This is a genomic window from Flavobacterium amniphilum (assembly GCF_023634845.1).
Lineage (GTDB): Bacteria > Bacteroidota > Bacteroidia > Flavobacteriales > Flavobacteriaceae > Flavobacterium > Flavobacterium amniphilum.
The window spans coordinates 57,672-115,342 of record NZ_JAMLJL010000001.1 but is presented as its reverse complement, the minus strand read 5'-3'; the positions used below and the strand labels follow the sequence as shown (position 1 = coordinate 115,342).

Annotated in this window: 52 protein-coding genes and 2 tRNA genes (2 of these 54 cut by a window edge); 33 read left to right on the top strand and 21 right to left on the bottom strand. The window is 38.2% G+C overall.

The genetic code is table 11. The features are described 5' to 3' along the window. From NAT51_RS00520 to NAT51_RS00485, 8 genes are all read right to left on the bottom strand, one after another. Window positions 1–2,020: the 5' portion of a hypothetical protein gene (locus NAT51_RS00520; RefSeq protein WP_250593994.1), read on the bottom strand. It extends 1,535 nt beyond the left edge of the window; the window shows 2,020 of its 3,555 coding nt (coding positions 1–2,020); its start codon is at window positions 2,018–2,020; its stop codon lies off the left edge, out of view. Window positions 2,021–2,490: 470 nt separating this feature from the next. Next, complete coding sequence (locus NAT51_RS00515; protein WP_250593992.1) at window positions 2,491–3,396, bottom strand: alpha/beta fold hydrolase; 906 nt, start codon at window positions 3,394–3,396, stop codon at window positions 2,491–2,493. A gap of 68 nt (window positions 3,397–3,464) precedes the next feature. After that, window positions 3,465–3,947, bottom strand: coding sequence for a cupin domain-containing protein (locus NAT51_RS00510; protein ID WP_250593990.1), 483 nt, complete (start codon window positions 3,945–3,947; stop codon window positions 3,465–3,467). 309 nt (window positions 3,948–4,256) lie between these two features. Further along, window positions 4,257–4,330: transfer RNA gene (locus NAT51_RS00505), tRNA-Asn, on the bottom strand. A 36-nt stretch (window positions 4,331–4,366) separates the two neighbouring features. Then, window positions 4,367–4,440, bottom strand: a tRNA-Asn gene (locus NAT51_RS00500). A 77-nt stretch (window positions 4,441–4,517) separates the two neighbouring features. Then, a complete protein-coding gene (locus NAT51_RS00495; protein WP_250593988.1) occupies window positions 4,518–6,116 on the bottom strand; it encodes a site-2 protease family protein in 1,599 nt (532 codons plus the stop codon). 75 nt (window positions 6,117–6,191) lie between these two features. Next, a complete protein-coding gene (locus NAT51_RS00490) occupies window positions 6,192–8,129 on the bottom strand; it encodes a M1 family aminopeptidase (RefSeq protein ID WP_250593986.1) in 1,938 nt (645 codons plus the stop codon). Between the two features lie 104 nt (window positions 8,130–8,233). Beyond that, window positions 8,234–8,566, bottom strand: coding sequence for a single-stranded DNA-binding protein (locus tag NAT51_RS00485; RefSeq protein WP_250593984.1), 333 nt, complete (start codon window positions 8,564–8,566; stop codon window positions 8,234–8,236). Between the two features lie 184 nt (window positions 8,567–8,750). On the opposite strand from NAT51_RS00485, the gene NAT51_RS00480 reads away from it, so the two are divergent. From NAT51_RS00480 to NAT51_RS00450, 7 genes are read left to right on the top strand one after another with little or no spacing between them, the layout of a single operon-like run. Continuing rightward, window positions 8,751–9,239 carry a DUF6265 family protein gene (locus tag NAT51_RS00480; protein WP_250593982.1) on the top strand — a complete coding sequence of 163 codons (489 nt, stop codon included), beginning with the start codon at window positions 8,751–8,753 and terminating at the stop codon, window positions 9,237–9,239. Then, window positions 9,236–10,045, top strand: coding sequence for a hypothetical protein (locus NAT51_RS00475; protein WP_250593980.1), 810 nt, complete (start codon window positions 9,236–9,238; stop codon window positions 10,043–10,045). The genes NAT51_RS00480 and NAT51_RS00475 overlap by 4 nt, the downstream gene beginning before the upstream one ends. Window positions 10,046–10,047: 2 nt before the next feature. After that, a complete protein-coding gene (locus tag NAT51_RS00470; RefSeq protein WP_250593978.1) occupies window positions 10,048–10,590 on the top strand; it encodes a YfiT family bacillithiol transferase in 543 nt (180 codons plus the stop codon). Further along, entirely contained in the window at window positions 10,587–10,934 is a 348-nt protein-coding gene (locus tag NAT51_RS00465) for a hypothetical protein (RefSeq protein WP_250593976.1), read from the top strand. The genes NAT51_RS00470 and NAT51_RS00465 overlap by 4 nt, the downstream gene beginning before the upstream one ends. 2 nt (window positions 10,935–10,936) lie before the next feature. Next, window positions 10,937–13,288, top strand: a complete 2,352-nt coding sequence (locus tag NAT51_RS00460) for a M20/M25/M40 family metallo-hydrolase (protein WP_250593974.1) — start codon at window positions 10,937–10,939, stop codon at window positions 13,286–13,288. Next, window positions 13,275–14,078 carry an SDR family oxidoreductase gene (locus tag NAT51_RS00455; protein ID WP_250593972.1) on the top strand — a complete coding sequence of 268 codons (804 nt, stop codon included), beginning with the start codon at window positions 13,275–13,277 and terminating at the stop codon, window positions 14,076–14,078. The genes NAT51_RS00460 and NAT51_RS00455 overlap by 14 nt, the downstream gene beginning before the upstream one ends. Further along, window positions 14,078–15,013 (top strand): DMT family transporter, encoded by a 936-nt coding sequence (locus NAT51_RS00450; protein WP_250593970.1) that lies wholly within the window; start codon window positions 14,078–14,080, stop codon window positions 15,011–15,013. The genes NAT51_RS00455 and NAT51_RS00450 overlap by 1 nt, the downstream gene beginning before the upstream one ends. A 27-nt stretch (window positions 15,014–15,040) precedes the next feature. On the opposite strand, the gene NAT51_RS00445 is transcribed toward NAT51_RS00450, so the two are convergent. Both NAT51_RS00445 and NAT51_RS00440 read right to left on the bottom strand, forming a co-directional pair. Then, window positions 15,041–17,086 carry a M13 family metallopeptidase gene (locus tag NAT51_RS00445; protein WP_250594483.1) on the bottom strand — a complete coding sequence of 682 codons (2,046 nt, stop codon included), beginning with the start codon at window positions 17,084–17,086 and terminating at the stop codon, window positions 15,041–15,043. A gap of 28 nt (window positions 17,087–17,114) precedes the next feature. Next, window positions 17,115–20,513 carry a T9SS type A sorting domain-containing protein gene (locus NAT51_RS00440; RefSeq protein ID WP_250593969.1) on the bottom strand — a complete coding sequence of 1,133 codons (3,399 nt, stop codon included), beginning with the start codon at window positions 20,511–20,513 and terminating at the stop codon, window positions 17,115–17,117. A gap of 126 nt (window positions 20,514–20,639) precedes the next feature. On the opposite strand from NAT51_RS00440, the gene NAT51_RS00435 reads away from it, so the two are divergent. The 5 genes from NAT51_RS00435 (at window position 20,640) to NAT51_RS00415 (ending at window position 24,691) form a co-directional block, all read left to right on the top strand. Then, window positions 20,640–21,305: an SCO family protein gene (locus NAT51_RS00435; protein ID WP_250593968.1), complete on the top strand. Its 666-nt coding sequence runs from the start codon at window positions 20,640–20,642 to the stop codon at window positions 21,303–21,305. 79 nt (window positions 21,306–21,384) lie between these two features. After that, the gene (locus NAT51_RS00430) at window positions 21,385–21,624 is read left to right on the top strand and encodes a FeoA family protein (protein ID WP_250593966.1); all 240 of its coding nucleotides are present in this window, start codon (window positions 21,385–21,387) and stop codon (window positions 21,622–21,624) included. Then, window positions 21,624–23,726 carry a ferrous iron transport protein B gene (gene feoB, locus NAT51_RS00425; protein ID WP_250593964.1) on the top strand — a complete coding sequence of 701 codons (2,103 nt, stop codon included), beginning with the start codon at window positions 21,624–21,626 and terminating at the stop codon, window positions 23,724–23,726. Before NAT51_RS00430 ends, feoB begins: the two co-directional genes overlap by 1 nt. Next, on the top strand, window positions 23,727–24,569 hold the full coding sequence (locus tag NAT51_RS00420) for a hypothetical protein (RefSeq protein ID WP_250593962.1): 843 nt from the start codon (window positions 23,727–23,729) through the stop codon (window positions 24,567–24,569). Between the two features lie 2 nt (window positions 24,570–24,571). Further along, entirely contained in the window at window positions 24,572–24,691 is a 120-nt protein-coding gene (locus NAT51_RS00415; protein ID WP_250593960.1) for a FeoB-associated Cys-rich membrane protein, read from the top strand. On the opposite strand, the gene NAT51_RS00410 is transcribed toward NAT51_RS00415, so the two are convergent. From NAT51_RS00410 to NAT51_RS00400, 3 genes are read right to left on the bottom strand one after another with little or no spacing between them, the layout of a single operon-like run. Then, on the bottom strand, window positions 24,688–25,080 hold the full coding sequence (locus tag NAT51_RS00410; RefSeq protein ID WP_250593958.1) for a hypothetical protein: 393 nt from the start codon (window positions 25,078–25,080) through the stop codon (window positions 24,688–24,690). The genes NAT51_RS00415 and NAT51_RS00410 overlap by 4 nt on opposite strands. A gap of 40 nt (window positions 25,081–25,120) precedes the next feature. Further along, window positions 25,121–25,774, bottom strand: a complete 654-nt coding sequence (locus NAT51_RS00405; RefSeq protein ID WP_250593956.1) for a metal-dependent transcriptional regulator — start codon at window positions 25,772–25,774, stop codon at window positions 25,121–25,123. Between the two features lie 2 nt (window positions 25,775–25,776). Further along, window positions 25,777–27,648, bottom strand: coding sequence for an Nramp family divalent metal transporter (locus NAT51_RS00400; RefSeq protein ID WP_250593954.1), 1,872 nt, complete (start codon window positions 27,646–27,648; stop codon window positions 25,777–25,779). Window positions 27,649–27,738: 90 nt separating this feature from the next. Here NAT51_RS00400 and NAT51_RS00395 point away from each other — a divergent pair, with 90 nt between their 5' ends. The 9 genes from NAT51_RS00395 (at window position 27,739) to mgtE (ending at window position 36,921) form a co-directional block, all read left to right on the top strand. Then, entirely contained in the window at window positions 27,739–28,938 is a 1,200-nt protein-coding gene (locus NAT51_RS00395) for a di-heme oxidoredictase family protein (RefSeq protein ID WP_250593952.1), read from the top strand. Between the two features lie 2 nt (window positions 28,939–28,940). Further along, complete coding sequence (locus tag NAT51_RS00390) at window positions 28,941–29,381, top strand: QcrA and Rieske domain-containing protein (protein ID WP_250593950.1); 441 nt, start codon at window positions 28,941–28,943, stop codon at window positions 29,379–29,381. Then, window positions 29,378–30,601: a hypothetical protein gene (locus NAT51_RS00385; RefSeq protein WP_250593948.1), complete on the top strand. Its 1,224-nt coding sequence runs from the start codon at window positions 29,378–29,380 to the stop codon at window positions 30,599–30,601. The genes NAT51_RS00390 and NAT51_RS00385 overlap by 4 nt, the downstream gene beginning before the upstream one ends. A gap of 111 nt (window positions 30,602–30,712) precedes the next feature. Further along, a complete protein-coding gene (serS, locus tag NAT51_RS00380) occupies window positions 30,713–31,984 on the top strand; it encodes a serine--tRNA ligase (RefSeq protein ID WP_250593946.1) in 1,272 nt (423 codons plus the stop codon). 128 nt (window positions 31,985–32,112) lie between these two features. Continuing rightward, the gene (locus tag NAT51_RS00375; protein ID WP_250593944.1) at window positions 32,113–33,957 is read left to right on the top strand and encodes a tetratricopeptide repeat protein; all 1,845 of its coding nucleotides are present in this window, start codon (window positions 32,113–32,115) and stop codon (window positions 33,955–33,957) included. 99 nt (window positions 33,958–34,056) lie between these two features. Continuing rightward, window positions 34,057–34,368 (top strand): DUF4286 family protein, encoded by a 312-nt coding sequence (locus NAT51_RS00370; protein ID WP_250593942.1) that lies wholly within the window; start codon window positions 34,057–34,059, stop codon window positions 34,366–34,368. Window positions 34,369–34,439: 71 nt separating this feature from the next. Further along, complete coding sequence (locus NAT51_RS00365; RefSeq protein WP_250593940.1) at window positions 34,440–34,754, top strand: hypothetical protein; 315 nt, start codon at window positions 34,440–34,442, stop codon at window positions 34,752–34,754. 45 nt (window positions 34,755–34,799) lie between these two features. Then, window positions 34,800–35,579 carry a 16S rRNA (adenine(1518)-N(6)/adenine(1519)-N(6))-dimethyltransferase RsmA gene (gene rsmA, locus NAT51_RS00360; RefSeq protein WP_250593938.1) on the top strand — a complete coding sequence of 260 codons (780 nt, stop codon included), beginning with the start codon at window positions 34,800–34,802 and terminating at the stop codon, window positions 35,577–35,579. Beyond that, a complete protein-coding gene (gene mgtE / locus NAT51_RS00355) occupies window positions 35,569–36,921 on the top strand; it encodes a magnesium transporter (RefSeq protein WP_250593936.1) in 1,353 nt (450 codons plus the stop codon). Before rsmA ends, mgtE begins: the two co-directional genes overlap by 11 nt. 152 nt (window positions 36,922–37,073) lie before the next feature. Here mgtE and NAT51_RS00350 read toward each other — a convergent pair whose 3' ends face one another. Further along, window positions 37,074–38,003 carry a magnesium transporter CorA family protein gene (locus tag NAT51_RS00350; RefSeq protein ID WP_250593934.1) on the bottom strand — a complete coding sequence of 310 codons (930 nt, stop codon included), beginning with the start codon at window positions 38,001–38,003 and terminating at the stop codon, window positions 37,074–37,076. A 185-nt stretch (window positions 38,004–38,188) separates the two neighbouring features. On the opposite strand from NAT51_RS00350, the gene NAT51_RS00345 reads away from it, so the two are divergent. The 6 genes from NAT51_RS00345 to NAT51_RS00320 all read left to right on the top strand — a co-directional run bounded on the left by NAT51_RS00345 (window position 38,189) and on the right by NAT51_RS00320 (window position 41,600). Continuing rightward, complete coding sequence (locus tag NAT51_RS00345; RefSeq protein ID WP_250593932.1) at window positions 38,189–38,470, top strand: hypothetical protein; 282 nt, start codon at window positions 38,189–38,191, stop codon at window positions 38,468–38,470. Window positions 38,471–38,592: 122 nt separating this feature from the next. Further along, complete coding sequence (locus NAT51_RS00340) at window positions 38,593–39,267, top strand: hypothetical protein (RefSeq protein WP_250593930.1); 675 nt, start codon at window positions 38,593–38,595, stop codon at window positions 39,265–39,267. Between the two features lie 86 nt (window positions 39,268–39,353). Continuing rightward, a complete protein-coding gene (locus NAT51_RS00335) occupies window positions 39,354–40,304 on the top strand; it encodes a 2-hydroxyacid dehydrogenase (protein WP_250593928.1) in 951 nt (316 codons plus the stop codon). A gap of 69 nt (window positions 40,305–40,373) precedes the next feature. After that, entirely contained in the window at window positions 40,374–40,796 is a 423-nt protein-coding gene (locus tag NAT51_RS00330; RefSeq protein ID WP_250593926.1) for a hypothetical protein, read from the top strand. 108 nt (window positions 40,797–40,904) lie between these two features. Continuing rightward, on the top strand, window positions 40,905–41,300 hold the full coding sequence (locus NAT51_RS00325) for a DUF805 domain-containing protein (protein WP_250593924.1): 396 nt from the start codon (window positions 40,905–40,907) through the stop codon (window positions 41,298–41,300). Window positions 41,301–41,315: 15 nt separating this feature from the next. Next, window positions 41,316–41,600 carry a TM2 domain-containing protein gene (locus NAT51_RS00320; protein ID WP_250593922.1) on the top strand — a complete coding sequence of 95 codons (285 nt, stop codon included), beginning with the start codon at window positions 41,316–41,318 and terminating at the stop codon, window positions 41,598–41,600. 31 nt (window positions 41,601–41,631) lie between these two features. On the opposite strand, the gene NAT51_RS00315 is transcribed toward NAT51_RS00320, so the two are convergent. Continuing rightward, entirely contained in the window at window positions 41,632–43,452 is a 1,821-nt protein-coding gene (locus tag NAT51_RS00315) for a GNAT family N-acyltransferase (protein WP_250593920.1), read from the bottom strand. A gap of 199 nt (window positions 43,453–43,651) precedes the next feature. On the opposite strand from NAT51_RS00315, the gene NAT51_RS00310 reads away from it, so the two are divergent. Genes NAT51_RS00310 through NAT51_RS00300 form a run of 3 tightly spaced genes read left to right on the top strand, consistent with a single transcriptional unit; the run spans window position 43,652 to window position 46,646 of the window. After that, window positions 43,652–44,413, top strand: coding sequence for an exodeoxyribonuclease III (locus tag NAT51_RS00310; protein ID WP_250593918.1), 762 nt, complete (start codon window positions 43,652–43,654; stop codon window positions 44,411–44,413). Between the two features lie 9 nt (window positions 44,414–44,422). Then, a complete protein-coding gene (locus NAT51_RS00305; RefSeq protein WP_250593916.1) occupies window positions 44,423–45,667 on the top strand; it encodes a PorT family protein in 1,245 nt (414 codons plus the stop codon). A gap of 10 nt (window positions 45,668–45,677) precedes the next feature. Continuing rightward, window positions 45,678–46,646: an OmpA/MotB family protein gene (locus NAT51_RS00300; protein ID WP_250593914.1), complete on the top strand. Its 969-nt coding sequence runs from the start codon at window positions 45,678–45,680 to the stop codon at window positions 46,644–46,646. Between the two features lie 56 nt (window positions 46,647–46,702). Here NAT51_RS00300 and NAT51_RS00295 read toward each other — a convergent pair whose 3' ends face one another. Next, a complete protein-coding gene (locus NAT51_RS00295; protein ID WP_250593912.1) occupies window positions 46,703–47,311 on the bottom strand; it encodes a phospholipid scramblase family protein in 609 nt (202 codons plus the stop codon). 141 nt (window positions 47,312–47,452) lie between these two features. Here NAT51_RS00295 and NAT51_RS00290 point away from each other — a divergent pair, with 141 nt between their 5' ends. Beyond that, entirely contained in the window at window positions 47,453–48,487 is a 1,035-nt protein-coding gene (locus NAT51_RS00290) for an aldo/keto reductase (protein ID WP_250593910.1), read from the top strand. On the opposite strand, the gene NAT51_RS00285 is transcribed toward NAT51_RS00290, so the two are convergent. The 3 genes from NAT51_RS00285 to NAT51_RS00275 all read right to left on the bottom strand — a co-directional run bounded on the left by NAT51_RS00285 (window position 48,488) and on the right by NAT51_RS00275 (window position 52,799). Continuing rightward, the gene (locus NAT51_RS00285; protein WP_250593908.1) at window positions 48,488–49,864 is read right to left on the bottom strand and encodes a PQQ-dependent sugar dehydrogenase; all 1,377 of its coding nucleotides are present in this window, start codon (window positions 49,862–49,864) and stop codon (window positions 48,488–48,490) included. Window positions 49,865–49,926: 62 nt separating this feature from the next. Beyond that, a complete protein-coding gene (locus NAT51_RS00280) occupies window positions 49,927–51,549 on the bottom strand; it encodes a DUF4139 domain-containing protein (RefSeq protein WP_250593906.1) in 1,623 nt (540 codons plus the stop codon). 83 nt (window positions 51,550–51,632) lie between these two features. Beyond that, window positions 51,633–52,799, bottom strand: coding sequence for a vWA domain-containing protein (locus tag NAT51_RS00275; RefSeq protein ID WP_250593904.1), 1,167 nt, complete (start codon window positions 52,797–52,799; stop codon window positions 51,633–51,635). A gap of 189 nt (window positions 52,800–52,988) precedes the next feature. Between NAT51_RS00275 and NAT51_RS00270 the strand changes: the two genes are divergently transcribed. After that, window positions 52,989–54,779, top strand: coding sequence for a tetratricopeptide repeat-containing sensor histidine kinase (locus tag NAT51_RS00270; protein WP_250593902.1), 1,791 nt, complete (start codon window positions 52,989–52,991; stop codon window positions 54,777–54,779). Then, a complete protein-coding gene (locus tag NAT51_RS00265) occupies window positions 54,776–55,525 on the top strand; it encodes a LytR/AlgR family response regulator transcription factor (RefSeq protein ID WP_250593900.1) in 750 nt (249 codons plus the stop codon). Before NAT51_RS00270 ends, NAT51_RS00265 begins: the two co-directional genes overlap by 4 nt. On the opposite strand, the gene NAT51_RS00260 is transcribed toward NAT51_RS00265, so the two are convergent. After that, the gene (locus tag NAT51_RS00260; RefSeq protein WP_250593898.1) at window positions 55,526–57,493 is read right to left on the bottom strand and encodes a transglycosylase domain-containing protein; all 1,968 of its coding nucleotides are present in this window, start codon (window positions 57,491–57,493) and stop codon (window positions 55,526–55,528) included. A 22-nt stretch (window positions 57,494–57,515) separates the two neighbouring features. Then, window positions 57,516–57,671: the 3' end of a hypothetical protein gene (locus NAT51_RS00255; protein ID WP_250593896.1), read on the bottom strand. 357 nt of this gene lie beyond the right edge of the window; only the last 156 of its 513 coding nucleotides appear in the window; the start codon falls outside the window, past its right edge; its stop codon occupies window positions 57,516–57,518.

The following is a 57,671-nucleotide window of genomic DNA, read 5'->3' as shown; positions in this document are numbered from 1 at the left end:
GTTTCAATTGTGTAAACGTAGGCAACATTGGTAAATTTCCCGAAGCGATTCCACTGCTGTTTTTATAAGAATAGGTTATTTCATTAATGGGAGAGATCAAATCATTATGTTTCATTTTTTTTATCCTAAGTCCTGGTCCTGGTCTTTCCTGTCCATCCAGAAGAAATGTGTTCAGTTCGTATTCAAACTCAGAATATCCTTTTGTAGGATACGTGATTTTTTTAAGGGTACCAGTTTTCGCGTAGTTAATATTAGGAATCATATTCTGTGCATTATTTATTGTTACCGAAGGCCCCTGTAACGGATAAATGGAAAAGCAAGAAAAATGTTCAGAATCTTGTAGGTTCCCGTATAAACTGGAATAATAATAAAGTGTTGGGATTTCATCTGTATTGTCATAGCCGTTGTAATAACCCCAAAAATCCTTTTTTAGTGAGTTTGGTGATGGAATCTTGAACTGATTTTCGTATTCAAATTTATAGTTGCTGCCATCATTCATCACAATCCCATCAAGTCTAAGCCTTTTGCAATTGGCCTGCCACACGGTACCTGTGGTGGGACAGTTGTCTGTCTCGAAATAGCTGTGTGAAAAATTAAAAGACTTATTTCCTTTAAGCATATCAGTTATTTCAATGCCGGAAACCAATCTTGATTTTTCTGAAAGAAACTGATAAGGTGGTGCAAAAGTTTGCTTGCCTTCAAATGTTTTAAGAGTATAGGTAGCGTTAATGTTGATGTCGGGAATATCCAGTCTGTCCAAATTATTAAAGGAAATGCTGCCTGTGTGCCAATCGATTTTGGTTAGAAATTTTTCATCTGTTATGGAAGCACTTACAGAATAGTTCTCAACCGTTCCAGCTTTTTTAATGCCATTATAAACGGGAGCGTTAGCTGGTGCATGACTTGGAGCCTGCCATTCATTTGCTTCAGTCGTTTTGGAATGATGGAAATTCAATACTCGTCTGCTTTCATAGCTAAAAAGAATATCCGAAACACTCGGTATTTCTATTTTGGTCACACGCCAGGTAGAAGTAAAAGTGGGAGACTTTCGTCTTGGGTCATAATTTTTAAATATGTTGGTAGGGTTGTCAAAATTATAAAAAGAACTCCCAAGATCAACCTCAGAATTTGCAACACAATTAATACAATACCAAAAATAATTGATATACTTATAGATTGAAGAATCATTAGAAGGTTTTCCGTAGGCATGGTAAAAACTCATGTGATGATTTTGTGTTGTTTCTTTTAACTCAAAATGATACGTTACTCCTGAAGGAGTTATAATCTTAAATTTTTCAATTCCTGAAGCAGTAATGGTAGGAATAATTGTCATTGGTGATTTGGAAAGTAAGTGGATGTTCTTATCCGCATCAAAAATGAATTTTCCGCTGACGCCAAATAAGTTAAAATAAAATTCATCCGGTTCTGAATCGAGGGCACCCATGGCTAACTTACGCATGGTTTGTTTTTGTGCTGCCGTCATAGCGACATCAGAGTAACTAACTGAACCAAAACCACCGTTGTTATTATAGCTTAATACAGAACTCGAAAGATCCATTACAGAATTGACTTCTTCCTTTGAATAAAAATAGCCAGCCTTTGGATACGAAGTAAACTGACGCTGTTCATAATAAAAGGGATGCAACGACAAATTAGGGTTAGCAATAAGATCGACAGGAGGGCTATTGTACAGATCGTCCGGAAGACCATTAACAACACGTGTAACCAGGGCTGAATTATTCATTACCCAACCCAACCCCGTTGAAGAGGCTTGTTGGTCAACTTTAATTCCCGAGGCATTATAATTTAATGTGATTGGGAAATTTTCATTGCCAACACTTATAGTATGTATAGGGATGTCAATATTGGTTGTTCCTTTTGACAGATCCACAGGTATATCGCCATATATACCAAGACTAGATGCTTCAATTGATGGAGGCGTTATACCGCCTCGCTGTGCATTACTGTTTGTAGAGAAAAGAGCGCCAATAATAAGGCAGGTTATTATCTTTATCTTCATTTTTTATATTAATAAATTAAGCTGAATTATTTTCTAAGCCTGTTAGTTGATTATTTGTTTGTTTTTATAGAAGTTAAAGAGGGTAACAACTACATGCTTTTTATTTTTATTTATACCAAATCAAAATAAAAACGCAAATATATAAAATTGTAAGACTTATACTGCATATTTTTTCATAAAGCAAGATTGCTTTTAAGTGACATATAAACAGTGAATTACGATTTTAAGGATATTTTTCTTTTAAAATTATGCAATGATTTAATTGGACTCACCGAGTGTTTTAATGTAAAGAATGTAAGTTGGGGATGTAGAGTCAAATGAAAGAGAGTAATCTTTTACTCGGTGTTGTTTTTTAGATAGATGTTTTAAAAAAGTGTGGCAATTCTTTTTGTGGCAAAAAAAATTGCCACAGAAAATTTTGCCACACTTTTCGTGACAATTTTTTCAGAGAAAATATTTTGTCACAGAAATTACAGTTTCAATTGTTGACGGGTATTTAGTAGTGTTATTATTTGTTGTAAGGCCATTTTTGCTTCTTTCATTACCGGGAGGAAGGGCCAGATATGTGGCATTTCTTTTCCGGTTACCACTTCGAAATCCACATTCGCTTCCCTCAGTTTTTGTGCCAGAAGTTTTTGGTCGGGATAGGTAATGTCGTTTTCAGCCAGGAACAGACTGGTTTTCGGGAATTGTTCAAAGCTGCCGTTTAGCGGAGATATTATCGGGTTGGTAAGTGTTGTTTCTCCTGCACACATTGTCTTGGCGCTTAAGGCTCCTTTTTGGGAGAGCATTGGATCTTTTCTTTCGGTTTCTTCAATTTCCGGATTGGAAAATGTGGCGTCCATGACCGGAGAAATCAGTATGAGATGGTATGGTAATGCTTTATTTCTTTGGATTAGCTCTTGGGTGAGTGCCGTGATGAGAGTGCCGCCTACTGAGTCGCCTATCAGGGTAATGTTTTCATGCCCGAATTTGGATTGGGCATAATGGTATACAGCTGCAATGTTTTCCGTTATGGCCGTAATTTTATTCTCGGGTGCTTTGGGATAATTGCACATCCATACCGTAAAATGGGTTTGCTCTGCAAGTTGTTTGATAGTGTCCCAATGGTGTTTAGCAGGACCGGAAACAAATGCACCGCCATGTACAAATAATAGAAGCTTGCCGGAGTCTTCCTTGTGTTTTATTTCACTGATGGTAGTGTTTAAAACGGTGAATTCTCCTGTTTTGTGTTTTTTAAAGAAGCGGCCTTTGGGTTGGTGAACATCTTCCTTTCTTAATTTTTTATAATCGATGGGATTGTTGCGGAATGTTTTTTTGATTCCCTTGAGATGAAGAACCCAAAGGGTGAGGTGATACGTAAGGCTTTTTTTCATGTACCGGTTTGGTTTTGGCTAATAAATAAATTTTTCAAAAAGGAGTGAAGTGGTATTTATATTTTGGGTTAATCTAAGTAATCTTCAGGAAATGCTTTTACGCCGTATTTTTCTGAAAGTATCATCATGGTTTCTTTTATTTCGGTTTCAGTTGGCGTTGAGGTCATAAATGAAGAAGCTTCCTGAAAGAAATCATCCAGACCTGCTGGGATTACTGTGCATAATAATCTGACGTTACTATTGGTCCGGTTTTTAAAACCATGTATGGTTCCGCCTTTTGGAATGCGTATAAAAGAATTTTCCTTTGCGGTATAACTGCCGGATTCCGATTTGAATTCCACTTCGCCTTCCAGTACATAGAAAGTTTCTTCGAAGTCCGGGTGGGAGTGCGGGTTGGGGCCGGCACCGGGAGGGACAGACATTTCGATCACGGCATGACTTCCGCCGGTTTGTTTCCCGGACAAGATAATTCGGTAGGCACCACCGGCCATTTTTACTTTTTCACCTTCATCAGGACCAACTGCCGTTACTTTTTTTTCTTTTCCTGTCATGTGATTCTTTTAAAAGTTTTGCAATTCCGTCAGGGATTGAGTTAAGGAACAAATGCTATAGTAAAGATAATCATAATCCGGTAAAGATGGTTTCGGAGTGGTGGATGTAAGCTAAAAGTATATAGAGTAAAATAAAAGAGCAATATTTTAAATTGAATTCAAATTACTTTGTTTAGTGAAAAGCCTTTTCTTTCGTAATTTGTACCTGACTGCCAGTGGCAGTCCTCCTCTTTGTATCAAATCCCTCTTGGGCTCTTCTCCAAAATGGTGGAAATAAAAAAGCCCGATACTTCAGTATCGGGCTTTTTGCTCCCCCTCTTGGGCTCGAACCAAGGACCCTCTGATTAACAGTCAGATGCTCTAACCAACTGAGCTAAGGAGGAATCACCTATAAGGTAAATATGTTTGCTAAAAAGTTGCTCCCCCTCTTGGGCTCGAACCAAGGACCCTCTGATTAACAGTCAGATGCTCTAACCAACTGAGCTAAGGAGGAAGATTAATATCTTTTTAGCGAGTGCAAATATAAAGGATTTTTTAAAATCTCAAATAAAAAATGCACATTTTTTACGATTATTTTTTACTGATGACTTCCATCACCCATTGGTAAATGTCTTTTCCGAAGGTGAAAGCCATCAAACTCAGCAAGATAATCATTCCAACCGTCTGAACATAGCCTGCTGCCTTATCGTTTAATTTTTTTCCGGTAACCATCTCAACAATGGTAAATAAAGCATGTCCACCGTCTAATCCCGGTATCGGTAATAAGTTCATGAAGGCTAAACCGATTGAAAACAATGCGGTAAAATTCCATATAAATTCCCAATCCCAAGTGTCCGGTAATTGTCTTGCAATACCAATCGGACTTTTTACCTGCATAATCGCACCTGTTTTAGGGCGTAAGATCAGTTTAAATGAATTGATGTTGTAAGCAAACATATCCCAGGTTTGTGAAATAGCTTCAGGAATAGCATTGCCTAAAGTCATTTTGTGTCTTTCGATGTATTTTTCTTCCAGTTGCTTGTCTGAGAAGCCAATGCCCATTTTTTTGTTTTTATCCAAGGCAACTTTTACCGGAATCTCTTTGTTGTTTCTCATTAAGGTTAATTCAACCGTACCGTTAGGTTTGATCTCGTCCAATTGTTTTTTGAAATCAATAAGATCGTTTACAGGGGTGTGGTTAACAGAAAGGATTTTGTCGTCAAATTTAACGCCTGCTTTTTCTGCTTGTGAATCTTTTGAAAAGGTTCCGATTACAGCACTTTTAAGATTCAAATTGAAACTGATAATAACATTTTCGGTATTGATGCCCGTTTTACCCGTACTGTCAATTTTTACTTTGGCCAATACTTCTTTTCCGTCTCTCTTTAAGATTAATTCTACCGTATCGTTTTGTCTGTGTCTGAATACGTCCGACAATTCATCCGAATACGTGAATTTTTTATTGTCAGCTCCGATGATTTGGTCAAAACGCTCAATACCGGTGTCTTTTCTGCCGATTGAATCAACAAAGAAACCATTGATGGAAGTTCTCGCTGCCACAAAACCTCTTCCTTCTTTCTTAATGATTTCCCCTTTTTCTTCATCGGTTAGTAAAAGCTCAACTTTTTTTCCGTTTCTTTCAATTTCAACTTTGTCACCAAACAAAACGGCCATGGTCACGAATTTGAAATCGTCGTATTTCTTTCCGTCAATGGAAATAATTTTATCTCCGTTTTTGAAACCGACTTTGTTTCCGACTTCCCCAAAAGCCAAACCGTTTTCCTGAACTTTTTCAGTCGAAATTACTTTTTTTCCGGTTGTTGAATACGTTACCGAATAAATGAACCAAGCCAATAAGATATTTACAATGATTCCGCCAAGCATAACGATTAAACGTTGCCAAGCCGGTTTAGAACGGAATTCCCAAGGTTGTGGCTCAGAATTCATCTGTTCGGTATCCATGCTCTCATCGATCATTCCGGAAATTTTTACATAACCTCCAAGTGGAAGCCACCCGATTCCCCATTCGGTGTCCCCGATTTTCTTTTTAAGTAATGAAAAGCCTGCATCCATGAATAAGTAGAATTTTTCTACTCTCATCTTAAACATTCTTGCAGTGATATAATGTCCGAATTCGTGTAAAATAACCAATACCGAAAGGATGAAAAGTATCTGTGCTAATTGAATCATTTTTAAATTTGTTTGGTATTAAAACGACAAAAGTAAGGTTTTCGCCTTACTTTTTGTGTCAATATTTATGCCGAATTAATTTTTTATAAATTTTTTAAGAGCTTTACCTTCTGAGGTTTCAATGATAATGCTGTAAATACCGTTGCTTAAACCTGAAATATTGATTTTGTTGGAATTGCTTTCAAAAGCTTTCTGGCCCAAAACAGTATAGAAATTTACTTTTTGAAGTGTGGCATATGAAGGTAATTCGATTTCCACATATTCACGTGAAGGATTCGGGAATAAATTTACATGATTACTGAAGGTGAAATCATCACTTGATAAAGTAGTCGTGCTGTTTCTTGAAATAATATCTTTATTCGGGTCAAAAGTAACGGCAGTAATGGTTACACCGGCCGGAATTGTCACCAGGAAATTCTGTCCGTTAAAAGTATTGTTAAGTCTTAAATCCTGTGTGGCTCCGTTGCTGAAAGTTAACCGTACCGGTACTGGCATTTCAAAATAGGAAACATAACCGGTTTGTGCCGAATTTGTGATGGATTGTGTTTGGTTAATGGTTACAATTGCCTGCGTTGCGCCTGATTTATAGGCATTGATAGCATAAATAGGATATCCTTCTTTGTAAACCCAGTCATTGAAGAATTCCTGAAGACTGCTTCCGTGAACAGCCTCAAGATGTGCCTGGAATTGAGGTGTAACAGCATATTTGTAAGCTAATAAAGGGTCAGCCTGGTAATTTCTCAAAGCCTGGAAAAAATTGGTATCACCCATGACGTAACGTAACATATTGGTTACCATAGAACCTTTGTTGTATGTAATTCTGCTGCTGAAAATGCGGTTCACATCAGTCAGTTGGGAGTCATATAAGTATAGGTTCCCTGTTGGCTGACTTGTAATACTCGTTGTTTTGTTGCCTTTCCATGTAACGAAGCTGGCTGCCCCGTCGAAATTTTCCACAACTAAACCTGATAAATACTCAGTAATTCCTTCGTTTAGCCAGATGTCTTTCCATGAACCACATGTGATTTTATCACCAAACCATTGGTGGGCCAATTCATGGGAAAGTAGCCCTCGGCTGAAGTTAACCATAAAGGAATTAGTGGAATGTTCCATTCCGCCTCCCCAGTTCCATTGTGTGTGTCCGTATTTTTCGGTGTTAAAGGGATATGCGCCTACTTTAGTTTCATAAAAATTGATGATAGGAGCTGTTTGTGCCAAATTGGCAATATTTGCGGCGTTGTCGTTTTCCGGATAAATGTAATCCACAATTGGGAAAGTGGTTACTGTTCCTGCTGTTCCTGTATTTTTTTTGGTATAATTACTTACGGCTATGGCAACTAAATAAGCCGGGATTGGATAATTGTGTTTAAAATGTGTAGTGGCATTTGCGCCATTGATCGTTCTTGATAATTCAACACCGTTTGACGAGCTTAAATAAGTCGACGGAGCAGTAATGTATATATCTATTGAATCAATTTTATCGTTTAAGTCCTGTTTACATGGCCACCAGTCAAGAGCGCCGTACGGTTCTGATAAAGTGGTTAAAACCGGAATGCTGCTTCCGTGTGTACCGGTTGAAAAAGCCTGATTGTCTGTTGCCGGAGCACCACTGTAATTAATTTCAACTGTTTCCGAATTGCCGGTTGTTACGGTTGAAGGTAATGTAATGATCAGTTCGTTACTGTCATTCTGTGTGAAAGTAAGATTGGTTACTCCTTTTTTAACAGAGCTAACTGTTAATTGGTTTGTTAGTTCAAAGGTAACCGTTGTCATGTTGGACAAAGCCTTGAAAGTGGTGGTTACTTTTCCGACGATATTGTAAACCGATGGGTTAACGGTAAATTCTAATTTGGAATAGGTAACATCATAATTAGTCGTGTTGGGATTAATCCTGAGTTCCATTTTTTTGGAAGCAGTTTTCATTTCTGCTTCGACCATTTTATGAAATTCCTCTTCTTGGGCGAACCCAATAAGGGAAAATAATAAAAATACGATTTGGGTGGTTTTTTTCATTGTAAAGCTTGTAGTTTTTTCACAAAACTAACTAATTCTTTGTAGAATTTAACGATAATTTTGTTAAATATGTAATAGAGTGCGAGTTAACGCACTCTGTTTTGTTATTTTCCTAATAAAAGTAATTCATTGATTACAATTTCGGTTGAATAACGTTTATCACCGTTTTTATCTTCCCAGCTGTTATAGGTTAATTTTCCTTCAATCATGATTTCTTTTCCCTTGTTTACAAAGCTCTCGATGATTTCGGCGGTTTTACCCCAGGCCGTAAGGTTGTGCCATTGGGTGTCGGTTATTTTTTCCTTTTTATCATTGTAGTAGGATTCGTTTGTGGCCAGGGTAAGTTTGGCTAACTTTCTTCCGCCCTCGAGGGTTTTGATTTCAGGTTCCTGACCTACATGTCCGATTAATTGTACTTTGTTTTTTAATGCATTCATGGCTTGTAAAATTTAAATGTTACTGTTATTGATTTACTATTGTCTTCATTCGACAATGCAAAGATGTGTTGATTGATTCTTTTTATTCGGTAGTGAAGCATTTAATTTCGTTTGTAACCGTTTGTTGTCGTTTGAAAGTGGATTTTTTTAACTATATTTGAAGGAAATCACTTATGCCGGTTTTATGAAAAAAGCAATTTCAGTGCTATTACTTTTTTGGTCATTGCAATCGATGGTGGGACAAAACACAATCCGATTGGAGGCGGGACAGACCAGTCCGGCTGCAACGCTTCAGGATGTGAAATGGATAAGCGGGAATTGGGTGGCCGATTCTGCTTTTGGTTACAGTGAAGAAAATTGGGGTGTTCCCAGCGGCAATACCATGATGTTCTGTTTTAAAATGATGCGGGACAACGCCGTTTTTTTCTATGAATTGGGGCATATTGAACAAAAAAGCAATACCCTGGTTTTGAAAATAAGACATTTCAATGTTGAATTGCAACCTATCAACCAATCGATCCAGGAAGAGTTTAAGTTGGTGAAAATCGAAAAAAACAAAGTGTGGTTTGAAGGGATTACCTATGAAAAATCCAAAAACGGAATGAATGTTTATGTTTTTGAAGAAGACGCCAAAAAAGAACTGACATTCGAATTCAAAAAAGCTAAAAAATGATTTTCAGGCTAATACAAGAAATGAGATTATTTTCATTTTTTATCATAGTGGGATTAATTTTGAATTCATGTAAAGAACCAGTTCAAGAGTCATCGATTGATAAAAAAGTTGAAAAAGTAATTGTGTTTGATAAAAAATATGTTCATGATTTTGATTCTAAAGATGCAGATTGCATGAAAGAATATAAAAGAGCAATCAGAGATATTGAAAATAATAAATTAGTTTTTGCAGAATTCGGTATATTTCAGAAATATGAAGATGAATTCATTGAATTACTTAAAAAGGATGGTATTGAATATGATTTTTTAGGTGAAAATTGTACTGGACTTTCAAATTGTTACGGCTATTGTATGGACAGTGTAATATGTAAGAGATTCGGAGAAAATTATATTCAGAAATTATTAAAAAAGGCACATGAAATCTCAGATTCGAGATGGAAATCAAAAGTTTATAACTATTTTGAAGTTGATGAAAATGCAATATATCCGAATACTAATGATGCAGTCCAGGTTGAAGATATTTTACTTAAAGAATTTATCCTGCCTAAAGATTGGAAGTATGGAAAGATGAAAAATAATGAAAGAGAATATGTTAGTATTAAAATTGTAGTTGATCAAAACGGTAAAGCGCAAACAATCAGTAATGAATTGTTTACGCATAACATTAAACCGGAAAACAGAAGGTATATGAAATACTTAAAAGACGAACTTAAAAGAGTTATTGAAGAAATGAAATTGTGGAAACCTGCAATAATAAACGGTCATAAAGTAAAATCTGAAGAATATATAGATATCACTTTTAATTAATTATGAATCTTGAACTTTTAAAATTTCCAATCGGAAGTTTCCATTTTCCCGAAGACTTCTGCAGTAGTCATCTGGAGCGCTGGAAAAGAACCATTGCCGAATTTCCTGACCTATTAAAAAAAGCAGTTGGGGATTTATCTCCGGATGAATTGAACTGGCATTACCGTCCTGAAGGATGGTCTGTCAAGCAGGTTGTACATCATTTAGCCGATAGCCACATGAATGCGCTGATCAGGATCAAATTGGCACTGACCGAAGAATCGCCGGTGATCCGGCCTTATGAAGAAGGTCTTTGGGCTGAACTCTATGACGGTCTCAATAATGACATTTCGGCTTCACTGAAAATTATAGAAGGCGTTCATGCACGTTGGACACAAGTTTTGGAAAACCTATCTGAGAGTGACTGGAACAGGATGTATTTTCATCCACAGCACCAAAGATTGTTTACAATCAAGGAAGGATTGGGAATTTACCAATGGCACTGTGAACACCATTTGGCACACATCAGACAGGCTTTGCAATATAAAGGAGAATTCAGCCTATGAGAAGTTGCCTGGAATGCGGGGAAAAAATCCTTGGACGTGAAGACAAAAAGTTTTGTAGCGACGGCTGTCGGAATAGCTACAATAACAAAATGAATAAAGACAGTAACAACCTGATGCGGAACATTAATAATAAGTTGCGCAAAAACTACCGTATCCTCACCGAGCTTAACCCGGAAGGCAAAGCAAAAGCAACCAAAAGTAAATTGCTGGCCAAAGGTTTCGATTTCGAATATTTCACCTCAATCTATACTACCAAAACCGGTAACACATATTATTTTCTATATGATCAGGGCTACATGGCCATTGAAAACGAAAGTTATGTGTTAGTTAAAAAAGACAGTTAATTATGCAAAAGTCCAACACCACAGCATTTTCTTCATTCTTATGTATCGTAGTTGTTTTATTTCTGGTCTTCTATTCCATGACACCCCAGTACGATGCTTCTAAAGAGTACACGACTACAGAATTTTCCACTAAAAGAGCGTTGGAAAAAGTAAAAGCCATGACAAAGCAACCCCATTATGTGGGTTCAGCCAATCATGAAACAGTTGCAAAATATCTTTTTAATGAGTTACAATCCCTTGGATTAAAACCTGAAGTTCAGGAAGGTTTCACACTTTCTGACGGCGGAACATTGGTCAAATCCAAAAATGTCCTGGCCAAAATTAAAGGTTCATCCGGCTCAAAAGCACTTTTATTATTATCACACTATGATAGTGCACCGCACTCGAAGTCATTGGGTGCCAGTGATGATGCCAGCGGGGTTGCCGTTATTTTAGAATGCGTAAGAGCGTACCAGGCGAATAAACAGCAACCTAAAAATGATATTATTTTATTGTTTACTGATGCAGAAGAACTGGGATTGAATGGTGCGGCACTTTTCGTAACACAGCACAAATGGGCAAAGGAAGTTGGCCTTGCCATAAATTTTGAAGCACGCGGTTCGGCAGGGCCGGGTTACATGCTGATGGAAACGAATGAAGGGAATGCTAAAATGATTGATGCTTTCCAAAAAGGAAATTCCAGCTACACAGTTTCTAACTCTTTAATGTACAGCATTTATAAAATGCTTCCTAATGACACCGATCTGACGGTTTTCAGACAACAGGGAAACATACAGGGATTTAATTTTGCCTTTATCGATAATCATTTCAATTACCATACGCAGCAGGATAATTACGAAAATTTAAACCGGAATTCATTGATGCATCAGGGCGCCAATTTGTTTCCGTTGCTGAAATATTTTGCCAATGCTGATCTGACTGATTTTAATTCACAGGAGGATAAAGTATATTTCAATATTCCGTATGCTTTTGTGACGTATCCGTTTGATTGGGTTTTTCCTATGCTGATTTTGGCATCGGTACTTTTTCTTGCATTTCTGTTCGTGGGAATCGGAAAGCAAATCTTGTTACCCGGGAAAATATTTCAGGGATTTTTGCCTTTTCTGGGTGCGTTGATTGTCTCAGGATTGATTGCTTTTTTCGGATGGAAATTACTTTTGAAATGGTATCCGCAATACACAGAAATCCAACAGGGTTTTACGTATAACGGTCATGATTATATTTATGCGTTTGTATCGCTGACTTTAGCTGTTTGCTTCCTGTTCTATCATAGCAAAGAGCAAAAGCCATTGGAATATAATCAGTTGGTTGCGCCTTTGTTTTTCTGGCTGATCATCAATGCGGCGATTGCATTTAAATTGCAGGGTGCCGGATTTTATATTTTACCGGTTCTGGCAAGTACGCTGTTGTTAGGGTATCATGTGGTTACGCAAAAATCAAATCCTCTTCTGAATTTGGTTCTGGCAATTCCTACTTTGGTAATTCTAGCTCCTTTTGTGGAAATGTTCCCAATTGGTTTAGGATTGAAAATTCTGGTGGTAAGTGCCGTCTTAACCGTTTTGATATTCGGATTGTTACTGCCGGTTTTTGGTTCTTTTACCCGGAAAAAACTGTGGGCCTTATTGTTTTTCGGATTGTCTATGGCCTTTTTTGTTAAAGCACACCAGTCGTCAGGATATGAAAAAGGAAAAGCGAAACCAAACAGCTTGGTGTATATTTTTAATGTAGACCAACAAAAAGCACATTGGGCAACTTTTGATGTAAACCTGGATGAATGGACAAAAGGATATTTAGGCGATAAAGCAGTTTCGGCAGAAATACTGAACAAAAATAAAATGTACAGCAAGTATAAAACGAAACTGACATTGATGGCGGATGCACCGGTTAAAAGTCTGAAATTGCCAACTATTGATTTTGTCAAAGATTCGGTAATCGGAAACAAAAGATATTTAAAAATTGTGATAACACCTAACCGTAAAGTTAACCGTTATGACATCTTTTTAAATAAGGGTAAAGTCAATAATTTAATCGCTAACGGTGTAAGGCCAATCGAAATGAAAAGTAAAATTGGCGGTTCGGCAAAAAATAAACTGGTAACGTATTATGTGGTGGATAATATTCCTTTAACGATGGAGTTTGAAATTTCCACTGCTCAAAAACTGGATATGGAATTGAAGGAAAGTTCGTTTGATTTATTGGAAAATCCATTGTTCAGTATTGCCAAAAGAAGGGATTGGATGATGCCGACACCTTTTATTTTAAACGATGCCATAGTTATTGAACAAAAAATAAAGCCAACTCCAAAAATAACAGCCCGTAAAAAATTAACTGTAAATACTGATGATGCAAATTAGTATTTTAGGTTGTGGCTGGCTGGGTTTACCCTTGGCTGAAAAATTGATTGCAGTAGGATTTCCGGTAAAAGGTTCAACAACATCCACTGACAAAATAATTGTTTTGGAAGGTTTGAAAATAAATCCGTTTCTACTGTGTTTAAATGAAAAGAATATTGAAGGTGATGTAAATGGATTTCTGGAAGGATCTCAGGTTTTAATAATTGACATTCCGCCAAAAGTAAAGACGGACGGTTCAAATAGTTTTGTGGAAAAAATGCAAAATCTCATCCGCTTTATCGAAGCTTCGGAAATCAGTCAACTACTTTTTATCAGTTCAACATCGGTGTATGGTGATAATGACGGATTGGTTTCAGAAGAAACGGTTCCAAATCCTGAAACCGAAAGCGGAAAACAGTTAATGGAAATCGAAAATATGTTGAAAGCTAACACTAACTTTAAAACGACAATTCTCAGATTTGGTGGATTGATTGGTGAAGACAGACATCCTGTAAAACATCTGGCGGGAAGAAATAATCTGGAAAATCCACAAATGCCCGTTAACTTAATTCATAAAGAAGATTGTATCGGAATCATAACTAAGATCCTTGAAAAAGAAAGTTGGGGTGAAATTTTTAACGGAGTAGCACCTTTTCACCCATCAAGAGCTGCTTATTATACCCAAAAAGCCAGTAAACTGAATTTGCCGTTGCCACAATTTTCCAAAGACAATTCATCAACCGGAAAAGTGATTGCATCCTGCAAAGTTGAAAAAAAATTAGACTATTCATTTAAATTGGAACTTTACTAATGTTATCTAAAATAAAAAATACCATCACACAGAAATCACAATCCATTGGTTTACCTGTGCTGGCTCTGATATGGGTAAGTTTTTTCTGGGGCACCACATGGCTGGCCAGTAAAGAAGGTGTGAAGCACATGCCGGCTTTGCAACTTGCTGCCATACGCCAGTTTATAGGCGGTGGATTTTATGTGTTGTACTTCGTTTGGAAAAAAGAACCCTGGCCCAAAAAGAAACAATGGAAAACCATTTTCATACTGAGTATATTAAATTTTGTTTTGAGTAATGGTTTGAGTACATGGGGTGTGAAATTTATATCCAGCGGATTAGGAGCCATTATCGGGGCTATTTTTCCTTTATGGATTGTAATCATTAGTTTTTTTCAGGGAGAAAAATTATCAAAGCTCTCTATTATAGGTTTACTGGTTAGTTTTGGAGGGGTTTGTATCGTTTTTTCCGATTATTTAGCCGATTTATTACGTCCCGATTTCCAATTCGGGATTATCTTGTCAGTTATTGCTACCATGACTTGGGCAACCGGAAGTTTGTATACTAAGAAGAAGGCGGCCAGTTTCAATCCGTATTTCAGTCTGGGATTGCAGATGATTATTTCGTGCATCATGCTTTTTGCGTATACGGGAGCCACCGGAAGATCGGTCAGATTGGAAGAAATTCCGTCTGAAGCCTGGCTGTCAATTGCTTATTTAGTGGTTTTCGGATCAATAACAACATTTATTGCATTCATTTATGCTTTGCAGAAACTTCCAACGGAACTAAGCAGTATCTACGCTTATATAAACCCGATTATTGCCGTTGTATTGGGAAGTTTAATTTTTAATGAACCTCTGACCATTGCTATTGTGACCGGAGTTTGTTTTGTGATCGCAGGAATTTATCTGATTAATTATTCATTACGGAAAGGAAATAAAAAAGGCGCTGTTTAGGCGCCTTTTAATTTTTAAGTATTCTGATTACCAGATTTTAACTCTGTTCTCCGGTTTTACATATATTTTGTCACCTTCCTTGATACCGAATGTTTCATAGAAAGCGTCTACGTTTTGCAACGGCACGTAAGCACGGTACATGTCAGGCGTATGAGGATCTGTTTTTACCTGGTTTTTGATTGCTTCATCCCTCATTTTTGAACGCCAGATTGTTCCCCATGAAATAAAGAAACGCTGTTCCGGAGTAAATCCGTCAAGATCAGCCGGTCTTCCGTTTTTCTTCAGGAACATTTGTAATCCGTCATAAGCAGCATTGATACCACCTAAATCTCCGATGTTTTCACCCAAAGTAAATTTACCATCCACAAAAATACCCGGCAGTGGTTCCAAAGCTGAATATTGGGCAGCCAATGCACCGCCTAAACCTGTAAATTGTTTCAGATCATCTTCAGTCCACCAGTTCATTAAATTTCCATCAGCATTGTAACGTGCTCCTGAATCGTCAAATCCGTGAGATATTTCGTGTCCGATAACAGCACCGATTCCACCGTAATTTACAGCTTCATCCGCTTTGTAATCATAGAAAGGAGGTTGTAAAATTGCTGCAGGGAATACAATTTCATTATAAGCAGGGTTATAATACGCATTTACCGTTTGTGGTGACATTCCCCATTCTGTTTTATCAACCGGTTTATGCAAGTCGGCCACATTTTCGGCAAAGCCCCAACGCGCTACATTTTTCATGTTGTCGTAGTAATTTCCGCCTTCTTCTTTTCCAACAATAACCAATGCAGAATAGTCCTCCCATTTATCAGGATATCCAATTTTTACAGTTGATTTTCTTAGTTTGTCTATAGCACCTTTACGGGTTGCAGGCGTCATCCAAGGCAAATTGTTGATGCGGTTTTCAAAAGCCAAAAAGATATTTGCAATCATTGCTTTTGCTTTGTCTTTTGCTTCTGCAGGGAATTTTTTCTCCACATATAATTTACCCAACGCTTCACCAACGGTTCCGTTTACCACTTGTAGTGCTCTTTCTTCACGTGGACGTTGTTTTAATGCTCCCTTTAAGGTTTTACTGTAAAATTCCCAGTTGGCTGTTTCAATATCGCTTGTTAAAACCCCAGTTGATTTATTGATTAGGGTCCAACGCAAATAAGCTTTCCAATCGTCTACTTTGTTTGCTTTGAAAACATCTTCCAGAGCAGTCATGTATTTTGGTTGTGAAACGACTAATGTGTCAACTTTTCCGATACCTACCTCCTGTAAATAAGAATTCCAGTTTACCGAAGGAGTCAGTTTTTGTAAATCGGCAAGACTCATAGGGTTGTACGTTTTTCGTCGGTCACGTCTTTCCACACGGTCTAATCGCGGACGCGCCATTTCAATTTCCAAAGCCAAAACTTTTTCTGCACTTTTTTGGGCATCAGCAGGTTTTTCGCCTAAGAATTGCAACATTCTGCTCACATGCGCTACATATTTTTCACGTTTTTCTTTGGAATCTTTATCGTCGGAAACATAATAATCCCTGTCCGGTAAACCAAGACTTCCCAAACCAATATAAACTACGTTACGGTTAGAGTTTTTAGCATCAGGGCCAACACCCGCACTGTAAAAACCGGTACCACCTTCCGGAGTCATTTCAGTGATTAATTTATTGACATCCTGAACCGATTTGATGGCGTCAATTTTTGCTAAATACGGTTTTAAGGGTTTGATCCCTTTTTTATTACGGCTAATAGTGTCCATGTATGTTTTGTATACATTGACCGCTTTTGCCTGATCTGATTTAGGATCCAGTTTTTTTGAAGTATATTCTTTTAGGATTGCTAAAGCATCTTTATCAGTATTTTGGCGTAATTCGTCAAAACTTCCCCAACGGGTTTTGTCAGCAGGTATCTCAGTTTTGTCATACCAGGTTCCGTTTACGAAACGGAAAAAATCGTCTCCCGGTTTTACGGAACGGTCCATTAAGTTAAGGTCAATTCCCGGATTTTTTACTTCCAGTTTTTTGGTGTCCGACTTGCTGTCCTGTGCATAACCCTGAGAGATTCCAAGGCATAGCAAAGCCATAAAGCCAGCTTTTGAATGGTTTTTCATGCTAGTTTTTAATTATTCGTTTAACAGTAGTTTGGTTGTCTGAAGTTATTTTAATGAAATATACCCCATTAGAAACCGTACTCAAGTCCAATGAGTATTCAAAATTGGAATTTGTTACACTTTTTTTATTGAAAATTGTTTTTCCGGTAACATCGTAAACTTCGATTTTGTCAATGTTTTTATTAACGGTTGATATATTGAATACGCCGTGTGAAGGGTTAGGATAGATAGACACATTTTGTAATTCAAAGTCATCATTGGCCAAAGTTCCTTCAATCACAAAATCATCGACAACAACACCTAAAAAGTTTGCAGATTCATCAGAATGGAAAACTATTCTGAATATTACATTCGGTTGTCCGATTAAGGTGTTTAAAGGATAAAAATAGGTTTTAAGAGTGTTGTCGGTACCAGTCCATTGTCCGCCTGGACAGTTGTTACAATCAGATCCGGTTGTAGCCGGTGTTCTGTTACTGTTATACCAGTTTGCGGCTTGGGTTCCCAATAAACTCCAGTTTTGGCCAAAATCGGTTGAATACTGAACATAAACAACATCCCAGTTGTTCTCTAAATTATACGCTAATTTGAATTTGATCAACGGATTTACGGCTCCTGTAAGATTATAGCATTGTGAAATCAGGTAGGCTTTAACATTATCAGGATAATTTCCTGTAAAATTAGTGGTATACACATTATTCGTTCCCGTTGCCAAAGCTCCATTAGTATTTATACCTCTTTGCCACTGGCTTGAAGCACTGCCTTCGGTATAGGTTAATAGATCATCCGGTGCCGATTCAAAAGTATTCACAACACCGATTGTACCTCCGTTGTCAATATAAAAAGTGGTTTTACCCTGGTTGTTATCTGAATAAGCATCACTTGTAATAGTCGAATTTACATTAAAAGTATAAATACCTTTGGTTGCTACTGTAAAACTCGGAATTGTGATCGATTGTGTTGCAGATGCTGCTATGGTTCCGTTCCATACATAATTTTGTGGAACACCGTTGTATTCATAAGTAATTGTTACTGAAGAAATTGGATTTGTACCGTTGTTCTTAACACTGATTTGAGGTGTTACAGATCCGTCGCAGGAAATACTTGATGACGGAGCATCTACCGAAACCAGTTTCAAATCATTAGCAGGAACTTCAGCCGGAATAGGCGATTGCCAGATTCCTCTTCCGTATGTTGCTGCTGTAATAGTGTTATCCTCGATGTTGATTTCCAGATCGGTAACCGGAACGTTCGGTAAGTTGGTATCAAAAGGCTCCCATTGTGTCATCGAATCATCTCTGTAATAAACACCGAGTGTAGTTCCCAAATACAACGGATTCAGAGTGTTTCTTCCTTGGTGTCTGATAACGTTTTTACCTATAGACGGCAATCCGGTCGAAAAAGAGGCAAACACAGTTCCACCATCTGTTGATTTTAATGCTTGTCCGCCGGTTCCTGATGTTGTTAAATAGATTGTATTACTATTGGAGTAATTTACACAAATTGAAGTAATGGTTGTGGGAGCAGTATAGCTAAGAACAAAATTTACACCTCTGTCAACACTTTTATACAATTGTGTTCCATTGGAAACATACATGATGTTGTCATTACTCGGGTCAATACTGATTAGTTCCACATTTCCTGATCCAATTACATTCGTTGATTGTTGTACCCAGGCAGCTCCGTTAAGTCTGTACAATCTGTTATATCCGGAGAAAATTTCGCCTGCAGAATTAGTGGCCAGTGGTGTTACCCAGTTGCCACCGTCATCATTGGTTCCGGTTTCGGCTGCAGGTGCACTAACACTTGATGTTCTGGAATCACCGGCAGTTGTACTGATATACATCGTTCCTCCATATTGGATGAAACCATAAAATTTGTTACTGTTGTTAGGATCAATCCCGGTATCCATACCATCGGCACCGTAATAATTTTTCCATGCATTGCCACTATAAGCATGTCCGCCGTTATCTTGCAAACCTCCCACCATTTTAGCTGAAGTTTGTTTAGAAACGGCTACTTTATAAAACTGGCTGATTTGTAGTCCGGCAGTTAAACTTGAAAAGGATGTTGCGTTATTGGAAGAAACATAAATACCTCCGTCTGTTCCTGCGAAAAGCCTGTTTCCGTAAAAGCCTAAGTAATGTATATCGGCATGGGTGTAATTGGCACTTGTCGGAGCATTCCAGTTGTTGACTTTTGTCGCAGATGTTCCTCCATTGGTTGATTTCCAGATGTTCAGACAGCCGGTATATAATTCATCAGCATTGGTTGGTGATACTGCAAATGCGAGGTCATACCATGATTGGGTTGATTCGAGAACATTTGTATTGTTGGCAGTTCTGGTCCAGGTTGCACCGCTGTCAACCGATCTGTAAATACCCTGATATCCGTTGGCTGTAGTTGAACTTAAAATGTAAATGTAATTTGCATTGGCTGCAGTAACATCCATTACTAAACGCCCTGAATTTGCCGGAAGTCCGGCAGCAGCAGCATTGATTGTAAATGTGGTTCCGGTATCTGTACTTTTGTAAAAATTATCACCATCAACCGCATAAACGGTTGTTGGGTCACCGGGTTTTAATCGTAATGATCCCTGTGCAAAATTCCCGGCTCTTACATTTGTCCAGGAAGTACCCCCGTTACTGGTTTTGAATATGCCGGAATTTGTAATACACCAAAGAATTTGATTGTTAGTAGGATGAATAAATAAATCACCTGCCAGTGATGTACCCGATAAAGATCCTGTATTATTCCATGTTGTCCCGCCATCTGTTGATTTAAACACACCTGCAAAATTAGTATCACTCGAATCTTTGTCTCCTGTAGCGATATAAATGGTATTTGGATTCGAATAGTCTACCGCAATTCCGGAAACACCTATTTGTGGCAAGTTATCTGTTAATACAGTCCATGTGGAACCGTTATTGGTTGATTTCCATAGACCTCCGGCCGGAGCACCAATATAAATGGTATTAGGATTGGATGGATCTACGCAAATAAAATTTACCCTTCCCTGTCCTGATGACCATGAGCCGGTGTTGGTATGCGTGAAAGGTCCTGTAGGCGTCCAATTGCTCACCGGTAAAGCACGGCGGGCTGCTTTCGAACGTCCTTTTTGTTCCCAGGCATTCCAAAGTTCTCCGGTTGTCATTAAGGTACCGTCTTCTTTTACCAGGTTTTGCCAGTAATTTTCCCAGCGTTTGAATGGTTTGTGGCCACAGCCTTTAAGATTGTGGTCTTTGTCTTTCCAGTAGTCATTGAATGCATCAACAACTTCTTTGAATGACGATTCTTTTTTTGAAGTACTTAAATTTTGTATCCAGGGTGCTTTATCGTTATATTGGGAAAACCCTGATAAAGAGCTTAGAAGCAATGCGGTTAGTTGGTAGATTTTTTTCATTGGTTGTTTAGTTTGTTCAAAAATAGAAATCATTTGTGCCATAAAGAAAATTTTAACAATGTTTTTTTTGTTTTCAGAAAACTAAGCCATTGATTTTTAATATTTTTGCATCAAATTTCATTTAAAATGACTTCCCGATTAAAAAAATACAAAACGTTCATCATTACATTAAGCTTAATTTCAGTTGTTTGTATAGCATTGTTTTATTTTGTTTTGAAACCTAAAAAAGTATTGCCGGTTTACACGCCGTCGATGGTTAATCCTGAATTAGTGGATACAACGATACAGCATATTGCAAATGAACATTTTATTTCTGATTTTTCTTTTACGAACCAAAACGGAAAAAAGATTACCCAAAACGATTATGAAGGGAAGATTTATGTAGCCGATTTCTTTTTTACAACCTGTCCTACAATTTGCCCGATAATGGCCGATAATATGGTTTGGTTACAGGAGCAGATTAAGAACAATCCAAAAGTAATGCTGCTTTCCCATTCGGTAACACCTGATATTGACAGTGTTCCGGTTTTGAAAGCTTATGCCGAAAGAAAAGGTGTGATTGATGCCAAATGGAATTTGGTTACCGGCGATAAAAAAGATATCTATTATATTGCCCGAAAATCTTATTTGGCAGTTAAAACAGGGAAGCCTGAAGAAATGTACGATATGGTGCATACCGAAAATTTTGTTTTGGTTGATCAGAAAAGACGTGTCCGTGGTTTTTATGACGGAACAAAACGTGAAGAAGTTGAAAAACTATTAGAAGATATCAAATTTCTGTCACAAGACTAATAATTACAGTTGTTTGATTTTTATAATATTTAGAATGATTTTAATTAGTATTTTTGCAATCTTAATTCAATCTAAATAAGTGGAAATTAACTTAGCACAATTGCAAATAGGTCAAAAAGGAATTATACAGGATTTTGATATCGATTTAGTTCCTTTAAAGTTGTTGGAAATGGGTTGTTTACCCGGAAATGAAGTGCAAATACTGCAAATTGCTCCTTTTGGTGATCCCTTATATTTAAATGTAAACGATTCACATTTAGCCATACGGTTAGAAACTGCCCAGGCAATTCTTGTTCAAATTCCTAATGAAATAAAATAATGAAAGTCGGGAATATTAACATTGCATTGATTGGGAATCCCAATGTAGGGAAAACATCTGTTTTTAATCAACTGACCGGATTAAACCAGCAGGTTGGAAATTATCCGGGGATTACGGTTGAAAAGAAAGTCGGGGTTTGCAAACTGGCTTCGAACCTTAAAGCCACTATTCTTGATTTACCGGGAACATACAGTTTAAATGCAAGTTCGCTTGACGAAAATGTGGTGATCGAATTATTGCTGAACCGTAATGATAAAGATTATCCGGATGTTGTCATAGTGGTTACTGAAGTTGAAAATCTTAAAAGGAATTTACTGCTTTTTACCCAAATTAAAGATCTTGAAATCCCTACAATCTTAGTCATCAATATGGCTGACAGGATGTCTTATAAAGGGATTACTCTGGATATTCCGTATCTGGAAAAAATGCTGCGGACTAAAATTGCCTTAGTCAGCTCCAGAAAAAAGGAAGGGATTGATGAACTGAAAAACCTGATCATCAATTATAAAAATATTCCAACTGAACCTTGTTTGAATGCGTCAGAAATTGATCCGGTATATTTCGGAAATCTGCGCAAAGCATTTCCAAATCAATTGTTGTATAAATTATGGCTGGTAATCACACAGGATGTCAATTTTGTCAATCTGAACCGGAAGGAATTACCGAATCCTTCTTTCACAAAATCAAAGGAAGATTTAAAAAGATTACAGCACAAGGAAACCATTAAACGGTATCAGTTTATCAATGAAGTCCTGAAAGTAGGGCAAACCGTTGATGCCAGTTCAGCTAAGGATTTACGGAGTAAATTAGACCGTATCCTGATGCATAAAGTGTATGGGTATTTAATTTTCTTCGGAATTTTGCTGCTTATCTTCCAGTCTATTTTTGACTGGTCCAGCGTTCCGATGGATTTTATTGACGGAAGTTTTGCTACGCTGAGTTCCTATGCCAAAGCAAATTTAGCTCCGGGTATTTTGACTGATCTGATTGCTGAAGGGATTATCCCGGGATTGGGAGGTATCGTTATTTTTATTCCCCAGATTGCTTTTTTATTCCTTTTTATTTCGGTATTGGAAGAAAGCGGTTACATGAGCCGTGTGGTATTTTTGATGGATAAAATAATGCGACGTTTCGGACTAAGCGGAAAAAGTGTTGTTCCGTTGATATCGGGAACTGCCTGTGCCATTCCGGCAATTATGGCGGCCCGCAATATTGAAAACTGGAAAGAAAGACTGATTACGATTCTGGTAACACCTTTTACGACCTGCTCGGCCAGATTACCGGTATATGCGATTTTGATTTCATTAATTATTCCCGATAAGCGTTTATTCGGTATATTCAATATGCAGGGATTAACACTGATGACATTGTATATGCTTGGTTTTGCAATGGCTATAGTTTCGGCTTATATTTTAAATAAAGTTTTACGCATTAAATCCAACAGTTATTTTGTGGTGGAAATGCCGGGTTACAAAGTGCCCATGTTTAAAAACGTAGCGATTAATGTGGTGGAGAAAACCAAATCGTTTGTGTTTGGTGCCGGAAAGATTATTCTGGCATTGTCCGTGATTTTATGGTTTTTGGGATCGCACGGCCCGAATGATACTTTTCACAACGCCGATAAAATCATTGAAGCACAATTACAGAATAAAACCATTTCAGGCGAAAAAGAAGATTTGGTTGCTTCTTATAAACTGGAAAATTCATACATCGGGATTGTAGGAAAAAGTATTGAGCCTGTTATTAAACCTCTCGGATACGATTGGAAAATCGGTATTGCGGTAGTGAGTTCGTTTGCAGCGCGTGAGGTCTTTGTGGGAACATTAGCTACAATTTACAGTGTGGGAAGCCATTCGGAGGAAGAAACTACCATTAAAAACAGGATGGCTGCAGAAGTGCATCCGGTTACCGGAGGTAAAATCTTCAACTTCGCGACAGGAGTTTCATTATTATTGTTCTATGCTTTTGCCATGCAGTGTATTTCTACTTTGGCCATCACTAAGAAAGAAACGAACACATGGAAATGGCCAATGGTCCAATTGGTTTTTATGAGCGGATTCGCATATGTTGTGTGTTTATTTGCTTACCAGATTTTAAAATAAATGAAGAAAAAATACGTATTCCTGTCTCTTGCTTTCTTTCTTGCGCTGAATAGTTCATTCGGACAGAGCAGGATTGATAAATCAAAAAGAGAATTAACAGAAGATTCTGCCGTAAGAAATACTACGAACTATAGTAATTCAGATGACGATGATGATGACAACGGTATTCTGGAAACTTTTTTTGTAGATGTCTTTTTTATGGCGTTACAGGCAACTTTTTTCGGAACAGAATATGAAGATCATCTGTCAAATAAATTAACACCCTATCCTTATTACGATGATTTTTCTTCAGGGAATTTTCAGGAAATGGAAAAAAGGGATTCGGTTACGGTTGAAGGGAGAAAACCCAGAGGGCAATTTCGGGTGGATATTGAAGAAAATCTGTTGTTCAACAGCAAGCAATTGTATGGAAATTATTTTGAAGTTAAGATTAGGCCAACAAGGCATTTTTACCTTCAGGCCGATTTGCATCAAATACAGGAACGCACCAATTTTAATTCTTCAAACAGTAGTTTGTCATTGTATTACTTTAACTTTGGGTATGACAGAATCAGAACAAAAAGATTCAACTTAGGATGGACACTTGGTGCTTCTTATGTGGCAAACAATGTAAGGAAAGGCGGATTGAGTTTTGGTGTTGATACCGATGTTTTTCTGGGGAAACAGATTTCACTCGCTGCCAGTACAAAATGGAGTGCCATCAACAGCCAGCCTGTTAATGCACTGGAAGTTCAAGGGAGATACCACCTGAACCGTTTCATGGTTTCTTTAGGCTATGATTATGTTAAAATAGGAACGCCAACTTATAAGTTTTTAAAAGTTGGCGGTGGAATTTATTTTTAAGTATGATACAGGAAATAATTGCTTTTAGTTTATTGTTTGTTGCGGTCGGATTCCTGATTAAAAAATTCTTTTTCAAAAAAAAGAAAGACAAAAATTGCGATACCGACTGTGGTTGTCACTAATAAATCAGTTTAATCACGTAATCTGACGGATTGATCTGTGTATCCTGTTTCGGGTAGGGACTGATGCCAATTTGTTTTAACGGGGTTTTGCTTTCAGGTAAATATTTACTGAACCAATCAACTACTGTTTTTTCTTTATTGGGCGTAATGGTCAATTGTGTTTGTTCTAATAGTTTTCCGTTTTCGTAAGCGGCCACTTCAAAAGTAATTTCTCCCAGCCAAATACATTGTACGCCTTCCGGACAACGGGAATCGTTGATGACTTTTACCAAAACAATTTCTTTTCCTTTCTTGGAATCTAATTCCTGATTGATGATATTGTCATTTTGTGCTGTTGCACATCCGATAAGAAATAAGGCAAAACCCAATAATACGATATATTTTTTCATAAAGTGTTTTTTAGTTGGTCATCAAAAATGATTCCACAAGTTACACTTTTTTGACAAATAGATTCGCGGCAATTTTGTTCGAAATCATTATTTCTTTCTGATTCACTTTAATTTTAAGGGATAAATCAAATGTTTCTTTTGAAACGACTTCGATTTTTGAACCTAAAGCGATTTCCTGTTTGTCCAGGTATTGAAGGAATTCAGATGAAGTGTCTTTAACGCCCACACAAACCCCGGTTTGCTTTTCCTGCAGTTCCGACAGCAATTGTTTTTCAACTTTGACAATCATACCGTCTGCATTGGGAATCGGGTCGCCATGTGGATCTTCGGTTGGAAAATTTAAAAATTCATCCAGTTTATTGATCAGTTTTTCGGATTTGATATGTTCCAATTGCTCGGCAATATCGTGAACTTCATCCCAGGGAAAATCCAATTTGTCAACTAAAAAAACTTCCCATAAGCGGTGTTTTCGCACTATCATTTTAGCCGAATGCAATCCCTGTTCGGTCAATGAAACGCCTTGGTATTTTTTATAATGAACCAGGTTTTTTTCAGAAAGTTTTTTTAGCATATCGGTTACAGATGATGCTTTGGTTTCCATTTTTTCGGCTATGGCATTAGTGCTGATTTCCGAATCCAGGAGTGTGGTCAGATGGTAAATAGTTTTAAGATAGTTTTCTTCTGAAAAAGTCATGGTTAATTTTTTACGATAAATAACGGAATCGAGATTTGATGGCGCAATTTATCAACTGTTGTGCCAAAAAGCAAATCACTTATTCCGGTATGACCGTGGGTTCCCATCACTAAAATATCGTAAGTGCCTTCGTTGATGATCTTTGGAATCGATTTGTCCGGTTTTCCGAAGCCTAAAATACTCACAACTTTGAATCCTTTGTCGTTCAGCATTTGCTCGTATTCTTTTAAAAGCTTTTCGTCGATAGTCGTCTCGCAATCTTCAATATCGTCACCGTAAATCATGGCGCCCACTGTTTCCACTACGTGGATCAGGGTGTATTTTGCCTCTGTTCCGCCTAATTCAAAGGCATGGTTAATCGCCGCTTCATCTGCATTCGAAAAATCGACCAGAATCGCAATGTCTTTTTTGGAATGTGCTTCTGAAGTGGTAAATTTTAATTTCAGGTTATGAGGTGAATGATTTTGAATATCTGCTTTCGATTTGGATATAAAAGGCTTGAAAACAATATATAGTAAAAGAATTAAAAAGCTTATTGCCAATGGAACAACCGTGAACCAAAGAATTACCGGATTTTCTGATGATTCCAGTAAATTAACTATTTCCGAATAAACTAATTTGGCATTCAGTGAAACAATGGTGGTAGCAATTATCCAGGCTGCAATTTGTGTGGGTCTGGAAATATGGAATCCTTTCATTTTGGTTTTATCACTTACAAAATGAATCAACGGAATAATGGCAAAACCTAACTGTAAACTCAAAATTACCTGACTTAAAATCAATAGTTTTCCGGTAACGCTTTCACCGAAAATCGAAATCACAATAACCGCCGGAACAATAGCAATCAAACGGGTTAAGATGCGTCGTACCCATGGCTGGATGCGTAAATTCAGGTAGCCTTCCATAATGATTTGTCCGGCCAGTGTTCCGGTTATGGTCGAACTTTGCCCGGCCGCAATCAAGGCTACTGCAAATAAGATTGGTGCCCATTTGGTGCCTAATAAAGGCGCTAAGAGTTGGTGGGCATCCTGTATTTCGGCTACTTCAAAATAGCCGTTTTTGTGAAAGGTGGCTGCCGCCAGGATTAAAATAGCCGCATTTACAAAAAAAGCGAGGTTTAAGGCAATGGTCGAATCAATGAAGTTGTATTTTAAAGCTTGTTTGACACCTTCTTTACTGCGGTCAAACTTCCGTGTTTGTACCAAAGAGGAATGGAGGTATAAATTGTGAGGCATAACAGTCGCTCCAATAATACCGATAGCAATATATAAAGCAGTATCATTCGGTAATGAAGGAACTAATCCTGAAATTATCTTACTTACTTCAGGTTGCGCAAATATCATTTCAAATACAAATGAAAATCCGATGATGGCTACTAATGCAATAATGAAGGCTTCCATCTTGCGTATTCCTTTATTAATGAGGAAGAGTAATAAGAATGTGTCTAATACAGTAATGAATACACCATTGATAAGCGAAATGTCAAAGAGTAAATTCAATCCGATGGCCATACCCAAAACTTCAGCTAAATCACAGGCAGCAATGGCAATTTCTGCTAAGAAATAAAGAACATAGTTTACAAATTTAGAATAGGTTTCCCTGGAAGCCTGTGCTAAATCACGTTGGGTCACAATTCCCAGTCTTGCGCTCAAACTCTGTAAAAGCAATGCCATGATGTTACTCATCAACAGTACCCAGATCAAAGCATAACCAAACTGACTTCCGCCGGCTAAATCGGTTGCCCAGTTTCCGGGATCCATATAACCCACACTAATAAGATAAGCAGGACCGAAAAAGGCAAGGATTTTTCTGAATATCGATGTTTTATTTTGAGTCGAAACCGATTCGTGGACTTCTTCTAATGATTTACTCATTTCTATTATAATTGGTTAAGGCAAATTTAATTAAAATATTTGCTATCTAAAATTTAATTTTTAGCTTTGTCTAAAATTTAATTTCTACAAATGAAAACAGTAATTTTGGTAAAAGAAACACTTTGTATTCTTTTACTTACAGTATTTGTATCTTGTGAAGATACCTATACCGAAATACCTGCTGATAATGAAGTTCTGGATGGTACGATTGAGGGTTTAACCCATGAAGAATCAGCTCGTTTTTTAAAAGGTGATGTTGCTTTTAATGAAGTTTTTACCAGAGAAACAGGCCTTGGGTCAATATTTGTTGCTACCAGTTGTATCAGCTGTCACGCAGGGGATGGGAAAGGTCATCCTTCAACAACGTTAACGCGTTTCGGGCAAATTGACGAAACAGGTAATCATTTTCTTGAACAGGGTGGACCGCAATTGCAAAACAGGGCTTTACCGGGTTTTATGCCGGAACAAATTCCTTTTGGTGCTACATTTTCTAAATTCACGCCTCCGGCAAATACCGGTTTAGGTTTTTTACAATATGTAACCGATGCTGCTATTTTAGCCATGGCTGATCCTAACGATCAGGACAGTGACGGGATTTCAGGTGTGCCAAACTGGATCGACAAACCTTCATTTTCAACAGCACCACAGGATGCTATTGAGCAAAACGGAAAATACATAGGACGTTTTGGTAAAAAAGCAGCTGCGTACGATTTATTACACCAAACAACCAATGCATACAATCAGGACATGGGAATTACCTCTATGTATAACCCGTATGATGTGTATTCGCATGAGGAAATTGATCCTGAAGTACCAACAAGTACGGTAAACGATTTGGTTTTCTATTTAAAAGTATTGAAAGCGCCAATCCAGAGAACACCAAATGATCCGGCTGTGGTTCAGGGTAAAAACCTGTTCAGCCAGATCCAGTGTGCTTCGTGTCATAAACCTTCGTTAACAACCGGTTATTCTCCAATTGCAGCGTTGTCAAATAAAACGTTTGCTCCTTATACCGATTTGTTGTTGCATGATATGGGAAGTGGTCTGAATGATGGTTATACGGAAGGTTCTGCTAAAACATCCGAATGGCGTACACCGCCTTTATGGGGAATCGGACTGGCAAAATCATCTCAGGGAGGAAGCTATTTTTTACTGCATGACGGACGCGCCCGAAGCATTGAAGAAGCAATCCAGATGCACGGCGGTGAAGCGGCCAACAGTAAAAACGGGTTCAATAACCTTTCACAGACTGAAAAGAAAGCATTAATCAAATTCATCGAATCTTTGTAATTATGAATAGAAAACAATTTTTAAAAACCTGTGGACTGGGATGTCTGGCAGGAATAACAGGAGTTACATTACTTCAGGGTTGTAGTTCTACACAAGGAATTAACGGTGAGATCAAAGATTCTGATTTGATTGTTGATTTGAAGGATTTTGAAATCAGAAAAGATAATGGTGTCGAATATAGAAAATACATAATTGTTCATCATGATATTTTGAAAGCGCCAATTTGCGTCTACCGTTTTGATGCACAAAATTACAGTGCTTTGTTTATGCTTTGTACACATCAGGGTGCCGAACTCCAAGTGTTTGGCGATAAACTGCAATGTGCCGCACACGGTAGCGAATTCAGTAACAAAGGGATGGTTGAATCCGGACCGGCAGAAAAAGAACTGCGCAAATTCCCGGTTACAATTGACAATAATTCCCTAAAAATATCTTTAAAATGAGATTGCTCTACATCAGTATAATTACTTTAATTTCTTTTTCTTCGAATGCACAGATTGACCCGAGTTTGTTAAAGAAACCGGTAAAAGATACTATAAAACAAGCCTTAAATATGGATGCAGTCTACAATAGACCGTCCATGAGTTTTTCAAAAATACCGGTATCCATCGGTGGGTATGTGGAAACCAACTGGCAGAAAATGACCACAGACGGTGTCTCAGAAGGACATCAGTTCCAAGCTAGAAGAATGTCGGTTTTTATTTCTTCTGCAATCAGTAAAAGGGTTAAATTTTTAAGTGAAATTGAATTTGAAGACGGTGGAAAAGAAATAGCATTGGAATTTGCTTCGGTTGATGTCGAATTCCATCCACTGGCAAACCTCCGCGCAGGTATTATTTTAAATCCAATCGGTTCTTTCAACCAAAACCACGACGGACCGAAATGGGAGTTTACCGATCGTCCAATATCAGCTACACAAATGCTTCCGGGTACTTTCAGTAATTCGGGAGTTGGTTTGTACGGAAAAAAATATACGTCCAACTGGATGTTCGGATATGAAATGTATTTGTCAGGAAGTTTCGATAATTCCATTATTGAAAACACCGAAAATAAAACATTCTTACCTGCTGCCAAAGAAAACCCGGAACGCTTCGAGGAGATCAATAGCGGGGAACCTCTGTTCACGGGTAAATTGGCAGTGAGAAACAGTAAAATAGGGGAAATCGGTTTGTCATACATGGGCGGGGTTTACAATAAATTCCAGGATGACGGGATGATTATCGACAAGAAAAGAAGGGTAGATGTTGTTGCGGTTGACTTCAACTCAACATTACCTAAAGTGAAAACCTTTATCACCGGGGAATGGGCATGGATTCATGTCGATGTGCCAAGTACATACGGCCAGCAGTTCGGAAGCAAACAGCATGGAGGATTTGTTGATATCGTACAGCCTGTCCTGAAAAGAAGAATGCTGGACTGGGAAAACGCACAGTTAAATGTAGCGTGCCGCTTTGAATATGTCGACTGGAACGTGGGTTCATTCCGCGAAACGGGAGGAGACATCGGGGAAGATGTATGGAGCATCATGCCGGCAGTAAGTTTCAGGCCTACCGCTCAAACAGTTATCCGTTTAAATTACCGCTTCCAGAAACAAAGGGATATCCTGAAAAACCCACCGGCAACCACTGACGGTTTCAGCATCGGAATTTCAACGTATTTTTAATTCATGACCGAGGTTTTGCAAAGTAATTTTGGCTTTTCCTCTCTGTCATTGATTATTTCCGTTTAACGAAAGCAAAAATCATTAAATTTGCGTTCGTATAAAATTAAAGTCATGTTACAAATCGCAGTTATTAGGGAAAAAAGGGAAGAAGTGATTAAGGCGTTGGCCAAAAGAAATTTTGATGCAACCGCTATAGTTGATTCTGTAATTGCATTAGACGAAAAACGTCGTGCAACACAAGTGGAATTAGATAACATTTTAGCCGAATCCAATAAACTGTCCAAAGACATTGGTGCTTTAATGAAATCAGGGGAAAAGGCAAAAGCTGAAATCCTGAAGGAAAAATCGACACAGTTCCGCGAAAAAGGAAAGGAACTTTCTGAAGTTTTGAATACGGTTTCAGATGAACTGACACTGGAATTGTACAAATTGCCAAATACACCGACTGCCATCGTTCCGAAAGGAAAAACAGCAGACGATAACGAAAATGTTTTTGAAGAAGGTGAAATCCCGGTATTGCACGAAGGTGCATTGCCACACTGGGAATTAATCAAAAAATACGATATCATCGATTTCGAATTGGGTACTAAAATCACTGCTCCGGGTTTCCCTGTATACAAAGGAAAAGGAGCCAAATTACAACGTGCCTTGATTTCGTACTTCTTAGATAAAAATACCGATGCCGGTTACCAGGAAGTTCAGGTGCCACACCTGGTAAACGAAGCTTCTGCTTACGGAACCGGACAATTACCGGACAAAGACGGACAAATGTACCACGATGCAAAAGACGATTTGTATTTAATCCCTACTGCTGAGGTTCCGGTAACTAACATCTACCGTGATGTAATCTTACAGGAAAGTGAATTGCCTGTTACGGTTACAGGTTACACACCTTGTTTCCGTCGTGAAGCAGGTTCATGGGGAGCTCACGTACGCGGGTTAAACCGTTTGCACCAGTTTGATAAAGTAGAAATCGTTCGTATCGAACACCCTGAAAAATCTCACGAAGCCTTAAACGGTATGGTGGAACACGTAAAAGAAATCATGCGTGAATTAAAACTACCGTTCCGTATCTTACGTTTATGTGGTGGTGATATGGGATTTGCTTCGGCATTGACTTACGATTTCGAAGTGTTCTCAACAGCACAGGACCGTTGGTTGGAAATTTCATCAGTGTCTAATTTCGAAACGTTCCAGGCAAACCGTTTGAAATTACGTTTCAAAGGGAAAGACGGTAAAACACAATTGGCGCACACGTTAAACGGAAGTTCATTGGCATTACCTCGTGTTCTTGCCGGAATCATCGAAAATTACCAAACACCGGAAGGAATCGTTATTCCTGAAGTATTGCGCAAATACACCGGGTTTGATATTATAAACTAACTCCGTCTGCTCGGGTGATTTTTGTAAAAAAATGATCGGGGACATGGAATGTCAAACGTTAAACAAAAACTTAAGATGTACTAATGTGGTAAAATTATTACTACCTTAGTACATTGTTTTTTATACCCATGAGAAATACTGTTCAAATCGTCGCATTGCTGTTAAGCGGAATCGCTTTTGGGCAAACGTATACGGTTACGCCGCCGCCGGGTGGAAATCCACAGGCGCACATACAACAGCAGGGAGGCGGTAACGAATACCTGGCCCAAAACTATTTCGACCGGGGGGAATTCGATAAAGCGGTTCTGATCTATGAAGACTTACTCAGATCCCAACCCAATAACCATCAGCATTTCCAGAAATTAATTGCCTGCTACCAGCAGCTTAAGGATTTCGTAAAGGCGGAAAATACCATAAAAACTAAATTGGACCGCACTAAAGCGGCACAGCTTTATGTCGAATTGGGCTATAATTACCAATTGCAGAACCAACTGGATAAAGCGCAGAAAAACTACAAACTGGCACTGGATAAAATCGAAGAAAATTCGAATAATGTATACGGAGTCGCGCGTGAGTTTGAAATAAAAGTCCTCATCCCGCAGGCAATTGAAGCGTACACATTAGGTCAGAAACTGAATCCGAATAATAACTTTGATTATCAAATTGCATTACTCCACGGACAGCTTGGGAAATTTGACCTGATGATCGATTCGTTAATCGATTATGGTTATAAATACCCAAATAATCTATTACTGGTTCAAAATCAGCTAAACCGCTTTCTCGCAGAAGACCACAGCAAGGTTTTTGCCGATTACCTGCGAAAGGCTTTGCTTATCCGTACACAAAAAAACCAGGATTTGTTCTGGAATCAGTTCATGAGTTGGTTCTTCGTCCAACAAAAAGAATACGGAAAGGCTTTCATTCAGGAAAAAGCGATTTTCAAACGCAATCCGGATAATTTCAGTAATATACTCACATTGGCACGATTGGCTTCAGATGAAAATGAAACGGAAACCGAACGGGAAATCCTGGAATTCGTCCTGGCCAATACACAGGACAGTGATATTTTGATAAACGTGAACTGTGCCGTCTTGAAATTGGATATCGAAAAGGCAACGCCGGCTACTTATCCAGTGATACAAACAAAAATAAGCCAACTGTTACAGCAATTCGGAACGTCTAACCGCACGATTCAGCTGCAGGTTCAAAAAGCGCATTTTGATGCCTTTTACCTGAAACAGTTCGAACCGGCGAAAGAAACGTTAACAAAAGCACTCGAGCTTCCATTAGATCTATACCAAAAAGCACAAATCAAACTGGAACTGGCAGATGTATTGTTGCTCAATGAAAAGTTCAACCAGTCCATCATTTATTATGCACAGGTGGAAGAGGATTTGTCTAACGATGAAATCGCACACCAGGCAAGCCTTAAAATGGCCAAAGCAAGTTACTATAAAGGTGATTTCGACTGGGCACAGCAACAGTTCAAGGTTTTGAAATCTTCGGCTTCGCAGTTAATTGCCAATGATGCCTTGCAGTTGTTCTTACTGATTTCAGATAATACGGTAGAAGATTCAACACAGGTGGCTTTAAAGAAATTCGCACGGGCTGATTTCCTGTCGTATCAGAATAAAAATACCGAAGCACTCGAGCAGTTTAAAACAATCCTGCAACAACACAAAGACCAAAGCATTGAAGATGAAACTTTACTGCAAATTGGTAAAATCTATGAGAAACAAAAGGATTACCAACAGGCGTTAACATACTACCAACAAATAATCGACAGGTTCCCGGAAGATATCTACATCGACGAAGCATTGTTCTTCGCAGCCGAGATCTACCGGAAATACTTAAACGATAACGAAAAAGCGAAGAGTTTATATGAAAAAATCTTGTTCAATCACCAAGATAGTATTTACTTTGTAGACGCTAGGAATAACTTCAGAAAACTTAGAGGAGATACTAATTTATAAATAGACTGGCTTAGACTACTTAGACTTCTTAGAAAATAGATAAATTCTAAAGAATCTAAGAAGTCTAATAATCTAAGGAGTCTAATAATCTAAAAAAAAATGATTATCTATAACGTAACAATAAATATCCACGAAAGTGTTCACGATCAGTGGATGGATTGGATGCAAAACAAACACATTGCTGATGTACTGGCAACAGGAAAATTCACATCCGCACGATTGGTTAAAGTATTGGTGGAAGAAGAAATGGGCGGAATAACCTATTCTGTTCAATATACAACCGACTGTAAAGAAACCTTACAGCGTTATTACGACGAAGACGCACCAAGACTGCGTGAAGAAGGATTCAGGCTTTTTGGTGACAAAATGCTGGCTTTCCGAACCGAACTGGAATTAATCAGCGAACATTAATAGATTTTCAGATTATCCGATTATTAGATGAGTCGGACAATCGGATAATCGGACAATCTAATAATCTAAAAATGGAAAAGAAACTGACAGATTTCCAAATTGCATTACGGGGGCAACTCCTGGTTAACCTGCCGGTAATAGCCATCATAATAGGTTCTTCGGCCTTGTTGGGCCTTTTATTGAAAGATCCGAAAGGGACCATTATTATCGGAGTGTTCTTAGGTTGGATTTACTGGAAAGTAATGACACCAAAATGGATTATGTGGGCTGTAAATAAAGGCGCTGATACAGACAAAATAGCAGCAATAGGAAAACGGGGAATGCTCGTGTGGAGCAAACAATACGTTATAAATGTTGTGGAAGGAAATAAAAAACCCTGGTTTTAATACTTAGGGACTTTGTAACTCTGCAACTCTGCAACTCTAAAAAAAATGGATAAAGTAAAAGCAAAAAAACACCTCGGACAACACTTCCTGAACGATGAAAACATCGCACAGAAAATTGCCGATGCCTTAACGCTTGAAGGCTACAATAAAGTATTGGAGATTGGTCCGGGTATGGGTGTGCTCACAAAATACCTGTTGGAAAAACCCATTGAGACGTACGTTATTGAAATCGATACCGAATCAGTGGAGTACCTGCAAAGCCATTACATCAAACTGAGCAACCGGATCATTTCGAAAGACTTTCTAAAATACAATATTAAAGAAGTTTTCAATGATGAGCCTTTTGCCATCATCGGTAATTTCCCCTATAATATATCGTCCCAAATCGTTTTCCGTACACTTGAAATGCGCGACCGTATTCCTGAATTCTCAGGGATGTTCCAAAAAGAAGTGGCTGAACGGATTTGCGAAAAAAAAGGAACTAAGGCTTATGGGATTCTCTCGGTTTTAACACAGGCTTTTTACGATACCGAATACCTGTTTACCGTATCGGAACACGTGTTTACGCCACCCCCAAAAGTAAAATCCGGGGTAATGCGTATGCGCCGCAAGGAAAATTATAAATTGCCCTGCGACGAGAAAATGTTTTTCAATGTCGTGAAAACGGCCTTTAACCAAAGAAGAAAAACACTCCGCAACAGTCTTAAAAGCTTTAATATGTCCGATAGTTTGCGCCAAGATACTATCTTTGACCTGCGGCCGGAACAACTTTCGGTAGAACAATTCATAGAACTGACTCAAAAAATACAAGCCGATGGAGTTTAAAATCAGCAGGGACTTCCTTGTTCAGATCGAACAACTGATTAGTGAAAACCGTGCACAGGAGCTGGAAAACCTGTTGCAGGATGTCCACTTTGCTGATATTGCCGATATTATGGATGAGCTTGACGATTATGGTGCAAGCTACGTCTTTAAATTACTGGACTCCGAAAAAACGGCCGAAGCACTATTAGAGCTTGATGAAGAAGTACGTGTTAAAATCCTTAAAGGTTTATCGGCAAAAGAAATTGCTGAAGAGCTGGATGAATTAGACACAGACGACGCTGCCGATATCATCGCGGAACTACCGCAATCCAAAAAAGAAGAAGTAATCTCTGAGCTGGAAGACGTCGAACACGCAAAAGACATTGTCGAATTATTGCGCTACGACGAAGATACTGCCGGAGGTTTGATGGGAAAAGAGCTGGTTAAAGTCAACGAAAACTGGAACGTATTAACCTGTGTAAAGGAAATGCGCCTCCAGGCTGAGCATGTAACCCGTGTGCATTCCATTTATGTGGTCGACGACGAGGACCGTCTAAAAGGGCGTCTCTCCTTGAAAGACTTATTAACGACCTCTACCAAAACTCCCATCAGTGATGTCTATATCAAAAAAGTAGATTACGTAAAGGTCGATACCAAAGACGTGGAAGTAGCCCGTATCATGCAAAAGTATGACTTGGAAGCCATTCCGGTTATCGACGAAATGGGCCGACTCGTGGGCCGTATCACCATCGACGACATCGTTGACGTAATCAAAGAAGAAGCCGATAAAGATTACCAGTTGGCTGCGGGTATCTCACAAGACGTTGAGGCAGATGACAGCATCCTCCAATTAACACGTGCGCGCCTGCCATGGTTAGTACTGGCTTTATTCGGAGGGTTTATCAGTGTACGCGTACTGGGCTTGTTCGAACCGGCCATGCAAATACACCCGGAACTGTTCTTCTTCACGCCGCTTATCGCCGCTATGGGTGGAAACGTTGGGGTGCAATCCTCAGCGATCATCGTTCAGGGTCTGGCAAACAACGCCATCACCGGAAGTATCATGGAGCGTTTGTTAAAAGAGCTCTCACTCAGTTTACTTAACGGAGTTATCCTGGCTGCCATACTATTCATGGGAAGTTACTTCCTGCTCAATTTCGAAGCACACATCGGAGTTACCGTTACCGTTGCCCTGATCTCGGTTATTGTGATCGCATCACTCAACGGAACGTTTATTCCCATCATCTTAAACAAATACGGCATCGACCCGGCTTTGGCCACCGGTCCGTTCATCACCACAAGCAACGACATCCTCGGGATTTTAATTTACTTCTCGATCGCTAAGATGATTCTTGGTTTTTAAGATAGACTACTTAGACATTTTAGACTTCTTAGATAGTTAGACCATTTAGACTCCTTAGATATTTTAGATTACTTAAATTATTGTAATTATCTATCAATCTAAAAGTCTAAGGAGTCTAAGTAGTCTAAGCAAGTCTAAAATGTCTAAGCTGTCTAAAATAGATTTTTCTTCTTAAACAACACCGCTCCAATCATTGCCAAAACCGCCGAAACCAACACGATAATCAATAATCCGTTCGGGTTGTTTTCCAAAGTATTCGGCACGTTCATTCCGTACAAACTCGCAATCAGCGTCGGGATCATCAAAATAATCGAAATCGATGTCAACCGTTTCATGATCACGTTCAGGTTGTTCGAGATAACCGAAGCATATGCATCCATCATACCCGATAGGATGTTGCTGTAAATGTTACACATCTCCTGCGCCTGTTTCAACTCAATATCCACGTCTTCGAGTAAGTCAGGATCAAAAGTATCTCTCTCGGTTTTACTGTTTTTTACCCGGTGGAACAAAATATCGTTCCCTTTCAATGAGGTGATGAAGTAAACCAGACATTTTTCCAGTTCCAGCAACGTCTGCAATTCCTCGTTCTTGATCGATTTTTCTAAATTATCTTCGGCCAACTTGATGCGCTGGTTGATTTGCTTTAAATATTTCAGGTACCAAATGCTGGAAGACAACAACAGTTTTAAAACCAAATCAAAGTGGTTCTTCACCGTTAATTGCTTCCGGTGGGTATAGGTAATAAAATCATCCAGCATCTCGGTTTTGTGGAAACATACCGATACAAAGTGGGTTTCATTAAAAATAAGCCCTAACGGAATCGTCGAAAAGGGTAATTTCGGGTTGTTGCTCTTATAAGGAATACGGATAATAATCAAATGCCAGCCGTCTTCTTCTTCAATACGGGGTCTTTCGTCAATATCTTCAATGTCGTTGTAAAAGGCTTCCGGAATCTGTAACTCGTTTAATAAGTAGTTTTTGTCCTCCGGGGTCGGATTCTCGATGTTGATCCAGCAGTTTCCGTTTCGATTGTCGGTGATCTCTAAACCACACGAGCCGTTTTTGAAGTAGTTTTTCATGCTTTTAACCATTGTTTTTCTGAACAAGTGTCAAAAAGCATGACGCTTGTTCATTATTAATAATATTTCCTCTGGGAATCGTCCATTTTTATTATGAATACTGAATTTCGGCGCAAATGTAAGCTTTCTGATTTGAAGTCAACCTTAAAATTACCTTAATTTTTTGGGAGGAGAATTTGGAACGAGTGCAGAATGATTTGGAAGGAGTGCAGAATGGCTTGGAAGGAGTGCAGAATGATTTGGAAGAAGTGCAGAATGATTTGGAAGAAGTGCAGAATGATTTGGAAGAAGTGCAGAATGGTTTGGAAGAAGAGCAGAATGATTTGGAAGAAGTGCAGAATGGTTTGGAAGAAGTGCAGAATGGTTTGGAAGAAGTGCAGAATGGTTTGGAAGAAGTGCAGAATGATTTGGAAGAAGTGCAGAATGATTTGGAACGAGTGCAGAATGGATTGGAAGATGCAAAGTAAGGCTCAGAAGATTAAAATAGTTGTGTTTGCTCTGTTTTTTAAATTTTGGCACAAACATTGCGTAGGAAAATTCATCATATAACACAAATAACATAAATATCAATTATTTAAACAAAAAAACTATGAGTATTAGACAAGAAGAATTTGTACCGGTGGCCGATATGTTAATCGCCAGTTTTGAAAGAGACCAAGCCCAATTGGAAGCTGAAAATGAATTATTTTCCGAAACGTTTTTAAATGCTTTCAAAACACATACCGAAATGGTACGACAACTGGAAAGGAACGATACGTTGCTCATCCAGCAAAAAATTGTTACCAAAGAACTGTATCAGTTGGCTGATGATTTACGCCAACCTTTAAAGTTGTTCGGAATCGTGGTGGAAAAGACAGGATTGCCCACAACAATTGTACACGATACGCTTGTTAACTTAAGACTTCGCAATATGGAAGGGTTATTGGTAAACCTTAAGTCGCTTGATCAAATAATAAGCAGTAATCTTGATTTGTTGAACAGTAAAGCAATGAAGGCGAATCTCCCTGAGTTATTGGAAGAGAAGTTTAATGAAATTACAATCAAAAGTAATCTGCAAAGTAAAATCATGCAAAAGCGCCAATTATTGACTGATGCCAATCTTGGGAACTACGGTAAATTATACAATGAATACATTGCCGATGTCTGTAAAATTGGAAAGGTGGTGTATCAAGGCCAGGCAAAAGCCAAAGAATATACGGTTAGCAATTTAGTTAAAAAACTCCGCGTCGCACCCGCATCAAATAAAAAGGAAACTGTCCAGTAATGTAAAACTCCCGAAAATCACGGGAGTTTTTTTATTTTCGGCAAAGCCAAATTTGTAACTTTGGATTCTATCAAATAACAACACCATTGAAACCACAAGACATTAAAATCCTGCACATCGACAGTAACCATCCTTTACTCTGGAACCAACTTCAGGAAGCAGGCTTTCAGAATATCGAAGACTTCGTTTCTTCCAAAGAAGAGGTCGAAGCTAAAATCGAAAACTACAACGGTATCGTCATCCGAAGCCGCTTTAAAATCGACAAACAGTTTCTGGACAAGGCAACTAACCTACAATTCATTGCAAGGGTGGGGGCCGGACTCGAGAGTATCGACTGTGACTATGCAATAAGCAAAGGGGTTAATCTCATCGCAGCTCCGGAAGGTAACCGTAACGCGGTTGGGGAACATGCGCTGGGTATGTTGTTGTCGCTTTTCAATAAGCTGAACAAGGCTGATAAAGAAGTGCGCTCCGGCCACTGGAACCGGGAATCAAACCGCGGACATGAACTGGACGGGAAAACGGTCGGTATCATCGGTTACGGTAATATGGGGAAATCGTTTGCTAAAAAATTAAGGGGCTTTGATGTGGAAGTACTTTGTTATGATATCCTCGATAATGTCGGGGATGAAAATGCCAAACAGGTTGCATTGGAAGAGTTCCGTCAAAAGGTGGATGTAGTGAGTCTGCATACACCGTGGACGCCTGAAACGGATAAAATGATCAATGCCGAATTTATCAATGCTTTCAGTAAACCGTTCTGGTTCATCAATACGGCCCGCGGGAACAGTGTCGTAACAGCTGACCTGACCGAAGCTTTGCAATCAGGGAAAGTCTTGGGCGCCGGTCTCGATGTACTCGAATATGAGAAGCTGTCGTTCGAAACGCTCTTCGAAGGGGATAAACCACAAGCCTTTGAATACCTGCTGCAGGCTGATAATGTAATCCTGTCACCGCATATCGCCGGGTGGACTTTCGAAAGTAAAATTAAACTCGCACAGACAATTGTTGATAAAATAGTTAATATGTATAGTTAGCAGAAGTGGTTGAAATACAGTATTGTAAGAAATATTTTAATATATTTATCTGAACTAAAAAACTGACCAATGAACAAAACGTCTTATTACTTGGTTATTGCAATCGGGGTGTTATCGGTACTGAGTTTCTTTCCGCACGCTTTTCTGGGAATGAAGGCCGTAATCGACCACATTGAAAAAGGGGAAATTCAGGAACTCGCTGCAAACGATATGCAAATGATCTGGTTTTATTCGTCAATCATGATGCTTATCTCGGGTTTAAACTTACTGATTCTGGCTAACAATATATTGATCGGAAGCCACAAAGCCCGTCTTCAGGTGCTTATATTGGGAATAGGGCTGTCAGTTTTCGGATTGGGCTGTACTTATATTTCTGGCGAAATAGATCACATGTCTGTCTTTACAGCAGAAGGAATTATACTCATTTTGGCAACAACTATATTGTATAAAAAAGCACACCATCTGCAAGATCAGGAATATGGTGATAACTAAAATGTATTCAAAGTAAAAAATTTCGTATATTTTTATATATTGCATGCCCTATGGAGGAACCGAAAATCCAGAACAGAGTAGGAACAAAACTAACTAAATTTAAAAATTATGATTCAATGGTTTAAAAAAGCAGTTTTTGAAAACTATGCTAATTTCAATGGAAGAGCAAGAAGAAGTGAATACTGGTATTTTGTATTGGTATTTATGATATTGGTTGTAGCGGTTAATATTTTGGCTGGTGTAGTTGCGGCTTCGGGAAGCACTGTGTTGACTTTGATATTTTCCGGTATCGCATTAGTGGTTTATTTAGGATTGTTAGTACCAAGTATCTCAGTTGCAGTAAGAAGAATGCACGATGTGGGAAAAAGCGGATGGTACTGCTTAATTCCAATCTATAGCTTAATCCTTGCTTTAACAGAAGGTGAAAAAGGAGCTAACGCTTATGGTCCGGATCCGAAAAACAATACCGAGTCAATCGAAGAAATCGGACAAACGCAAGAATAACAAATTAATATAAAAATGGAAACATCAAAACCAAATGAGGATTGGAACAATCCAACACAAGCACCACAACAAGAGAATAAAAAAGTTTTAGCAGGAGTAATGGGGATTTTATTCGGCGGATTTGGAGTTCACAAGTTTATCTTAGGATACACTAACGAAGGACTTATCCAAATCGGTATTACTGTTGTAACTTGTGGAGCAGGAAGTATTTTAGGATTCATCGAAGGAATCATCTATCTTACTAAATCTGACGAAGAATTTTACCAAACGTATCAGGCAAACAAAAAGGCTTGGTTCTAAAATAAAAAAGGTAATAAAAAAAAGCCGGAGATTATTCTTCGGCTTTTTTGTTTTGTTCTTCTGCATGCTTGCGTTCCAGCTCGGCCTGGAATTCTTCCATAACCGGCTTAACGGTGCTTTCGGGTAAATCGGCAATCCTGATGTACATCAATCCGTCAACGGCATTGTTAAACAACGGATCCACATTAAACGCAACCACACGCGCATTTTGCTTGATATATTTTTTGATCAAAACCGGTAAACGTAAATTACCCGGCTCTACTTCGTCAATGATCTTGTCAAATTTAATTAAGTCGGCTTCGGTTTCATTGAAGATGAAATCTTTGTCGGCATCCTTCAGTTTCACCCTGTACTCCTTTTTAGGATGTACATATTGGGCAATGTAAGGGTCATAATAATGTGACTTCATGAATTCAATCATCAGCGATTTCGAAAACTCCGAAAACTGATTACTGATACTCACGCCGCCAATTAAGAATTTATGCTCAGGATAACGCAAAGTCGTATGTACAATACCTTTCCATAATAAAAACAAAGGCATCGGTTTTTGCTGATACTCTGAACGGATGAAGGCACGTCCCATTTCAATCGACTTGCTCATCATGTCGTATAATTCAGGCTCAAATCGGAACAAATCCTGCAAATAGAAACCGTTTATACCATGCTCGGCATAAATCTGGCTTCCCAATCCCATACGGTACGCACCGGCAATCTGTTTCGCATCATCATCCCACAAAAACATATGGTGATAGTAACGGTCAAACTTGTCAATGTCAATTGATTCGTTTGTTCCTTCGCCCACTTCCCTGAAAGTGATCTCACGCAAACGTCCTATCTCGTGTAAAATATTCGGGATTTCATCCGCAGAAGTCAGGAACACCTCATAGTTCTTACTTTGAAGCAAGCGGGCATCCTGGCCGCGCAGTTTTTCAACTTCAGCCACCATCTTCTCCTGGTTGGCACCTGTTACAATGGTTTTGGCAGGTTTAGCAGGGGTTTTTAAAATCGGTGTCTGTAATAATTTTGATTCTTTTTCAAAAGCATTCGAAAGCATATAGGTTTTCTTACGCAAAAACTCGGTATACTCTTCAATGGTTTTGTATTCGTTTTGTTCGGCAACCGAAATCGGTTTTCCAATCCTTACTTTAATAACCCTGTCTTTCTGGGTCAGTAATTCGGAAGGTAATTTAGCCGTACGCAGCGTGTCGCTTATCTTGGAAAGGAAGTAAAATAACTTACTGTTTTTGGCATGGAAATAAATAGGAACCACCGGAACCTGTGCCTTACGGATAACCTTGATGGCACCTTCTTCCCATTCTTTATCAACCACTAACTTATCGTCTTTGTAAGTGGAAACTTCTCCCGCCGGGAACATTCCCAACGGTTTGCCATCACTTAAATGACGGAACGTTTCCTTCAAACCGATCACACTTGATTTGGCATCCTTGTGATTTTCAAAAGGATTTACCGGCATGATGTAAGGTTTCAATGGTTCAATGCGGTGCAACAGGAAATTGGCGATAATCTTGAAATTCGGCTCTCTTTCAAGCATCAGTTTCAATAATAAGATACCGTCAATCCCTCCCAGCGGATGGTTTGAAATGGTAATATAGGCACCGTCTTTCGGTAATCGTTTCAAATCTTCTTCCGGGATTTCAAACTTAATCTGGAACTCATCCAGAATGGCGTTTAAAAACTCAACGTCTTTAAGATCCTTATTACGGTTGTATATTTTATTTAATGTGGATATTTGAAGCACTTTCATTAACAGCCAACCGGAAAAAGTACCTAAAATTCCGTACTTATCCGTGTTAATTGCTTTTGCAACTTCTTTAGCGGTAACTAAACCCATTCAGTCAATCATTTTTAAGCGAATTACAAAGATAGCAAAACTTATGGTATTCTTCGAAAAAGATTTAACATTAGAACTAGTACAATTTAACTCGGCGGAGCATAATCTGTTGGTTCATAACTAGTTAACATTTAATGGTTTTTTTGGTTTGTTGACGAATGTTTTTTCAATACTTTTGAAAAAACGAATCGCCTAATTAATGAAAATCATTTCTTATAATGTAAACGGGATCAGGGCAGCCATCACCAAAGGTTTTTTGGAATGGTTACAGGCCGCAAATCCCGATGTGATATGCCTGCAGGAAATTAAAGCGACCCAGGACCAAATTCCGGTTATGGACATCGAAATGGCAGGTTATCCGTATCAGTATTATTTCCCGGCTCAAAAAAAAGGATACAGCGGTGTCGCTATTCTGTCTAAAGTAGAGCCTAAAAATGTTGTCTACGGAACCGGAATCGAACACATGGACTATGAAGGGCGTAACCTTCGTGTCGATTTCGATGATTTCTCGGTAATGAGTTTGTACCTGCCATCAGGGACCAATATCGACCGATTGGACCATAAGTTCAAATACATGGACGACTTTCATGGGTATATCAACAACCTGAAAATTGAAGTGCCTAATCTGATCATAGGAGGCGATTATAACATCTGCCACGAAGCAATCGATATCCATGATCCTATCCGTAATGCAAAGGTTTCAGGGTTTCTTCCCGAAGAACGTGCCTGGTTAAATGCTTTTATGGAATCAGGATTCGTTGACAGTTTCCGCCATTTTAATAAAGACCCGCACCATTACAGCTGGTGGTCTTACAGAGCAAACGCCCGTGAAAATAATAAAGGATGGAGAATCGATTACAATCTGGTTTCCCACCCCATGAAAGACAGAATGAAAAGGGCTATCATTTTACCCGAAGCCAAACATTCTGACCATTGCCCCATTTTAGTTGAACTTGAATAAATTAAGCCAATGAAAAAAATAAACTACCTTCTGTTATTAATGTGTAATTGCATTTTTGCACAGATAAATTATGAGAAAGGATATTTTATAGATAATGCCGGACTCAGGACCGATTGTTTTATTAAAAATGAAGATTGGAAAAATAATCCTGATAAATTTTACTTCAAAATCAATGAGCAGGGAGAAGAAAATTTCAGGACTATTCATAACGTTAAAGAATTTGGTGTAGATAATTTTTCAAAATATGAAAGACATGAGGTTTCAATAGATATATCTACCACTAACTTACAACGATTGGGTACAAATAAAAATCCTGAATGGTCTGTAAAAACTCTTTTTCTGAGAGAAATTGTCGACGGAGACGCTAAATTATATGAATTTGTTGATGGTGTGCAGAAGAATTATTTCTATTCTTTTAAAGGTTCAAAAATTGAACAGTTAGTATATAAAGAATACTTAAGTCCGGATAATTCGATGGTACTGGAGAATAATTATTACCAACAACAGTTGTTCAACAACCTGAAATGTACTGATACAAAGAAAGAAAGGATTTCAAGAATAGATTATAAGCTGAATGACCTGACCAAATATTTCCTGGAAGTCAATAATTGCGACGGGAATAAGGCAATTACGACGGTTAATATGACAAAGACTTCCAATGGTTCTACAAATATTAGAGTCAAAGGAGGCGTGAATTCTAATAAATTCACAATAAATTCTTCAAGAGAGAATTACAATATTTATCCGGTTGAATTTGAGAATAAAATTGGTGGTACAGCAGGAGTTGAAATTGAACATGTTTTAGGATTCAATAAAAACAAATGGGCTGTTTTTTATGAACCAAGTTATCATGCATACAGTTCAGAAAAAAGAAAAATTGTTCCGTCAAATACACCATACGATTGGAAAGTTGATTTTAAAAGTATTGATCACCGCTTGGGTTTTAGACACTATATGTTTTTAAACAATGAATCTAAAATATTCATATCAGCAGGAATACTTTACAAGCAAATTTTAGGTAAAGAGCATACATCATTAAAAATTAACGGAAATCAAACGAACAGTTACAGAGTTGATTTGAAATCAGGTGTAGGTTTAAACTTTGGACTTGGTTTTTCGTATAAAAAATCTGATTTTGAAATACGGTATTCTAAAAATGATATTATAGATGTTTATTATTTTGTAACCTCTAACTATAACACAATTTCTGTAATTTACGGATACAAGATATTTGATTTTAAAAAAAAGAAATAACCCCTAGATTATGATAAAAAAAGTTTCCTTAGGATTATTGGTGTTAGCTTTAAGCACATCATCGTGTGTGTCTAAAAAAATGTATACCGATTTAGAAAATAAGTTCGCCGAACTTAAAAAAGAACGCAACGCTCTTTCAGATGAAAATGAAGGATTGAAAACGTCTAAAGCACAATTGGAAAACGATAATGCTTCTTTAAAAAGCGAATTGGAAAAAACCATCGCCGAAAGAAATAAACTGGCTTCTGATTATGCAGCAGCAAGTAACAGCCTGAAAGCGTTGAAGGATTCATATGATGCTCTGGAAAAAAACAGTGGCGAAGCCTTGAAAGCAAACATGGATAAAAACCGTGATCTTTTGGCACAACTGGAAGCTAAAGAAAAGGCATTGGCAGCTGAGAAAGCACGCTTGGAGAAATTGAGCGCCGACTTAAAAGACCGTTCTGACCGTGTTAACGAACTGGAAGGTTTGATCGCTGCTAAAGAAGCATCTCTTAAAAAATTAAAAGAAACACTTTCGAAATCATTGAAAGCTTTCGAAGGTAAAGGATTGACTGTTCAGCAAAAAGACGGGAAAGTTTATGTTTCCATGGAAAATAAATTGCTTTTCGAATCAGGTAGCTGGACGGTTGGTGCCGAAGGTAAAAAAGCGGTTGATCTCGTAGGTAAGGTTTTGGGTGATAATCCTGAAATTGCCGTATTGATCGAAGGGCATACCGATAACGATAAAATCACGGGAACTTTAACCGGAGGTGTTGAAAATAACTGGGATTTATCTACAAAACGTGCTACGGCAATCGTTAACATTTTATCGGCTAACGCCAAAGTGAAAAAAGAGAATTTAACAGCTGCTGGACGTAGCGAATATTCTCCAATCGTAAGTAATGAATCTGCTGACGGAAAAGCAAAAAACCGTCGTATCGAAATTATCCTTACTCCGAAATTAGATGAATTGTCAAAAGCGCTGAACGAAATTTAACAGCATTTCAAATTCATAAAAAAAAGGTTCAGTTTATCTGAACCTTTTTTGTTTTCTTATTTGAAGTTTTTCATCACCATGTCGATGGTAATCGCACAGGATACAATAGCTATTTTATTGGTGTCTTCTGCATATTCCGGAACAATCGATGCATGGTATTTGTCAGCACGCGTGAAAAATTCTTTCATTATACCACCCCATTTTTTGTTAATGGTGCCAATTTGTGTCTCGGCTGCATTTACAATCTTAAAATCCCAAGCTTTCCAGTCACCTGTAATCTTTGCGATGTTTTCTTCAGCTGCATTGGAAATCGTAAAAGTCGGTTTGAATAATTTGAACTTTTGTTTGATGTTCCCGATAACTTCATCATTCGCATCAGTAATGCTGATTTTGCTCATCCAGAATGTCCATCCCCTACGGATTGAAACCTGTAGGTTGTCATCCATGTCATAAACTTCCAATGTGAAAGGGAACATGGCTTTGTTTAAAAGCAAACGCAAAAATTTATGCCATCCCGACATTTTTTGCTGGATAACACCAACCTGTTCAGCTTCACTGTTGTAAACTTTATAGGTGTTGCCGAATTTGAAATAATTTACGTTTTCATCGATGAAATAATCGTTGCTTTCGAAAAATTTAGGGATCATTAAAGATTCTTGTGACATGGTTTTTAAATTTTATTAGAGCGCGATATTACAACTTTTTAAGGGAAAATAACTACATTTTTTTTAACGAATTGCTAAGTTTATGATAGCGCACAAGATTGTATCTTTGTCACTCATTTTACGATTTATACCAACACAACAATGCGATATACCAAATTGCCCAATACTGATCTTGAAGTAAGTGAAATTTGTCTGGGAACCATGACTTTCGGAAACCAGAACACTGAAGCAGAAGCCCATCTACAAATGGATTATGCCTTTGAAAGAGGAATCAATTTTTTTGATACAGCCGAAATGTACCCGATAGGTGGGAACGAACATATTTTCGGTAGCACCGAACGCCATATCGGTTCCTGGTTCAAGAAATCAGGAAAGCGTGATCAGGTAGTTTTGGCGACTAAAATAGCCGGCCCGAACAGGGGAATGGGTTATATCAGACAACCATTGGATTTTTCAAAGAAGAGTATTCATGAAGCGGTTGATTTGAGTCTGAAGAACCTACAAACCGATTATATCGATTTGTATCAGATGCATTGGCCGGAACGTGTGATGAACATGTTCGGGAAACGCGGTGTAACGGAAACCGATAACCAGTGGCAGGACAATATCGCAGAAGTACTTACCACATATGACGGACTAATCAAGGAAGGTAAAATAAAACATATAGGTGTTTCCAATGAAAATCCTTGGGGCGTAATGAAATTCCTGAGTGAAAGTGAAAAGCATGGTTTGCCGAGAATTGCAACTATCCAAAATCCGTACTCACTATTGAACCGTTTGTTTGAAGTGGGTCTATCTGAAATATGTATGCGCGAAAACGTGGGATTAATGGCTTATTCTCCTCTGGGCTTCGGGTTTTTAACCGGTAAGTATTTAGAAGGAACTCCCGCAAATTCACGTATGGGAACGTTCCCGAATTTTATCAGATATACAAATGAAAATTGTTACAAAGTAACCCGTTTGTACCAGGAATTGGCACATAGTTTAGGATTAACCCTAACCGAAATGGCTTTGGCTTTTGTACACCACCAAAAGTTTGTGACTTCTACGATTATCGGTGCAACCAATTTAGATCAACTGGAAGAAAATATCAACGCATTTGATGTCAGGTTAACCGATGATGTATTGAAACAGATTGAAAGAATCCAGGAAACAATTCCTAATCCGGCACCGTAACTAATTTTTGATCAGTTTATGAACCGAATGCAATCCCATGCTATTGGTGATCTTCATAAAATAAATTCCGGAGGATAACGACTCTGTATTTAAGGAAACCACCGACTGGTTTCCTTTTTTTTCGGTTAGAAGTGACTTGCCTCGTGTATCGAATATCTCAACGGAAGCAATGAAACTGGTTTGATCGGTATTCTGGATAAAAACCTCCGACTTTGTTGGATTTGGATAAACGGTCATCGCAGTTTTAGTATGTTCAGGATTATCGAGTGTACCGTCAATGATCTTGTAAATCATACCATTACTGATGGATGCTATATAAAGTTCGCCGTTCATGTCTTCCCCGAAACTCACAAAATTGTTGTCTGTAAATGTTTGTGAATAGGTAATGTTTCCACTATTGTCCCGAACTCCAATCTGTGCTTTGCAATAATCAGAGAAGAAGTATTTGCCTTGGAAATTAGGATATTGGGTGCCTCTGTATACATAACCGCCGGTTATCGAACAAAATCCACTGGCATGGGTAACTACAAATAAAGGGGATTTCATTGTGGCTTGTGCAGCACATCCCGTTGTGTTATAGGCGGTGTTGCCTTCATAACAACGCCAACCGTAATTCAGTCCGCTTTCTGTTGGCGTAGCCCTGTTGACTTCTTCATAAGCGTTTTGGCCAACATCAGCAATCCATAAATCGCCGGTTTGTCTGTCAAATGAAAACTTCCATGGATTGCGTAATCCGATAGCCCATATCTCATCAGATCCGGCAACTCCCACATAAGGATTGTTTGCAGGAATTCCATAAGGCGTCCCTGAATTCACATCAATCCGGAGCATTTTACCCAAGAGCTCATTGATGTTTTGCGCCCTGTTTCCGGGATCACCGCCACTTCCTCCGTCACCCATTCCAATATATAAATAACCATCTGAACCAAATTTGATGGTTCCACCATTGTGATTGGCAAAAGGTTGTGTTACAGTGAGTAATATGGTTCCGGTCGGATTAGCAAGATTGGGATTAGAACCATTCACTGAATACCGTGCAATTACCGTATTTCCGCTGGTGTTGGTGTAATTGATGTAAAAGAAACCATTTGTACTGTAATTTGGATGAAAAGCCATGCCCAAAAGACCACGTTCTCCGCTTTCATTGGTTAAAGAAGTTATATTCAGAAAAGGTGTTGCGTTAATGGTTCCGTTTGTATTTAAAATCCGTATGAGTCCGTCCTGTTCAACTATAAATAACCGGCTGTCACCACAATTTGCAATATCTACCGGAGAGGCAAAACCGGAGCCGTAATTTTGAAGTGCGACCGTTCCGGTCTGTGATTGGCTTTCACATTGGATGAAGGTCATGGCAATAATCAGGAAGTATAATCTCATAATGATAACTATTTGGTTGTTATAAAGTTATAAAAAAACCCGACGTATTCGTCGGGTAATTCTTATAAATTTTCAAGGATTTTGTCTTTTGGGTATTTAACGCGGTAACTCAACCTGATTTTTTTGGTTTCGTTTGGTTTGAGATTGATGTCCCAGGTTAAAATTCCGGTTTCGGTATTGACTTTGGCTCCGTCCTTTTCCAGTAATTCAATTTCAACTTCTTTATCGGTTGAAAGCGGATACTGGTCTTTCAGCAACAAATCAATCGCTTCTTTTTTATTGTTGCGTAAAGTAATATCGTATGTGAAAGTCTGTTCTTTTTTCGAAGAAAGAAATTTCGTTCCCGATTTATCCACCACTTTTTCACGTTTAATGGAAACCTTTTTATCACGTCCCATGCTCAGGTTTAAAGTATCTGAAGTTTGTCCCGGATTGATATGTGTTTTACCCACATAGATACCTTCAAAAATGATATTGGCATCGCCCCTCAATAAATTATATTTACCGTAATCAGAGATTTCTGCCAGTAAGAATGCTTCTTTTTCAACCTTTGGAGCAGCATAATATTTATAAGTAGACGGCATTTTAATTTCTTTCAGCGCAACACTGTGTGCTTTTCCATTGGATAAAATATCATACGGAATATCAATGTCAAAAGAAATATTAAGTTGGTTTTCCACAATGTTCGTATAATCAGAAATTGATTTTTCTTCCACGGCAACAGCAGCATCAGCTTCCTTTTTTTTATAAACTGCACCTGCAGCTCTGGTTTGTAACTGATTCGCTCTGATGTCATTTTGATAACCATAATTCGGGTAACCGTAACGCAAAAACCACGAACTTAAAATTGGTGCCTGATTATTCTGGTTTGGATTACCTGATGAAAGGGTCAGTTTTACTTTTTTCCAGTCGATTCCGGTATTTTGAACCACTTGGGCTTTGTACATCATGTTGATGGGGTCTTTAACACTTTCCACACGTAAATCGTAGAAAGGCGACCAACTTGCATTTGGCGTTAAGTATGAAATTTCCAACGGAACAGCTCCGGCCGAAGTATTCATAATCTGCAGTACTAATTTACCGGAAGACAGTTTTTCTTCTTTACTGGTGTCAATTTCCAGTCTGTTATTCAGTTTGGTCAATAACTCATTCAGTTTTTGGTGTCTCTCTTCCAAAACGTTTATGGAATTACTGATTTCCGTCCGTTTCGTTTTATAATAGTCCACCATACGGGTTAGTTCAGCTACACTTAAACCTGAATTCTGTCCGAATACCTGTTGGTTTTTATCGAGTAGTTCAATGGTTTTTTGTTCCGAATTCCGGGTATTTATAATACGGTTCATTTCTTTTTGGACCAAAACAATACTGTCCCGTACCTTTTTGATGGCAGGTGAATTTTCATCTATATCGTATTCGGAAATGTAATCGTTTGTGAATTGTACCGATAAAACGGTAATATTTGAAGGAGCTCCAATCTGCACCGAATTCTCAAATAAACTGTTGGCTACATTCTTAACCACGACTTCGCTGGTTCCGTTTGGTAAAGTAACGGAAGTGTTTTGGGAAATTTCGGCAGCGTTGAAGTAAACAGTGGCTGCTTTGACTTTGGCTTGGGTGAAAATTGGCTTTTGGCTCCAAATTAACCCCGGAAGCATTAGCAGTAAAAAGGATAGAAATGATTTCATAATGATTGTTTTTGAATAGCCGCAAATCCGTTTTTTCCCGCCCCATATGAGGAATAACAGATCTGCGGCAGTAATTAGAGTAACTATTTTTCTACTGTGTAGCCTTTTATTTTGGCAAAACCGACAATCGAAGTGTTGATTGCATTTCCTAAATCGTCCTGTGATTTAGTCTTTTTCATTTCCTCATCGATATAAGCTTGTCTTTTTTTGCCTAACTCAGTGATTTCTTTTTGGATTGCTTCTCGTTCTTTGGATTTTTTGTCAACATATGCCGTGATTTCTTCTTTGCTTTTATTCTGCAATTCTTTTGGTAATTCTTCTTTTTTCAGCCTGGTAACGGCTTCTTTGTCATCTTTCATTTTGTCAACAAGATCCCAACTGTCGTTTTTATAGGCAGCTTTCGATTTACTTACGGCTCTTTCCGCATAATTGGATGCTGATACACCTTGTGCATTTCGGTCCTGGACTTCCTGATTCATTTTCTTTTCATATCCTTTTGAACCGTAGCTGATATACGTTTCATTAATTCTGATGTTGCATTCTGAAATTCTGGTGTCATATGGCGTTGCAATGTAACGAACAGCTTCATTGGAATCGATGTTGAAATATTTTCCTTTGCCGGTATCAGCTCCGTCTTTCCAAAATGAATTGATTCCTTCCATTTGGTCACCACAGAAAATCGTGTTGATGTAAATGTCATTACGCAATGCATCGCTGATGGCTTCCTTATAATTAATGCCACCTTGGTTGAATGCTTCGTTGCCTGCAATGTAAACCAGTTTCATATTGTTATTGTTTCTGCTCCATGTTAATTGCTTGGTAGCGTCTGATATTACGGCTCCACAGTATTCAGAACCTCCGTTTGTTTTAAGGGAGAACAGTTTTTCAGAAATTAAATCCAGATCGGTTGTTAAAGGAGCTACTAAACGGATATAATTCGATTGTGCCGAAAGTCCGTCGTTGCCGTATTCATACAAACCAATTTCGATATCCGGAGTCTTTCCGTTGTACTTTAGCGTTGTAAGAGTGTTCACAATATTCCACAAGCGTGATTTTGCCTGATCGATTAATCCGTCCATACTGTTTGATGTATCCAATAACAGGGCAACCTGGATTTTATTATTTTCATCGGCAACTCTTTGCGTATGGGCTGTGATTGGTTTTTTCGGATTTCCGGCAGATGAATTACAAGCTGCAAATGATATCGAAGAGGCTAATAAAGCGGTCGTAAATAAAATTGATGTTTTCATGACTATTTTGTTTTATGATTATGAGTCAAAATTATTGTAAGAATCTGCACGTTTTTTGCAGAATGGGTGAATGGGGGATTTGACTTGGTGAAATCGTTTTGATAACTATTTTTAAAATAGTTACTTTACATTGTCTAACAATAATAAAAAGAGATGCGCTTAAACCGGATGATATTATATGTGTTTTGTATGCTGTTCGTCAGTTATGATGTTTCGGCACAGGATACGATTGTGCCTGTTTATAAGAACAAAAAAGCGGCATCTTCCAAAATCAGTAAGGCGGCCGATGATCTAAAGGAATCATTGGATTCCAATGATGAATCGAAGATTGCCGGAAATTATGAGAAGTTGGCGACGGGTTTTACAGACAAAGGTGATTTTGCAAAAGCGGAAGAATACCTTAAAAAAGCATTGGCTTTGTATACCAAATTAAATAAGACAAAGGACAAGGCAAGAGTGAGCCGGAATCTGGCCAAAGTGCAGGAATCTCAAAATAAAGTGGGAGAAGCCATTAAAAATTATGAAATGGCCGGTTCTGTAGCCGAAGAGAAAAAAGACGCGCAACTTAATGCGAATGATGTAGGTCGTTTAAAAAACAGTAACAGTCCGGCAGTACAAGCTGCTTACTCAAGAAAGAATATTGATATTCTTGAAAAAGAAAGTGATAAAAAAGAAGAAGTTGCCGATGCTTATGTGCAACAAGCTACTGTTGATTTGAAGTTGAAAGATAAAGGATCGGCTATTGAAAATCTTGAAAAAGCCATAAGTTATTCTGCTGACAAACCGGAAGAAGTGGTTAAGCTGAAAAATGCAATTGCTAAGGTTTACGCATCTGATAAGCAATTTGACAAAGCCATTTCCATCAATCAGAAATTATTGGATGAAGCCGTTGTACATAATGATTATGATAACCAAATCAAGCAGTTGCAGTCATTAAGTGGGATTTATTTCAAAAATAAAGAACCTGAAAAAGCCGTGAATTCTTTGCAGAAAGCTTATAGATTGGCTTCGCAAATGGGTAAAACTGATGAGGTTAAAAGCAGTCTGAAACAATTGTTACAGTATTACAAAGCGAATGGGAATGATAAAGAGAGCATGGTTTTGTATGAAGATTTCCTTCAGAATTTTGATCAGTTAATCCGGAAAGACAGTTCGCTGATTGATGAAAAAACATTTCAGATTACCGAAGAAAAAATCCGTCAGTTGGAAAAAGAAAAAGCTCTTAAAGACGAGCTTATTTCCAAAAAGAACACATTTAATTATGTTCTTCTTGGATCGATTGCTTTACTTTTATTGTTATTCGGGTTTATTATCAAAGCCTTGTATTCGATTAAAATCAAGAATAAAGAAATTGCCTTGCAGTCGCTACGCAGGGAAATGAACCCACATTTTATATTCAACAGTCTGAATAGTGTTAACCAATTTATTTCACAGAATAAAGAACTGGAAGCCAATAAATACCTGACATCTTATTCCCATTTGATGCGGAATATGATGGAAAATTCAAATAAGGATTTTATCAGTCTTGGTAATGAGATCGAGCAGCTAAAGAAGTATCTTGATTTAGAGCATTTACGTTTCCAGGATAAATTTGAGTACAAAATAGTGGTAGATGATGCTTTGGATACCGAAACAGTTTTGGTTCCCAATATGCTGATTCAGCCACACCTTGAGAATGCAATCTGGCACGGTTTACGTTACAGGGAAACTAAAGGGCTTTTGTTGCTTAAGTTTGAATTGAACAGGGATAAAGTTTCGGTTATTGTGGATGATAATGGTATAGGATTAACCCAAAGTGCCGCGCTTAAAACCCGGAACCAGAAAGTGCATCAATCGCGTGGTGTGACTAATACCAAAGAGCGTATCAATTTGTTGAATGAGTTATATAAGTCGGATATTTCGTTTTCCATAACCGAAAAGAATAGTGGGGATTCCGGAACAATTGTTGAAATTATTTTTCCAAAGTCTGAGAAAGCATGATGACATTCAGTAAAATACAAGCGGTAATTGTTGAAGACGAAAGTGCTGCACGTGAAGTGCTTAAAAACTATTTGAGCAAGTATTGTCCACAAGTGGAAGTGGTGGGAGAAGCCCAAAATATCAAAGAAGCCGTTCCGCTTTTACACGAGGTTTTGCCCCAATTGGTTTTTTTGGATGTGGAAATGCCTTTCGGAAATGCATTTGATGTGTTGGAAGCTTGTAAAGACTTGCAGTTTGAAACCATTTTTGTTACGGCTTTTTCCGAATATTCACTCAAAGCCTTAAACCAGAGTGCAGCTTATTATTTGCTCAAACCCATCAGTATTGAAGAATTGATCGTGGCCGTGAATAAAGTACAGCAGCATATTTTAAACCATGAGTTGTTTAATAGAAACAAGATTATCGTCGAAAATTTCCGGGAAACCCAACCTGAAAAGAAGCAGGTTATTTTGCCCACTCTGGAAGGTTTCGAAGTGGTTAAAATGGAAGACATCGTCCGTCTTCGCGGTAACGGAAATTTTACCGATTTATATTTAGCCGATGGTTCCAAAAAGATGGTCTGCCGCTTTCTGAAACATTTTACAGAAATATTACCATTCCCTTTTTTACGTGTCCATAAATCACACATCATCAATGTGAATTTTGTAAAATCCTATAATAAAGGCGGCTATGTTGTGCTCAATGACCAGGCGGAAATTGAAGTTTCGCCAACCTACAAAGAGCAGTTTTTAAAGAATTTCAGATAGTTAAAAATCGAATTCATTGATTGATGAAGCCGAAGAATCAATCGCAATCGTATCCTGTACTTTTTTGATTCTCAATAACGAACGTGCTCTTCCCGAAACATAAATCGGAATAGACTGACCGATAGTATCATCACTAGTGATTAATGCTCTCCGTAACATCAGGTTTTTAATAAATCTTTGGTTTTTCTCTGCATACGGTTTTTGAAAACCTTCGTCATTAAACTGGTACATAAATTTTTTCGGTTTCGGTACAATTGAAGCCAAAAACAAGCACTCGTTGAGGTTTAAATCAATCGGTTTTTTCTGGAAATAAAATTCGGCAGCTTCCCCAATTCCATATACATTCGGTCCCCATTCGATTACATTGAAATAGACTTCCAGCATGCGTTCTTTTGAAGAGATACGATTGTTTTCCAAAATGTAAACCAAAAGGATTTCTTCCAATTTGCGTGATAGTGTTTTTTCACGTGTGAGGAATACATTTTTGACTAATTGCATACTGATGGTACTGGCGCCGCGTGAGAACTTTTTGGTACGGATGTTTTTAGCAATTGATTGTTTGAAAGCTTCCGAAATAAAACCACGGTGGCGCATGAAAGAAGGATCTTCGTTAGTGAGAACAGCATGCTTCAAATACGGAGAGATTAATTCCAAAGGTGTGAAATTCGGATTTGATGAACCAACAAAAACAGGACGTTGCGGTACTCCGTTTTCGATCGCACGGTACGTGAATTCACTGTTCAGTTTTTCCAGATTGGCTTCTCCGTATTTTACGATGCGCAAATTGTTTTTATTGAATTTACTGTCAAAAACCAATTTGTGCGGTTTGTTTTTATTGAATTGGAAATTGAGTTTATAATCGAATTCCCCTTCAGCTACCATGCCTGTGAAATGTGAAAACAAACCGTTCGGTAAAGACGTGATGAAATCCTGTGCTTTCATTTTGTCGATGTTCAACTTCAGTTTGTAAATGGTATCTTCTTCGGTGTTGTATTCCAGATATGGTTTAACCTTTATTTTGTTCAATTGGGCTGTCGATGTACTGTCGATGGCAATGAAATCGCTGCCTAATAAAAATCGGTAATCAAATTGGGCATTTTGGATTACTACATCTTTTTTGGCAATTTTAGGATGATTGATAGTGAAGTTTTCAATGGAAGCAACACCGTCAATGTGTAATTTTCCAAAAGTCATATCCAGATTATCGAGTTTCAGCCTGATTTTGTTGAAGCTTGATTTCAAACCGAATTTTTCATCAATGTACGGAACCTGGATTTTTGATGTGTCGGCTGATGCAAACACTAAATCAGCTTTTTTGTCGCGTGGATTGGCATATCCCTTAATGTTCCAGTTTTGACTAAAAGTATTGGTGGTAACTTTAATCTGTGTATTGAGTTGGTGGTCTGCCAATTTTAAATCATTCATATGGAAGCTGACTTTTTTTCCCATATCATCGATACGGAGTGACAGATTTTCCAAGTTCATTTCTGAAGGGACAAGATTCAGGACTTTGGTCAGGATTCGGTTTGCCAATTTTGCATAATTTCTTTTTTCATCTGAAGATTCTTCTTTCGAATCTTTTTTCAGAAAAACATCAAAATTGCGGCCGTTTTCATTTTTGACCAATTGGATGAATCCGTTTTGCATTTCCAGATTGTTCAGTTGGACTTCTCCGGTCAATAATTGCATTAAACTGACTTCGGTTCGTATTTTTTGAACAGATAATAGTGTATCCGACTGATGCGGAACCAAATGAATATTTTCGAGTTCTACTCCGGTTATGCCTAAAAAATGGGCGCTTCCAATATGAAAATCGGAATTGTATTCGGTGTTGAATTTATGTTTGACTTTGTCTAAAGCTTGTTGTAAAAGGGTGTCCCGAAAGAAATAGATACCTGCCAGTGTTAGCACTATAAGCACTAAAACGATTTTAAGTATCAGTAAAAACCATTGTTTTTTGGTCCTCATTTGTATAAAAATTTGGGATGATTTACGAAAGCGAAGCTACAAAATCTTCGACTTCTTTTTTTTGTTCCGCGTATTTTTCTTGTAAGACAGAGGGGTTGCCCATCCGTTTATAGTATTCTAAGGCTTTATTGGCGAAGAAAAGCTGTTGGTGTTTAGCAACATCCGGAATTTGCGGATA

What these genes read in the sequence shown, in the direction of transcription:
- NAT51_RS00510 (WP_250593990.1), bottom strand. Translation starts at nt 3,947, where the DNA reads ATGACAGGAAAAGAAAAAAAAGTAACGGCAGTTGGTCCTGATGAAGGT.
- NAT51_RS00385 (WP_250593948.1), top strand. Translation starts at nt 29,378, where the DNA reads ATGAGATTGCTCTACATCAGTATAATTACTTTAATTTCTTTTTCTTCG.
- NAT51_RS00290 (WP_250593910.1), top strand. Translation starts at nt 47,453, where the DNA reads ATGCGATATACCAAATTGCCCAATACTGATCTTGAAGTAAGTGAAATT.
- NAT51_RS00440 (WP_250593969.1), bottom strand. Translation starts at nt 20,513, where the DNA reads ATGAAAAAAATCTACCAACTAACCGCATTGCTTCTAAGCTCTTTATCA.
- mgtE (WP_250593936.1), top strand. Translation starts at nt 35,569, where the DNA reads ATGGAGTTTAAAATCAGCAGGGACTTCCTTGTTCAGATCGAACAACTG.
- NAT51_RS00270 (WP_250593902.1), top strand. Translation starts at nt 52,989, where the DNA reads ATGCTGTTCGTCAGTTATGATGTTTCGGCACAGGATACGATTGTGCCT.
- NAT51_RS00330 (WP_250593926.1), top strand. Translation starts at nt 40,374, where the DNA reads ATGAACAAAACGTCTTATTACTTGGTTATTGCAATCGGGGTGTTATCG.
- NAT51_RS00475 (WP_250593980.1), top strand. Translation starts at nt 9,236, where the DNA reads ATGATTTTCAGGCTAATACAAGAAATGAGATTATTTTCATTTTTTATC.
- NAT51_RS00480 (WP_250593982.1), top strand. Translation starts at nt 8,751, where the DNA reads ATGAAAAAAGCAATTTCAGTGCTATTACTTTTTTGGTCATTGCAATCG.
- NAT51_RS00515 (WP_250593992.1), bottom strand. Translation starts at nt 3,396, where the DNA reads ATGAAAAAAAGCCTTACGTATCACCTCACCCTTTGGGTTCTTCATCTC.
- NAT51_RS00295 (WP_250593912.1), bottom strand. Translation starts at nt 47,311, where the DNA reads ATGTCACAAGAATCTTTAATGATCCCTAAATTTTTCGAAAGCAACGAT.
- NAT51_RS00435 (WP_250593968.1), top strand. Translation starts at nt 20,640, where the DNA reads ATGACTTCCCGATTAAAAAAATACAAAACGTTCATCATTACATTAAGC.
- NAT51_RS00460 (WP_250593974.1), top strand. Translation starts at nt 10,937, where the DNA reads ATGCAAAAGTCCAACACCACAGCATTTTCTTCATTCTTATGTATCGTA.
- serS (WP_250593946.1), top strand. Translation starts at nt 30,713, where the DNA reads ATGTTACAAATCGCAGTTATTAGGGAAAAAAGGGAAGAAGTGATTAAG.
- NAT51_RS00470 (WP_250593978.1), top strand. Translation starts at nt 10,048, where the DNA reads ATGAATCTTGAACTTTTAAAATTTCCAATCGGAAGTTTCCATTTTCCC.
- NAT51_RS00310 (WP_250593918.1), top strand. Translation starts at nt 43,652, where the DNA reads ATGAAAATCATTTCTTATAATGTAAACGGGATCAGGGCAGCCATCACC.
- NAT51_RS00350 (WP_250593934.1), bottom strand. Translation starts at nt 38,003, where the DNA reads ATGAAAAACTACTTCAAAAACGGCTCGTGTGGTTTAGAGATCACCGAC.
- NAT51_RS00305 (WP_250593916.1), top strand. Translation starts at nt 44,423, where the DNA reads ATGAAAAAAATAAACTACCTTCTGTTATTAATGTGTAATTGCATTTTT.
- NAT51_RS00395 (WP_250593952.1), top strand. Translation starts at nt 27,739, where the DNA reads ATGAAAACAGTAATTTTGGTAAAAGAAACACTTTGTATTCTTTTACTT.
- NAT51_RS00325 (WP_250593924.1), top strand. Translation starts at nt 40,905, where the DNA reads ATGATTCAATGGTTTAAAAAAGCAGTTTTTGAAAACTATGCTAATTTC.
- NAT51_RS00370 (WP_250593942.1), top strand. Translation starts at nt 34,057, where the DNA reads ATGATTATCTATAACGTAACAATAAATATCCACGAAAGTGTTCACGAT.
- NAT51_RS00495 (WP_250593988.1), bottom strand. Translation starts at nt 6,116, where the DNA reads ATGATTCAATTAGCACAGATACTTTTCATCCTTTCGGTATTGGTTATT.
- NAT51_RS00320 (WP_250593922.1), top strand. Translation starts at nt 41,316, where the DNA reads ATGGAAACATCAAAACCAAATGAGGATTGGAACAATCCAACACAAGCA.
- NAT51_RS00285 (WP_250593908.1), bottom strand. Translation starts at nt 49,864, where the DNA reads ATGAGATTATACTTCCTGATTATTGCCATGACCTTCATCCAATGTGAA.
- NAT51_RS00455 (WP_250593972.1), top strand. Translation starts at nt 13,275, where the DNA reads ATGATGCAAATTAGTATTTTAGGTTGTGGCTGGCTGGGTTTACCCTTG.
- NAT51_RS00465 (WP_250593976.1), top strand. Translation starts at nt 10,587, where the DNA reads ATGAGAAGTTGCCTGGAATGCGGGGAAAAAATCCTTGGACGTGAAGAC.
- NAT51_RS00445 (WP_250594483.1), bottom strand. Translation starts at nt 17,086, where the DNA reads ATGGCTTTGCTATGCCTTGGAATCTCTCAGGGTTATGCACAGGACAGC.
- feoB (WP_250593964.1), top strand. Translation starts at nt 21,624, where the DNA reads ATGAAAGTCGGGAATATTAACATTGCATTGATTGGGAATCCCAATGTA.
- NAT51_RS00315 (WP_250593920.1), bottom strand. Translation starts at nt 43,452, where the DNA reads ATGGGTTTAGTTACCGCTAAAGAAGTTGCAAAAGCAATTAACACGGAT.
- NAT51_RS00400 (WP_250593954.1), bottom strand. Translation starts at nt 27,648, where the DNA reads ATGAGTAAATCATTAGAAGAAGTCCACGAATCGGTTTCGACTCAAAAT.
- NAT51_RS00265 (WP_250593900.1), top strand. Translation starts at nt 54,776, where the DNA reads ATGATGACATTCAGTAAAATACAAGCGGTAATTGTTGAAGACGAAAGT.
- NAT51_RS00450 (WP_250593970.1), top strand. Translation starts at nt 14,078, where the DNA reads ATGTTATCTAAAATAAAAAATACCATCACACAGAAATCACAATCCATT.
- NAT51_RS00390 (WP_250593950.1), top strand. Translation starts at nt 28,941, where the DNA reads ATGAATAGAAAACAATTTTTAAAAACCTGTGGACTGGGATGTCTGGCA.
- NAT51_RS00415 (WP_250593960.1), top strand. Translation starts at nt 24,572, where the DNA reads ATGATACAGGAAATAATTGCTTTTAGTTTATTGTTTGTTGCGGTCGGA.
- NAT51_RS00375 (WP_250593944.1), top strand. Translation starts at nt 32,113, where the DNA reads ATGAGAAATACTGTTCAAATCGTCGCATTGCTGTTAAGCGGAATCGCT.
- NAT51_RS00275 (WP_250593904.1), bottom strand. Translation starts at nt 52,799, where the DNA reads ATGAAAACATCAATTTTATTTACGACCGCTTTATTAGCCTCTTCGATA.
- NAT51_RS00485 (WP_250593984.1), bottom strand. Translation starts at nt 8,566, where the DNA reads ATGAATGCATTAAAAAACAAAGTACAATTAATCGGACATGTAGGTCAG.
- NAT51_RS00300 (WP_250593914.1), top strand. Translation starts at nt 45,678, where the DNA reads ATGATAAAAAAAGTTTCCTTAGGATTATTGGTGTTAGCTTTAAGCACA.
- NAT51_RS00365 (WP_250593940.1), top strand. Translation starts at nt 34,440, where the DNA reads ATGGAAAAGAAACTGACAGATTTCCAAATTGCATTACGGGGGCAACTC.
- NAT51_RS00410 (WP_250593958.1), bottom strand. Translation starts at nt 25,080, where the DNA reads ATGAAAAAATATATCGTATTATTGGGTTTTGCCTTATTTCTTATCGGA.
- rsmA (WP_250593938.1), top strand. Translation starts at nt 34,800, where the DNA reads ATGGATAAAGTAAAAGCAAAAAAACACCTCGGACAACACTTCCTGAAC.
- NAT51_RS00260 (WP_250593898.1), bottom strand. Translation starts at nt 57,493, where the DNA reads ATGAGGACCAAAAAACAATGGTTTTTACTGATACTTAAAATCGTTTTA.
- NAT51_RS00420 (WP_250593962.1), top strand. Translation starts at nt 23,727, where the DNA reads ATGAAGAAAAAATACGTATTCCTGTCTCTTGCTTTCTTTCTTGCGCTG.
- NAT51_RS00280 (WP_250593906.1), bottom strand. Translation starts at nt 51,549, where the DNA reads ATGAAATCATTTCTATCCTTTTTACTGCTAATGCTTCCGGGGTTAATT.
- NAT51_RS00490 (WP_250593986.1), bottom strand. Translation starts at nt 8,129, where the DNA reads ATGAAAAAAACCACCCAAATCGTATTTTTATTATTTTCCCTTATTGGG.
- NAT51_RS00405 (WP_250593956.1), bottom strand. Translation starts at nt 25,774, where the DNA reads ATGACTTTTTCAGAAGAAAACTATCTTAAAACTATTTACCATCTGACC.
- NAT51_RS00340 (WP_250593930.1), top strand. Translation starts at nt 38,593, where the DNA reads ATGAGTATTAGACAAGAAGAATTTGTACCGGTGGCCGATATGTTAATC.